The organism is Streptomyces montanus (assembly GCF_005786655.1).
In the GTDB taxonomy this organism is placed as follows: domain Bacteria; phylum Actinomycetota; class Actinomycetes; order Streptomycetales; family Streptomycetaceae; genus Streptomyces; species Streptomyces sporangiiformans.
In genome coordinates, this window is the sequence record NZ_VBZC01000035.1 from 57,531 (window position 1) to 100,551 (window position 43,021).

Below are 43,021 nucleotides of genomic sequence, written 5' to 3' on the forward strand. Positions count from 1 at the left end.
CGCGCTCCGCCGGGCTCGGCGGCCACGCCTCCTTGGTGCGGGTGTCCGGCGCACCAGACCTGAGTGAGCCGCGTACTCACGTATCGCTTGAAGGGCGCAGCCGTCACGACACTGTCGCCTATCCGCAGGATGGCCGGCACCCGGACTTCGCGCCCATCCGGCTGGTCCTCGAATTCTCTGAGACGCCATCCATGCGCGACTGCCGGTATGACCTCGCACTCGACAGGTTGCCACGAATGCGGGCTGAGCATGCGACGCATACGGAGGGTGGAGACGGCGGCCCAGATGTTGAGCGGAAGCAGAACCGGCACGAGGGTGCACATGACCATGCCGAGCACAGGAATGAAGCGATCGTTTCCGGAAGCCGCCCCCGCGAGCGGGACAAGGATGAGGGCGGGCCACATCACGAGGAGGAGGAGCGCCTGCCGGAGGACGCGTCTGCGGATCGCGCGGCCCGTGGGCGGGTGGTTGATGGCCGGGTGCGAGGCCCAGGGCAGCGGTGGTGTTGTCACGTTCGTCGGGACCCTTCGTCCTCGGATACAGGCCCAAACGGGCTTTCGAAGCTGACCAGGTTCGCGATGTGTCGGAGGAACGCGCGGTAGTGCTCGCGATGGGCCACAGCCGTTGTGCTCAGGGTGAGCAACGCCAGGCTTGCACCGTCCGGGTGCGGAAGGTGTGCGTGGATCTGAAGCAGCGGGTCCTGGGGCAGGCCCGATTCGCCGGTCGCGGTGCGTACGGTCTCGCTGAACGTGGCTGGGCCGCAGGGGAGTTCGGCGTACTCGACATGGGTATGTCTCTCAGCCGTCGCAACGGCCCGGGCAGCCGTGGCTCCACGCGGGGACCTGGCGATGCCCACCCAGGTGATGGTGAACAGGGACAGCAGCGCACCTCCGTCGCCGTCACCTGTGTCGTCGCGATGCAGGCCCAGGGAGCAGTGCACCGTGCCCTCTGCCTGCAGGGCATGGAACATCCTTTGCGCAGTGGCCAGTTGGGCAATGAAGCGCTGACGGATCATTTCGTCCGGCGCCGAGGCGAGGAGATACGACAAGGCCTCAGCGGACGTTTTCGCCTCGGGAGCGCCGAGCGGTGCCACGAGGGCTTCGAGAGGGAGGTCGGTGAATCCTGCGGGGGTGGCGAACCAGATGCCCTCTCCCGGTGCGTTGACGCTGGGATGAAGAAGGAATTGCGGTGGGGACGTCGTCATGACTCGTGTGCGCTCGCCGCTATGCGTGGGGCTGCGGGGCGTTGTCGAGGTACCGGGCTCCAGCACGGCGAGCACGCTCGATGTCAGCGGTGTCGGCACCCCAACTCTCCGACGCACAACGGCTGTCGAAGACAGGCCGCTGGTATAGAACGTGGAGGCGCTTGGGCGCCTTGCCCCCTCGGCCTGGTGCGGCGATGACGCCGAGGAAGCGGGGGTCGCCGGCGAACCAGAGGGGTTCGATCTGGGCCCTGCGCTCGGGCTTGGTACGGGGGCCGTCCATGCGCTTCAGCCACCAGTACGACCGCTGATGCTTGATGAACACCAAGGGGATCTTTTCGCCCGGGTCCGCCGGATTACGGAACTCGAACCAGATCCCGTCGTCCCGGGCTCCGGGGTATTTACCGAGGCCGCTGGGCACCGCGTCGAGCACCTGCCAGGGGTACTCGCGCAAGATGCGGCGCATGCGGAGGGCCCAGGGGAAGTAGGTGAACTGGACGAAGAACCGGTAGAGGGAATAAAGGATGAAGGGGACGAAAACGAGGACATACGCCTGAGATGTGAACACCACCATCACATAGAAAAGACCGGGGTAGAGCACAATCCAGGCGACCTGACCTACGACGTTCGTCGTCATGTGCCTAGCCCATGCTGAGCGTGTGGGCAGGTGATCCCAGGCGGTGGGACAGTCGGTCGTGTACATGGGTGTTCGCTTTCTTGTCCGGTACAGGCATGGAGACGACGACTCGAAGCTCATTGGAAGACACGGCGGGCCAGATCAACGGTCTCAGCAACGTCAATCGGCCCCAGGAACACGCCGTCGACCGCTGTGCCGACCTTCGCTGCAGTGTCGTTCTCCAGCGAATCGACCAGGCTGGCGGACAACCCATAGGACGCTGTGGCAAGACCAGCCCAAGGGGCAGCCGCTTCGGCGCCTCTTACCGCGGGGGCGAGTCGGGGCGCTTTGAGGACCGCCCATTCCGTGAACGGGTTCGTCAGATTCGAGAACTCTCTTGCAGCTGTCATCGTCTTGCCTCCAGCCGCCGCCAGCCTCTGGCCGATCGTAAGCACCTCGCCTGCCTCCCCAACCCCACGCAGGACGGCAGGTGCGCCTTTCATCACGGCGCCGATCCCTGGCAACGCTCCCAAACCGTCAGCCGTCAAGCCGACCATGTTGCTCCAGAAGTCCGCGTCGAGTTCTCCCTTCGTGAACCCGTCCTTGATGGATTCCCAGACCTCCGGCTTCATCATCAATCGCGCCGCAAACGCCCCCACACTCAACGACGCCGCGACCAGCAGCAACACCGCCGCGGCAGTCCCACCCGTGAGTACGAACAGCGCAACGATGCCGACGACGGCCGCCGCCCAGCTGAGGATGTCCGGCAGGTTCTCTGTGACCCAATCAAGTGCGCTGTCGAACCACCCCGGCTCATGCGGCGCCAGCCTTTTCGTCGCGTCGCGGATCTTGCCCGCCCGGTACTCCGCCTGCTTCTCATGCTCTTCAGCGAGCTTCCGAGCCCTGCCCAAGATCTTCTCGAGGTCGGCTTCCGCCTCCTCCACGGCCGTGTTCGCTCGGGTGAGCGCCTTCTGCGCATCTTCGTGCCCGGCGCCCTTCTTCTTGTCCAGGTCCGGGTCGTCTCCCGCTGTGGTCGCCCGGCCCTTGGCCGTGTCCACTGCGTCGCGGGCATCCTTCGCTTCCTCTTCCAGGCGTTTGGCCCGGCGCTGGAAGTCGTCGAGTTCGCCCTCCCAGAGGTCCAGTTGCCTGGCCGCCTTGCTAACGGAACGCGCGGCGTTCTTCAGGTTCAGCGGCAGCGGGCCACCGTCGATCTGCTCCCGGAAAGCGACGGCCGCGTCGCCCTTCCAGTAACTGCCGTCCATCAACTTGGTGACGAGGTCATGCGATTCTTCGAGGACCTTCGCACAGCTTGCGAGCTTCTTGTGCAGGCCACTTACCGTCTCGGTGCTGCCTGGCACAGGGTTGAATCCCAGATTGGGATAGTCGGGGTTCGCGATTCTCGGGGAAGACTTCAACCCCTGCGGAAGAGGACCATTCCGGGCGGCCTCGGAGTGAGGGAAGGGCGACCGTTCAACGCCAGGCGCCTGAGTCACTTCTTGCCGCCCCCGTTACCGCCCTTGCCCTTCTTCAGCGCCTCTTCCAGCGCCTTGTCCACCTCGCGGTAACTGTCCCGACTCTTACCGATGACCTTGGCAAGGTCCTCGGTCTGTTTGCCGATCTCCTCCGAGCCGTATTTCCAGTCCTCCTGGAACTCCTCGCACGCGGAGTCGAGATCGTCCGTACCAAGCCCTGTGATGGTCGCGTCCGATAACGCCTTACGGACGCCCTTGAGTGAATCTGTCGACTTGTTCAACATCTTCATGAAACGCCCAAGTTCGTCGCCGTCGACCGCCAACCGCTCCGCCACGTCCCGTCACCACTCCCCGTTCGTCTGAACGCACCAACGAGCAGCGGTGCTCCTCGTTGCGCCCGTTCCGCTTCCCGTGGATCTTCCACGTGACAGTTGCCGCCAGCTTGTGCGGGCCATCACCCGAAGACCGCAGGTACTGCACAGCACACGACGAGGTTTCGTCGCACGGCGCCGACCGTGTCGTTACCTCTGCTTCATGGAGCCCGCTCCATACGTCAGGTCGTGGCCTGCTTGGATCGGCGTATGACGGATTGGTCAGCACTCAGCGATGCCTGTGGGTCCGCAGAGCATGTTCCGGCCGTGCTCGACCGGTTCGAGGCCGATCCGAGCGGCTGCTGGTCGGAACTGATGGACCATCTTTGTCCACAGTTGGACACCGCCTTTTCGGCGAGCTTCGCCGCTCTGCCCCGGTTGGCCGAGCTCACGTCGAGCTGTGACACAGCGGACCGTAGGTGGGCGCTGTTGGCGGCCGGAGCGATCACGAGCTGGGCCTCAAGCGGCGAGGACGTGTTCGAGGCCTTCTCGGCTCCGATCACATGTGCCTCTGTGGGGAGTTCGGATCCGATCGTCTTGCGTACCCGACGCGTTAGGGATCTGCCACGGATGCCATCGACGACGATCACGTCACAGAGAGGCCCACCCGGAAATGGTCACACTCAGAGCCGAGGCGCGTCGCCATCGACCTACCCCGTGCATTTCTTGTCTCCCCGCTTCGAGATCAAGTTGGCGGTCTGCCACACACCCTGCTTGTTCTTCTCAAGGCGGGTGTTGTACAGCACGTAAGGGCTTTCATCCGAAGGCGTCTTGTCGACCTTGTTTGTTTTGCGGCTCTTGTTGAAACCCTTACTCTCGTCGGAGCAATAGACGACGGACGCCGACATATCGCCGGCCAAAGTTACCTCAGGGGCGTAGTAACGAGTCGTGCCCGTGAAGGAAAGGTTGGCATCCACATAGGCCTGCACCCACGCCACCGCATCGCTCAACGCCTTGTCCCGGTAGTAGAACGAGAGGCCCGGGGCATCTGTATCGCCAAGCAGAATCGCGTAGTTGGTCGCTTCGATGCGCCTGGCCGTGTCCGTCAGGATGGCGTCCTTGATGTCGTCGCCGGTCTTCCAGTCCTCGTACTCGTCCGTGACGTCCGACGGCAGCTTGACCTCGGGACGATCGACTGCATCGGTCGCTCTCCCACTCGGCGACGCCGACGTCTCGCCCTCTGTATCAGCACGCGCAATCTTGTCGTTACCTTCGGACGAACCGCCATCGCCACCACCACAAGCAGTGACAAAAATGGCTGTGGCCACGGTGAACACGGCGACGTGCATGAGGTGATGGCAGCGGTTCACGGTCAACTCCCGTTGGGGCGTGAGTGATCACAAGCGAATCGGTACGTTATCCGTGCCGCGTGGGATAACACCAGAGCGACAGACATCAAGGGAAACTCCACATCGACCTCAACCACCATAAGTCCCCATCAAATGGCGGCCGGGCCCGTGTTTGCGCGGCTGCCATTTCCTAGGTGGTCCGGCAGATCGAATCAATGGACGTACGCCGTGATATCGTCGGCGCCGTCATACTCTGCGAAATCGCTGTACTTTGGGTGCACAGCACCGTCCACCACGTCGGCTCCGCAGAAATACCTGGGACCGGGAGCGGAGGAGTACAGGTAGTCGATATCCTTCACCGCGTCGACGGTTCGGCACACGATTCCTGGTTCGCGCCAAGAGTACATGACGAACACGAATTCATGTCGTCCGGCCGGCGCGGCGGAGAATTCGGAAAGGAATGAATCCCAGTCATCATTACCGGGTAGTTCCAAGGTCACATGAGGGACGTCACTCCATAGCAGATGACTTGTCGCCCAAGGGAAGTCACACAAGAAATTGTTGAAGCCGTCGGAAGTTTCCTTCTCGAGGATCCAGTGCTCACGGCCTGACAGCCACGATCGAATGTGCTCCTGCTCCACGTACATATCAACTCTTTCTGGCTATGTGTGCGGAAAATGCTCGAGGACTGCCAGGTAATCTGCCTCGGTACCTCCCCTGACCGTATTGGCGCCGAGTTTCCAGTTGTCACTCCGCTTACGACCTTCCCTATTCCACCAGTTTACATGGAATCCCTTGTCGGGATCCTTCGGGTCGAAGTCGATTCGCCAGCCCCGATTTCCATCTGGGCTCTGCATTCCCGTAACCCGCCCTCGGTGGGGACCGAGCTCCTGCACAAAGGGAATTTGGTCGTCGCCCAGCTGCGCGCGTTGCTTGGCGTTGGCCCTCGCCTCGTTGAAGGAATCGAAGTACTCATGCTCCTCGTTCGATGTCTTCCGCTGAGGGGGCTCGTCTCCCTTACCCTTGGGGCATTTAGGCGCGAGCCCAAGGGGGTCGACCCAGGTGAGCGGGTTGTGGACGTAGGTGGTGGGGTTGGGGGCAGGTGTCAGGCCCAGCGGGTCGGAAGTGAGGTAGCGAGCCGTTTCCGGGTCGTAGTGCCGGAAGTAGTTGTAGTGCAGGCCCGTTTCAGCGTCGTAGTACTGGCCCGGGAATCGAAGAGGTGTATACGTCGTACTCTTCGACGCCCAACTCGTCGTGCCCCAAAGGGTCGCTCGGGCGCGCCAGGCGATGGCGCCGGACTCGTCGATGAGTTCGGTAGGCGTGCCGATGAGGTCGGTGACGATGGCGAAGAAGCGGGAGTCCACCTCTTGTTGTGTGGTGTCGGCGGCAGTGATTCGTTCGGTTTGGGATATCGGGTGCAACCCGTCGTAGTCCCACGTCACGGTCACTGGATCAGGCAAGGCCGGAGCCCGCGTCGTCTGCTCGCAGAGAGTGGTGCCGTCCCACGTGAAGTCGATCCGTTCGATGGCCGTTTCACCATCGGCCGCGAGGCGTTGTTTGCTGATGCGGCGGCCCAGAGGGTCGTATTGGTAGCGCCAGCGGGTGCCGTCGGGGGTCACTACGGCAGTGAGTTGGTCCTCAGCGTCCCACTCGTAACGCCAGGTGTCCGGTTTGCGGGACAGGCGGGTCTTCTGTCGCATCGTGATGCGGCCGAGTGCGTCGTGTTCGTATCGCGTACTGCCTGCTTTCTCGATGCGAGTGCCGTTGTAGCGGCGAGAGCCGACGGATTCCTGGCCCGGATGCATGGCCGGCCAGGACGCGGACGATTGGTTGCCCGCGTCGTCGTAGGCGTAACGCTCGCTCCAGTCATGGGCCTCGACAGCCGTGACACGGCCGGCCGCGTCCATGTCATAGCGCCGCGTGCCGTTCAGCTTGTCGTCCAGGCGTACGAGGTTGCCGTCCTGGCGATAGCTGTAGGCTCGGCGCTGGATCTCCGGGGCAACGGCGGTAGATATCGAGTTGGTGGTGATGCGACCCAACTCATCGAAAGCGCAGGCCATGCTGGCGAACTCACCTACCTGGCGGGTGAGTTCGCGTCCCATTGCGTCATGCCTGAAGCCAATGACCCTGCCCGATGCGGTCAATCGCGTCTGATTGTCCGCTGCGTCGAATTCCCATGTGCTGACCGCACCTGAAGGGGTCGTACGGCGGATACGGCGGCCCAACTCATCGTATGCGTAAATCATGTTCCGGCCATTGACCGCTTCGGAGACCAGCCGCCCCGCGCGGTCGTACCGCCTGGCAAGTGTGGCGTCCGGTCCGGTCACCTCTGACAACTGATCCGCCGCACTGTAGGCGTAGGTGGTGATCTGTCCGCCGGCGTCTTTGCGCACTACCCGGCCCAGCTCGTCACGCTCGTAGCGCACCGTCTGCCCAAATGCGTTGGTGCGGGAGGTATAGCGTCCTGCCGCATCGCATGTATAGGCGATCGTACGGTTGTCGAAGTCGGTCTCGGAGATCAGGTTGCCTGCCGCGTCATAGGTGTAACTCCAGGTCATACCCTGAGGGTTGACGACGTTCGTGAGACGCAGGGAAGAATCGTAGCGGAACTCGTGACGGGAACCGTCCGGGTCGGTGCGCGCCGAAACCAGGTCGAAGTGGGTGTACTCGAAGCGAGAGATCTGGCCTATTTGGTCGGTGTGGCTCGTGCAATTGCCTTCGCCGTCATATGTCCAGGACTCGATGGCTCCATCCGGCGTGATACGTCGAGCGGGCAGCCCCTCACGGGTCCAGGAGAAGCGGGTGGTGTGACCCAGAGGATCGACTTGTGCGACGGGGCGGCCAAAGGCGTCACGCTCCCAAGCGGTGACCGCACCCAAGGGGTTGATGTTCTCGAGGGGTAGACCGGCCGGGTTGCAGCGCACGGTGGTGGTGTGACCGAGGGCATCGGTGATCGCGGATAGGTGACCGTGCTCGGTGTACGCGTAACGGGTGGTGACCCCGACCGGGTCGGTGACGGCCGTGCAGTTGCCGACTTCGTCGTACTGCTGCAACCAGCGTGAGCCGTCCGGCAGTTCCAGGGATATGGGCAGGTTCAGATCATTGAAGGCATAACTGATGACGGCGCCGTCGGGATAGGTCACCTCAGTGGCCTGGCCTAGGGCGTTGTTCACGAGGCGGGTGGTGTGTCCGAGCTCGTCCGTCGTGGAGACGAGGTGGTGGTGGGTGTCATAGGTGGTACGGACCATGCTGCCCAGCGGGTCGATCTCGGCCACGACCTGGCAGTTGTCATTGATGATGAAGCGGGATGTTGCCCCTTCGGGAGTGGTGACCGTTGTGACGCGGTGACCCGGCCAGGCCTGATCCGTGCCGTCGTAGGCAAAGGAGTTAGCGACGTGCCCTGCCTCTCCCGCCTGGGTGAGGCAGCGGTCCTGGTCGTCGTAGGTGTACGCGTAGCTGCTGTTGTTGGTGTCGGTCCAGGACGTGATGCGCAGGCGCTCGTCGTAGGCGAAGCGCATCGGGAGACCGGATGAGTTGGTGACCGACGTGAGATTGCCGTCGTCGTAGCCGTACCGCTTGACCGTGACCTCCGCGCCGTCCTCCGCGGCGTCGGCCAGGCCGAGCGCGGTGACGCGCCCCTCCTCCACGGTCAGGGTGAGGTGGTAGCCGCCGGAGTGACGGATCGCGTGAGGCGAGCCGTCGGCGTCGTAGTGGAAGTCGATCGTGTTGCCGTTGCGGTCGGATATCCGCTCCAGCAAGGCCAACTGCCCGGCGGGCGCCGCGAAGTGGCGGCTGCGTCCGGCGATGGGATCGTCAATGCGATAGCCGCCGGTGTCCAGACGGGTCAGGGGCCAGCGGGGACCCGTCTCCGGTAGCACGGGATCCTGCGCCGCGGTGTGAGGGTAGGCGAGCAGCATGCCGTCCTCGGTGACGAAGACGACTCCGTTCTCGTCGACTTCGAGACGCTGGTCGATCGTCGAGGACCAGGTGGGGCCGAACCACCAGCCGGTGCGGTAGCCGGAGGCGACACGGCGGGTGAAGGTGAGCGGGAGGGTACCGGGCAGCGTGACGTCCGTCTCCGACAGGAACATCTGCCCCGTGGCCGCGTCAACCGGGTCCCCGCAGCCCTTGATCTTGCTCTTGAGGCGGTTGTACGCGCCTTTGGCGCCGTCCGCGAGGGCCCCACGGGCCGACTTGCCCAGGCCGCGGACACCATTCGCCATGCCCTTCAGGCCGGCCTTGAGGCCCTTGAGACCTTTGAGGCCCTTGGCGAGTCCGCGGAGGCTGGTCAGGCCCTTCATGCCCGGTATGCAGTCCAGCGCGGCGAACGCCACGTCCCATAGCGACGCTTGGCCTTTGGCGTATTTGTTGAGGGTGTCGGCGAGGACGACGAGAGCTGCGATGAGGACGATGGCGCCCAGGATCGGGCCGCCGATGATCATCGCGATGATGCCGAGGACGGCGACGACGACCTTGCAGACCGCGACGATGGTGTCCCAGTTGTCCTCGAACCAGTCCCCGACCTCCTCGTACCACTTGCGGTTCTGAATGCCGGCGTCGGAGGCTTCGTCGAGTTTGCGTTTCGCCTCGCCGGCGGCGTCCTCGCGCATCTGGCGGGCGTCGGCGGCCATCTTCTTCGCCGCGTCCAGGGCGCTTTGGGCCGAGTTGACGTCCGACTGCGCGGAGGTCTGCGCGGACTCCGCGTTCTGCGCATCCCTCGTTGCGGCGCGGACCTTGTCCTCGTCCGGCTTCGGGACGTCCTTGCCCGCCTTCTTGTCGTCCTTGTACTTGTCGGCTTCCTTGCTGGCGCGACTCACCCAGGAATCGGCCGTAGAAAGGCGGGACTTGGCGGAGGACAGATCGGCCTGCGCCTCACGGCCCTTGGCCAGGGCCTTGTCGGCGAGGGCCTGGGCGCGCTCCAGCTTCGGCCAGTAGGCGGCCAGCGCGTCACCGGCGAGGTCGTAGGACTTCTTGAGCTTCTTCAGGTTCTTCGGTACGCCGGAGAACTCGTCCTGGAACACCTCGGCGGTCTTGCCCACCCACGTCAGGACGGCCTCCTCCTCCGCCATCCCCTTGACGAGACGGAGAGCGTCCTGCACGTCATCGGCGAAGTCATGCAGGCTCTTCGCCAAAGACCGCACCCGGTCCGGATCCCCCGGCGTCGGATCCTTCTCCAGATCCAGGACATGCCAGTCCGTCGGCCGATACCCCGCCACTGCGCAACCCCCGTCACGTTCGCCTCAGCAACAACCGTACGCACGTGCGAAGTTATCGCACGAGCGGGGGAGCCGGGCAACTTGAGGGCTTGGCGGCCCCACATCCACCTCCCGCTGGAAAGCGGAGCCCGGGCGCTGCGGCGGTCAGAGGTTGATGGCCCGTCTGTGCTTCAGGGCTGGCATGCGGTGCTTCCCCGCCGCGACGTCAGATGCTCAGTGATCCAGACACCTTGCTTGTTGAGTCGAAGACGGCTGTTGTAGAGGACGTAGTTGTCCTTCGACTTCGGGGTCACATTACTCTTGCCGGTCTTCAGGCTCTTGTTGTAGGCGTTGTTCTGGTCCTCGCAGTAGACGAAGCCCGCTGTCCCATCGTCGTTGATCTTCACGTTGGAGCTGTAGTAACGCTTGGCTCCCGTGATGCGGTCTTTGTAATCGACGAATTCCTGGATGAACTTTTGACTGCCCGCCGCTGCTGTGCCTTCGGAATAGAAGCGGTAGGCCTTGTGCAACGGGTCCTGTTCAGCGATAGCCATGTCCACAGCCTTGATGAACTGCTCACTGTCACTCAGGACCGCGTCCTTCTCCTCCTCGCCGGTCTTCGGCCAGTCGAAGGTGTATGTCAGGTCGGACGGCAACTCGATCTTCGGACGGTCGGCGGTCGCCGAAGGGGAGGCGCTTGGCGACGGCGACCTCCCTCTCCCAGAGTCGGCGCCCGCGACCTTGTCGTTGTCCCTGTCTTCGGAACTGTCGTCGCTGCCGCAAGAGGCCAGCGACAGGGCCGCTACAGAGGTCAGCGTGATCGCTGAGAGCGAGGTGGAGCGGCGGTTCACTGACAACTCCCAGTGGGGGCGATACCGCAGCACCCTGGTTGTAATTGCCATCAGCGTTGTTCGCGGCTGATGGGCTACCTGGCTTCGAGTGCGGTGTGGCGGCTATGAGTTATGGAAGGAGTCCACCAGGGCGGGGTGCACTCGGTGAAGTGTCATCTCGGTAGGAATGAAGCAGTGCTCCCCTGGAACGAGGAGCACTGCCGAACATCAAGGAACCAGTCAGCGGTTGACGGACTGGATCTCCTGCACGATCACGTTCTGCTGCGCCCCGAACTCACCATTGGGAAGCGGCTGTTCCGCATTGACGCCCGTGCCCGTCCAGTGGATCTTCCAGGTGACCGTGGCCTTGAGCTGGTACGAGTTGTCGCCCGACGAGCGCAGGTACCTCACGCCGCACGGCGGGGTCTCGCCGGCCTTGCCCTTGGCGTACGGTTCGCCGATGCGGCCGTTGTTGATCGCGCACTCGCCGGAGGCGGGATAGGTCTCCGCGTCCTTGGTGCCCGGGTCGATCTTGAGGGAGACGGGCTCGGCGGTCGTGGTGGCCTGGATGCCGAGCACGGGTACGGAGGCGGTTACCGAGACCGGCTTGAACTCGGCGCCGTCCAGCCAGGCCCAGGTCGGCAGGTTCACCTTCGTCGTGCCTTCGGGCGCCAGCGTTACCTCAGTGCCGGGCACGCGGATCTCGGCGTACGCGAGTTGGGCGAGGATCTCGGGAGTGACAGCGTTCTCGATGTTGGCGGGCGGAGGATCGCCTTGGTCAACCCAGAAGATGTCTTCCTTGCACTCGTCCCAGCCGGGTGGGTAGTTCTTGTTGACGTACGAGTCCCACCAGTAACCCTTGCCGGCCTTGTCTTTGTTGAAGTCTTTGTACGGCTTGCCGTTGACGTACCGGTCGCGCTGCTTGGCATCCCATTCGTAGCCGGTCGAACCGGCTTCCCAGGTCGGTTCCAAAGTCTTCTGGAGCTGCTCCGGCGTGTACTTCGGGGCGTACCAGCAGGCGGGCGGGGTCCAGGACGTGGTGGAGGTTACGGCGCCGGTGGATTCGCCGCTGCCGTTCTTCGAGCGGTCGAAGACGATGCCACCTGCGGTGGAGGAGATGGTGTCACCGTCGGCATTGCCCGATGGGCCGGTGCCGGTTCCACCACCGAACGACCCTCCCCCTGGAGGAGTTGGTTCGGCGTTGGCCGCAGGAGCCGAAATCGTACAAATGGAACCCGCTACCAGCACGACCGTCGCGATGCGAAAGAGCCGACTCATGGCTGGCACCTGTCGGCCCCTCGGGTGGAGGAGATCTTCATGAGCTCCCAGACCCCTTCATCGTTCTTCTCCACTTGGGCGCCATAAGCGACGTAGCTGTTCTTGGTGACCTCAGTCTTCTTGATCTCATCGGTCTTGATGACCTTACTGAAGGCCTTGCTCTCGTCCGCGCAGTAGCTGAGTGAAGCGGTGTTCTTGGAACTCACCGTGACCTGGCGGTCGAAGTAGCGCGTTTTTCCGGTGATCGTCCAGCCGGCGTCCGCGAACGCCTTGACCCACTTCTGGGCGGCCACCGCGCCTTCGCCCTCCGTATAGAACTCCAGGGCAGGCAGCCGCGGGTTCTGGGCGACGATGGCCGCGTCAAGCGCGCGGATGAGCTCCGCGTTGTCCTTCAGGACCGCATTCTTGACAGTGTCATCGGACTGCTCTGGGGTGAAGATGTGTGTCACATCCGACGGCAGCTCGATCTTCGGGCGCTGGGCGGAGTCCGCCGCACTCTCACTCGGCGAAGGCGATTTCTCGTCGCCGGTGTCGGCGCCCGCGATCTTGTCGTTGTCCTTTTTCTTGGAGCTGTCGTCGCTGCCGCAAGCGGACAGCGACAGGGCCGCTACGGCGGTCAGCGCAATCGCTGCGAGCAGGGTGGGGCGGCGGTTCACTGACGACTCCCGGTGGGGCGAGGGTTCACATGAGCGCCGCAACGCTACCGAGGGGGCGGTGGTGACACCAGGCCGAAGTACGTCCAGAGCCGTTTCAGATCGGCAACAAAGCATCCACGGGTCCGTCAAATCACAGTCCATGACCCTCAGTTGAGTGACCTCAGGAAGGCGACGACGCCACAGCGGCTGTTGGATGCCGCAAAGCCTCCTTGGGCCTCGCCGCCCGTAGCCGTTCCCGTACCCCTACGCCGCAGCTATCGCGCCCTGCCCCGCCCCCGCCCCCGCCCCCGGGCCCCGATTCCGCGCTTCTTCGATCCGTCCGGCCACAGCCGAGGGCTTCGCTTGGCGGCCAGGTCCTCGATCCAGCCCACTCCGACGATCGAGAGGGCGATCAGGGGCCAGACGAGCACGAACATCCAGAGCAGGTACGTCGTGTCCAGGGCCCCGGTCAGGCGGTCGTCCATGAAGGGGAGTTCGTAGAGGCGGTCGAGGATGGGGACCGTGGCCATGATGAGGAGGTTGTGCCAGAGGTAGATCGTCACGGCTCGGTTGTTGGAGAGCGTGACCAGCTTGTCCCAGCGGGCGAGGCGGCCGGGGAGTTCCTGCCAGGACGGGGAGTACTGGAGCAGGATGGCGACAAAACCGAAGGACCAGGTGGCCTGGGCCAGGGGGATGTCGTTCAGGTCCCAGCCGTCGGGGCCGAGGTGGCCCGTGGCCCACCACAGGCCGAAGGCCATCACGAGTGCCGCGCAGGAGACGACCACATAGCGAGGGATCTGGCGCAGCACACCCTCGTGGTGGGCGATGCCCAGCATCCAGCAGCTGCCGTAGACCGCGAAGTCCGTTACCGCGTTGCCCGTTTCGCCGGGGATCGTCACCAAGCCCGTACCCACGACCGCCGTCAGCGCCAGGGGTGCGAGGAGCGTTGCCCACGGGACCCTGCGGAACGCCCACAGCAGCAGCGGGGACGCGATCACGAACCACAGATACGCGCGCAGGTACCAGAGCGGGCCCGCCGCCTGGACCGCCCAGGTCTGCTCCAGGAGGCCGGACTGGGAGCCGATCTGCCAGGGGTAGGGCGGGGCGCCGATCGGGATGATGTAGTTGATCAGGCCCAGCCAGCCCAGACCCTCCTCGTCCTTGGACGGATTCCAGCCGCCCACGAACATCATCGCGAGCGCCACCACGCTGAAAGCCCAGAGTGGAGGCAGGAGCCGGCGGATACGACCGCGGATCACGCCCAACGCCGGGCGCTTCAGTGAGCGCGCCATCAGCGAGCCCGCGAGTGCGAACATCACGCCCATGGACGGGAAGAGGACCGTCAGCCAGGCCCAGCCGAAGAGGTGGTAGACGACCACACGGACCAGGGCCAGGGAGCGCAGGAGGTCGAGATAGCGGTCACGGCCGCCGCCTCCTGGCTTCTTGGGAGCGGCCGGGGCGGGGGTGGAAGCGGGGGCGGGGGCTGTGTCCGAGGCCGGGTCCGGGGCCGGGCCCGGGGTCTCGGCGGCGTGCCCAGCCGGTGCCGTGGCCTGCGCCCATGCCGGTGTCGGCGCCGACGCCTCCGGCAGAGGGCGGGTCTCGTCCGCCCACTGCTGCTGCTGTTGCTGCTGCTGCTGCGGAAAAGCGGCCGCGCCGGGCATGACCGGCGTCGCGGACGGCGTCCCGTACGTCCCCTCGTACGCGTTCCAGTACGGGTTCTCGGACGTATCCGGCGCTCCGCCCGGTCCGGACGCGTGCCCGTGCCCGTCCGTGTATCCGTCTCTGTATCCGTGTGTCATCCCACCGGCCTCCGGTCATTGCCACTTGCCGACCGCTGCGCCGGTACGGAGCCGGGCGCCGAGCCCGGGGCCGAGCCGGGTATGGAGCCGGGTGCCGAGCCCACCACGCCCGTGCGCCGCAGCTTCTGCCAGCGCAGGCGGCCGCCGGTGAGGGCCGTGATCCAGGACTGGAGGAGGACGACGTACATGAGCTGGCGGTAGAGGAGTTGTTGCAGGGGGAGGGAGATCAGGTGGGTCATGCGTTCGCGGTCCAGGCGGAAGGCGTACGCCGCGCACACCGCCTGGATCGCCAGGACGCCCAGCCATGCGCCGATCGTCTTCTCCGTGGGGCCGAACAGGAGCCCGTAGAGGAGGAACACGTCGATCAGGGGGGCCAGGAGCGGGGCGACCACCATGAACAGGGACACCAACGGCAGGCCCACGCGGCCGAAGCGGCCCGACGGGCCCCGTTCGATCAGTGCCCGCCGGTGCTTCCAGATCGCCTGCATCGTGCCGTACGACCAGCGGTAGCGCTGGGACCACAGTTGCTGGACCGACTCGGGGGCCTCGGTCCAGGCGCGGGCGTTCTCCGCGTACACGACACGCCAGCCGTCCCGGTGCATCGCCATCGTGATGTCCGTGTCCTCGGCGAGCGTGTCGTCGCTCATGCCGCCGACGCGTTCCAGGGCGGAGCGGCGGAAGGCACCCACCGCGCCCGGGATCGTCGGCATGCAGCGCAGGACGTCGTACATGCGGCGGTCGAGGTTGAAGCCCATCACGTACTCGATGTGCTGCCAGGCGCCGATGAGGGAGTCCTTGTTGCCGACCTTCGCGTTGCCGGCCACCGCGCCGACGCTCGGGTCGGCGAAGGGCTGGACGAGCTCGCCCACCGTCTGCGGTTCGAAGACCGTGTCGCCGTCCATCATCACGATGAGGTTGTAACGGGCGTTCGCCACGCCCCTGTTGAGGGCCGCGGGCTTGCCCGCGTTGAGCTGGCGCACGACGCGTACGTTCGGCAGCCGCAGGCCCTCCACGATGCGGGCCGTGCCGTCGCTCGAACCGTCGTCGATGACGATGACCTCGATGGGATGCCGGCTGGCCATCAGCGAGCGCACCGTGTTCTCGATGCACTTCGCCTCGTTGTACGCCGGGACGAGCACCGACACCGGTTCGGTGACCGGCCTCGGGCCCCAGCGGAAGTTGCGGCGGCGTACGCGACGCGCGTGGACGCCGGAGAGCACGAGCATCAGGCCGAAGCGGGCGAAGACCAGGACACCGATGATCGCGAGGCCCACGACGAGGACGCCGGTCGTGTTCTCGGAGGCCTGGACCGCGTACACCCACGCCTTGCCCTTCCACAGGTCGAGCCCGGTGACCTGGGTGTGCGCGCTGGGGGAGCCGAGGGCTTCGGTGAGGTTGTCGAACTCGTAGCCCCGCTCCTTCAGCTGGGGCAGGAAGCGGTCCAGCGCCTCGACGGTCTGGTGACGGTCGCCGCCGGAGTCGTGCATCAGGACGATCGCGCCCTCGCGACCCTTGGGCGTGGCACGCCGGATGATCTCGTCGACGCCGGGCTTGCGCCAGTCCTCGCTGTCGGTGTTGTTGACGATGGTGATGTAGCCGCGGCTGCCGATGTACTCGGTCACCGGCCAGGACTTGTTGTCCATGGCGTCGGCGAAGGAGGAGTACGGCGGCCGGAAGAGCGACGTACGGATACCCGCGGCGCCCGCGAGTGCCAGCTGGTTCTGGGAGAGCTCCCAGTCGATGCGGCGCTGGGACTGCAGCGAGAGGTCGGGGTGGTTGAAGGTGTGCAGGCCGACCTCATGGCCCTCCTGGACCATGCGTTCGACGAGGTCCGGGTAGCGCGAGGCCATGGTGCCGGTGACGAAGAAGACGGCGTGCGCGTGGTGTTGCTCGAGCACGTCGAGGACCTTGGGGGTCCACTCGGGGTCCGGGCCGTCGTCGAAGGTGAGGACGAGACGCTGCTTCGGCATCTCCAGGCTGGCAGGGCTGTCGCCACGGGTGTCGATGACCGGGCCGCCCTCCAGGATCTTCTCCGGTACGCGGTCGGCGGCGGCCTCCGGCTGCACGCGGTGGTCGGCCAGAATCTCGCTGTGGACGAAGCCCCGCAGCATCAGCATCGCCATCAGCGCGACGAGGATGAGCGAGGGCAGCAGATAGCGCATGGGAAGCCGTCGGCGCGACGGAGCGGAGGCCGAACGGTGACGGGACGTACCGGAGGCCGAACGGTGACGGCTGGAACGGGATGCCATCAGAGGATGCTCTCCGGGGACGACGAGACGGTGGGGCTCAGCGTGATGAGGGTCGGCTCGGGCGTGAGCGGGCTGTCGGCGACGTTGCCGGAACCAGCGACCGGGGGATCCGTGGGGCCGTCGGTGGTGGCGCCGGTGTTGGTCGGGTCAGGGTCGGGATCCGGTGACGTGGGCGGATCGTCGGTGGGATCCGGTGACGCCGGCGGATTGTCGGGGGCCGGCTTGGTGCTGGTGGCCGACGGCTTGGGGGCGGTGGGCTTGCCCGACTTCGAGGCGCTGGCCGAGGGGTTGGGGGCGGTGCTGGCCCCCGGCGACGACGTCGCGCCGGCGTTGCCCGACGGGCTCTGCCCGGGCGAGGGACTCGTCGAACCGGACGGCTTCGCCGAGTCGGCCGGCAGCGGCGGGGAGTCGACCTTCTGAGCCGGCTTCTCGTCCTTCTGGCCCTGCACCGGGAGCCAGGGCGCGCTGGAGTTGCCCGAGAGGAGCGTGGCGAGGATGACCACGGCGTAGACCGCGCAGACGACGCCGACGGCCATGCCTATCCGGCGGAATCTACGGCTGCGGCGGCCCGTCTCGTCGACGAACACCGGACCGTCCGCGCCCTCCGAGGCGCTCTTGCCCCTCGGCGCCCCCTTGGCCTGCTGGACCAGCCAGTCCTCCAGATGCGGCCCCACATTGTCGAGCTGGACCGTGACCTCGTGGGGGTCGTGGGTGTGCTCGTGGTGGTCGTCCTCCTGCCAGGAGGACGGGTCGGGGTCGGCGTCCCAGGAGGACGGGTCGGAGTCGTGGCGGGTCTGCCACTCGGGCTCCGGCCCGGCTATGGACGTTTCGTCGTCCCGCTGCCTCGGCATGGATATGCCGTCGAAGTCACCGCGAAACGCCTCGTCGCGGAACGATCCGTCTCCGTACGAGCCATCGCCGTACGACCCGTTTCCGTACGACCCGTTTCCGTAGGAGCCATCGCCGTACGAGCCGCCGCGGAACGACTCACCCGCATCTCGACCATGTCGACCATGTCGACCAACTCCACGAGCCGACGGATCGGCTCCACCCCCGCCCGGCCGGTCGGTATCACTCCAGACCGGTTGGGCATCTTCACGCCATTTGTCCACGCGCACGCACATCCCCCCATGGGATTAATCGGGCGCGCGTACGATCCCGGGCACTTCGTACGGTGTTGTCCGGATTGAGCCCCCACTCAACCCGGGCGCCCCCCTTTATCACACTGCACCCGGCCCTTGAATGTAGCGCACGTGGGGGATCTGTGTTTGCCACGTGTCAGCTACGAATCATCATCATGCGTGCATCCATGGCCGGAATCCATCCATCGGCGGGGCACTGGAGCCACCCCTCAGCGGCCGCGAGCTCCGCGACGGCGGCGCGGAGAGCGTCCATGCCCGGGTGCGCCAGCCCCCGGCGCCACACCATCGACACGGGCGACAGGGGGACGGGGTCGACGAGAGGTCGCAGCACTGACGCGGGCATGGCTGGAAAATCCACGACCGCGAGCACGGGGTTACGTTTCTTGGCCATGATCCGTTGGAACTCCTCGGCGCCGACGGCGAGCGGCACGGGCGGCGCGACCTCGATGCCGCGCCCCTCGAAGAGCCGGCGGGCCAGGTCAGTCCACTCCAGGGTCCGGGGATTTCCGGCGCCGGCGTACACCTGCTCACCCGCGAGCGCGTCGAGCGGCACCGCGTCCAGCGCCGCCAGGTGGTGGTCCTCGGGCAGCACGATCGCCATCGGCTCGTACCGTACGGGCTGTTGCTCCAGGCGGTCGCGGATCGCCGGGTCCAGACCCGCGAACCGGCCGAAGGACGCGTCCAGCCGCCCGGCGAGCAGCTCGGCCGCGGCACCGGTGAGGCCGCTCTCGAAGCGGGCCATCAGCTCGCAGTCGGGGGCGAGTTCACGGGCCCGGGCCAGAATGCGCTCGAAGACGAGGCCCGGGCTGTTCACGTCCACGAGCAGGGGGCGCTGCTCGGCGTCCACCCCCCGGAACTCCGCCAGCAGCGCGTCCTGCGCCTCCAGCACCCGGCGCGCGTACGGCAGCAGCCGCTCGCCGTCGGGCGTGAGGGTCACCTGCCGGGTGGTGCGGACGAAAAGGTCCGCCTTCAACTCCCTCTCCAGGCGCCGGATGTCGCGGCTCAGCGCTTGCTGGGCGACGTACAACCGGGCGGCGGCTCGCGTGAAGTGCAGTTCCTCGGCCACGGCGAGGAAGGCGCGCAGCAAGCGGGGGTCGACGGTCCCTGGGCCGACGGAAGAAGCCATCCGGCGAACTTACAACGCAGGTGCGTCAATCGGTACGGAGTAGGTGTTGGACCGTTGATCTGGCCGCGGGCGACGGTTGCTCCATGCCGCAACCCTCCTCCCGCGCCCCCCGCGAAGCTCCCTCGACCCTCTTCACCGTCACCGGCGACAGTCTGGTGGCCGTCGACCTCACACCTCGGTGTTCACGTACGCGCCTGAGGACGCCGGGCGAACGGCCACGCGAACGACCAGGCGAACGGCCAGGCGAACGGCCAGGCGAAAAGCCACAGCCACAGCTCCGACCACACCCACGCACCCCCTACCACCGCCTCTTCGCGATCCCCGGCACTCGCGCCTTCACGATCGGGAATCTGATCGCCCGCCTCCCCATGGGCATGTTCAGCGTCAGCGCCGTCATCATGATCGCCGGCACACGCGGTTCATACGCCCTCGCCGGTGCAGTCACCGCGACCGGCCTGGCGGCGACGGCGGTCGTCGCGCCCTGGACGGCGCGCCTGGTCGACCGCCACGGGCAGGCGCGCATCGCCGTGCCCGCGACGGCGATCGCCGCGCTGGGCTCGCTCGCGCTCCTGCTCTGCGTGCGTTACGAGGCGCCCGACTGGACGCTCTTCGCCGCGTACGCCGCCACGGCCACGACGCCGAACACCGGAGGCATGTCCCGGGCTCGCTGGGCTCATCTGCTGAAGGGCGACACGGCGGGCCTGCACACCGCGAACTCCTTCGAACAGGCCATGGACGAGCTGTGCTTCATGCTCGGGCCGGTGCTGGCCGTGTTCCTGTGCGGGACGTTCTTCCCGGAGGCCGGCACGCTGGCCGGCGCGCTGCTGATGATGACGGGCGTACTGATCTTCGCGGCCCAGCGCGCCACGGAGCCGCCCCCGCAAGGCCGTTCACGTACGCGATCGAATGCGGGATCGAGTACGAGGTCGAGTACGAAATCGAGTACGAGATCGAAACCGCTCCTCCGCGCTCCCGGTATGCCCTCTCTGCTCATCGGATTCCTCGCCACCGGCGCCGTCTTCGGCTCGATGGAGGTCGTCACGATCGCGTTCGCGGACGCACAGGGGCACAGGTCGACGGCGGGCGTGATCCTCGCGCTGCAGGCGGCCGGTTCGTGTGCGGCCGGTCTGCTGTACGGGGCCCTGAAGCCGGCGGGACCGGCCGAACGGCGATACCCGTCGGCCATCACCGCGATGACGCTCCTCATGTCGGGGCCCCTCCTCGCCGCGACGCTCACGGATTCGCTGGTGGTGCTCGCCGGAGCGCTGCTGTCGGCCGGGATGGCCACGGCCCCGACGATGGTCACCGGGATGACACTCGTCCAACGGCGCACGCCCGAGGGCCGGTTGAACGAGGGGATGACTCTGGCGGTGACGGGGCTGCTGGGCGGGATCGCGTGCGGGTCGGCCGTCGGCGGGTGGATCGTGGAGCACGGGTCGGCCGCGGGCGGTTACGGCGTCCCGGTCACCGCGGCCGCGGTCGCTCTGCTGATCTCCCTCGCGACGGCGAGCCCAGCAGCGAGACCAGCAGCTCGGTGAACCGCGTGGCCGCCCAGGACAGCCGGCGGCCCGGCATCGTCTGGATCTGGGCCTCGCGCTGGCGGAAGACCGGGTGGTCGATGTGGACGTGGGTGACGCCCTCCGTGCGGCCGTCCCGGTCCAGGTCGCCGAGGTCGCCCACCAGGGCGATGCCGCCGCCCGAGCGGACGAACTCGTACTGCGGGGCGAGGGCGTCGCAGACCAGCGCCGGGCGGACCGCCAGCCCCTCCAACTGGACTCCGATGTCGAAGAGTTCCCGTTGGCTGGTGCCCGGCGAGGCGAGGGCCAGGGGGTGGGAGCAGAGTTCCGCCAGGGTGACCCGGTCCCGGCCGGCCAGATCATGGCCGAGAGGGACGATGGCGGCGACCGGGATCACGACGGCACTCTCCACGCGCACGTCGTGCTGGGGGCCCATCGTGTAGGTGGCCGCGACGTCGGCGATGCCCTCGACCACGCGGCGGGTCGCCTCCTGGCGGGGGACGACGTCGAGCTGGAAGGCCACGTCGGGATGATCGTGCCGGAAGGCCGCCATGGCGTGCGGGACGAACCGACGGCCGAACCCCTCCGAGCAGGCGACGGTGACGCTGCGGACGTCGGCCCCTCGCCCCGTCCTCAACTCGTCGACCAGCGCGGCCGATTCGGCCTCACTGCGCCGGGCGTGGGCCACCAGCCGGGACCCGGCATCCGTCACGGTCATCCCGCGCGGGTGCCGGACGAACAGGGGCACACCGATACCGGACTCGAGTTTGGCGATCTGTCTGCTGATCGCCGACGGCGCGACGTTCAGTGTGTGGGCGGCCTCGGTCACCGATCCGGTCCGGGCGACTTCGAGGAAGTACGCGAGGCTCACCGGGACGAGTTGCATCGGACCTCCACGCCGGCACCGGTTTGCCGAAAGTAGAACGCAGGGCGCCACAAACGGCAATAGTCGCCGACCGAAAATCGCCCTACGCTGCTGAGCCAACGCAGTGCCCCGCGGTGTCCGGCGGGTGTCCAGCGCGCCGGCCCGACCGGCGGGCGATGTCTCCGTACGCGCCGTCCCCAGCGTTCCTCAGGAGAAATGTCCCCGTGATTCCCGCGAAACTGATCCATCAGGCCGAGGAGTACGTCGACTCCGGAGCCTTCTTCGCCGAGCTGGCCGCCATGGTCTCGTACCCCACCGAGAGCGCGCGGCCGGAAAGTCACGTTGCCGTCAAGGCATACCTGGACGAGGTGCTGACCCCCGCGCTGGAGGGTCTCGGGTGCTCGGTGGCGGAGTACGACAACCCCTCCGGCGGCCCTTTTCTCGTGGGCCGCCGCATCGAGGACCCCGGCCTGCCGACCGTCCTGTGCTACGGCCACGCAGACGTGGTGGACGGTCATGCCGGGCGGTGGAGCGAGGGACGCGATCCGTGGACGCTGACCGGTGACGGCGACCGGTGGTACGGCCGGGGCAGCGCCGACAACAAAGGGCAGCACCTGGTCAATATCGCGGCCCTGCGGCTGCTGATCGCCGAGCAGCAGAAGCTGGGCTTCAACCTGACCTTCCTCTTCGAGACCGGCGAGGAGGTCGGTTCCCCCGGGCTGGCCGAATTCGCCGCCGCGCACCAGGAGTTGTTGCGGGCGGACGTGCTGATCGCCTCCGACGGCCCACGCCTGGACGCGACGACTCCGACCCTGTTCCTCGGCGCGCGCGGCGGCGTCCAGCTCCAGCTCGACGTGGACCTGCGCCCGGACGCGTACCACTCCGGCAACTGGGGCGGGGTCCTGCGCAATCCCGCGACGACCCTGGCCGGCGCGATCGGGAGCCTCGTCGACGGACACGGCCGTATCCAGGTCCCCGAGCTGCTGCCGCCGGACCTGCCCGACCCGGTGCGCGCGTCACTGGCCGAGGTCACGGTCGCGGGCAGCCCCGGCGACCCTGCCCCGGACCCGGGGTGGGGCGCGCCCGAACTGACCGCCGCCGAGCGGCTCTACGCCTGGAACACCCTGGAGGTGCTGACCCTCGGCGCCGCCGACATCGAGCGCCCCGTCAACGCGATCCCCGGCCGGGCACGGGCGGTTCTGCAACTGCGGTACGTCGTCGGCACCGACGTCGACGGCATCGAGGAGGTGCTGACCGGGCACCTCGCCCGGCACGGTTACGACATGGTCGAGGTGAGCGTCCTCGGACGGTTCGCGGCCAGCCGCACGCCTCTCGACGACCCATGGGTCGGCTGGGCCCGGCGGACGCTGGAGCAGGTCACCGAGCGGCCGGTCGCGGTCCTCCCCAACATCGGCGGCTCACTCCCCAACTTCGTCTTCACCGACGTCCTCGGCCTGCCGACCCTGTGGCTGCCGCACTCGTACCCGGGCTGCCTTCAGCACGCCCCCGACGAGCACCTCCTCGGCTCCATCGCCCGCGAGGGCGTCGTACTCGCCGCCGCGCTCTTCCACGCGCTCGGCAACCCCACGGACACGGAGGCCCCCCGATGACCGAAGTCGCAGGCCGGCAGACACAGTCGGCGCCGTCGCGGACGTCCGCCCGTCGCGCGATCGCGGCCGCCACCATCGGCAACGCCCTCGAATGGTTCGACCTCGCGCTGTACGCGCTGCTGGCGTCGTACATCGGCAAGACGTTCTTCCCCGCCGGCGACCAAGGCATCCAACTCGTCCAGACCTACGCGGTGTTCGGCATCACGTATCTGATCCGTCCGATCGGCGGCCTGCTGATCGGCGCGTACGCCGACCGGCACGGCCGCAAGAAGGCGCTGATGCTGTCGATCCGGCTGATGGTGGTCGGCACGCTGTTGATGGCGTTCATGCCGGGGTACGCCGCACTCGGCATCGTCGCGCCGATGGGCATCATCCTCGCGCGGCTCATCCAGGGCTTCGCGGCGGGCGGGGAGTTCGGGGCGGCGACGTCGTTCCTGGTCGAGCGGAACGAGCGGCGGAAGAGCTTCCTGGGCAGCTTCCAGTTCGCGAGTCAGGGGCTCTCGACGCTGATGGCCGCGGGTTTCGCGGCGGGTCTGACCGCGGTGCTGTCCGAGGAGCAGATGACGTCGTGGGGCTGGCGGGTGCCCTTCGTGTTCGGCCTGTTGATCGGTCCGGTCGGTTACTTCGTACGCCGGTACGTGGACGAGTCTCCGGCGATCACGGCCGCGACGGAGGGCGCGGCGGAGGGCGCGGCGGAATCCGGCAAAGAGGCCTCGCCGATCCGCACCGTCTTCCGTGACCACTGGGGCGGCCTGCTGATCGCCGGCGGCGTGCTCATCGTGTCCACGGCGCTCAACTTCGTCCTCCAGTACCTGCCGACCTTCGGGATCAAGGAGCTCGGTCTCGACGACTCGCTGTCGTTCGTGGCGCTGTTCGTCGCCGGTGCGATCCTGACACTGGGGACTCCGGTGGTGGGCCTGCTGGCGGACCGGTTCGGACGGCTGAGGATCATGGTGCCGGCCGCGCTGCTGATCGCCGCGAGCGCCGTGCCGTTGTTCATATGGCTCACCAGGGCGCCGTCGTTCCTGACGCTCCTGCTGTGCATGACGATCCTCGGCCTGCTGAAGGCGGCCTACTTCGGGGCGCTGCCTTCGGTGATGTCCGACGCGTTCCCGGTCCGGGCCCGTGCGACCGGCCTCTCCTTCAGTTACAACACCACAGTCGCGGTCTTCGGCGGCTTCACTCCGACGATCGCCGCGGCGCTGGTCGCGGCGACCGGTTCGCAGGTCTCGCCGAGCTACTACCTGCTCGCGGTCGCGCTGCTGAGCATCGCGGCGTTGGCGGCGGGGGCGCGGTTCCGCGGGATCCGCTGAGTCCGCTGAATTCCCTCAGCGGGGTGTGATCCGGCAGCGGACGGGCCCCTTGGCCGTCAAGGTGATCGCCGCGCCGAGCGGCACTTCTCCCTCGTCCGCGGGCTCGAACTCATAGGTCTGGAGCAGCACCGCGAGCCCCAGCACCGACTCCAGCATCGACAGGTGCTGCCCGATGCAGGCGCGCGGGCCGCCCCCGAACGGGAACCAGGCGTAACGCGGGCGGCCCGCCTCCGCCTCCGGGGTGAAGCGCTCGGGGTCGAAGCGCTCCGGGGCGGGCCAGTAGTCGGGGTGGCGTTGGGTGACCCACGGGCTGACGATGACATCGGCGCCGGCCGGTATGTGGACGCCGCCGATCTCCGCGTCCGCGACCGCGCGGCGGCCGATGACGGGCGCTGAGGGATACAGCCGCATCGCTTCCTTCAGCACCATCGTCAGATACCGCAACTCCCCCATGTCCGCCGCCGTGGGCGCCCGCCCGCCGGGACCGCCGAGCAGGCGGTCCACCTCCTCCCGTACGCGCCGCTGCTGCTGGGGGTGGCGGGCCAGGAGATGCAGGGCGAAGGCGAGCGCGGTGGCGGTGGTCTCGTGGCCGGCCAGCAGGAAGATCAGTACCTGTTCGCGCAGTTCGGTGGCGTCGAGGCTGCCGTCCTCGGCGTTCTCGGCCCGGACGAGGAGGGTGGCCAGGTCTTCGGTGCCGTCCTGCGGGCCGGTGCCCCGCCCGCCGCGGCGGCTCTCGATGATGCCGTCGCAGAGCGCGAACAGTTCGGCCTGGTTGCGGTCGGCGCGGCGGTTGGCGGGTGTGGGCCAGGTGCGAGGCGGCTTGACGGGTGCGAGGCCCCGCTTCAGGGAGTACGTCTGGAGCGGGGGCATCGTCCGCTCGATCACGTCGAACGCCTTCTCCACGTCCGTCCCGAACAACACCCGGCCGACCATGCGGAGCGCGAACCGGTGCATCTCACCGACCAGTTCGACGGCTCCGTCCGAGCGCCCTCGCCAGGTGTCGGCCAGGGCGACCGCCTCCTGGGTGACCTGGTCCGCGTAGCCGTCCACGCGGCGGCGGGTGAACAGCGGCTGGACGAGGCGGCGCTGGCGGAGGTAGGCGTCGTCCTGGCTGGTGAGCAGGCCGTTGCCGATCGTCTCCCGCAGTACCTCGTAGAAGGCGTTGTCCTTGCGGAAGTCCGCGGACCGCGTCGCCAGGACCTGCTGGGCGCCGTCGGCCGAGAACACCGCGTACATGTCCCTCCGCAGGCCCGGCGGGCCGGCGCGGAAGCGCACCACGTCGCCGTACGCGCTCCGCGCCCGCAGATACGTCGCGAGAGGATCCCTCAGGAGGTCGCTCATCGAACCGAACAGCGGCGTCCCCGCCACGATCGGGGCCTCTACGCTCACGGTCGCCGTCGCCATGTCCGCCGCCTCCCCCTGGCCGTACGCATGTCCGAACCACAATAGCCCCACGGGCAGGGCCGGTTGAGGGCGCGGACCAGCCGGAGTGCGGCGGACCAGCCGGTTCGACGGGTTGGCGTCCACGAGATGGCCCGGACACGGGACGGGGTCCCCCGACAGCAAATCCCGGTCCCCGACAGCAATTCCCGCTCACCCCATTGACGTGCCCACGGCCCCCACATACCTTCGCCCGTCGAAGCGCTTCGACATCACGCATCGAAACGATTCGATGAACGCTGCGTGATGCCCCCCACTACGAGCGTGACGAGCACGACTCACCGGGACAGTGAGCCATCCGACTCCCCTGGAGGCACTGGATGTTGACGGCACGAAGGCGTGTGGTGGCGGTAGCCGCCGCCGCTCTGAGCGGGGCCCTGCTGCTGGCCTCCTGCGGCGACTCGGACAGTGGGTCTTCCGACGGCAAGACGTTGAGGCTGTGGCACTACGAGGCACCGAACAGCGCGATGGGGGTGGCCTGGAACGCGGCCATCAAGGAGTTCGAGAAGACCCACCCGGGTGTGAAGGTGGAGTTCGAGGAGAAGGGCTTCGAACAGATCCAGAAGACCGCCTCCATGGTCCTGAACTCCTCCGACGCGCCCGACATCATGGAGTACAACAAGGGCAACGCGACGGCGGGCAAGCTCTCGCAGCAGGGCCTCCTCACCGATCTTACCGCGGAGGCGACGAAGCGCGGCTGGGACAAGAAGCTCAGCACCGGTGTCCGTACGACCAGCCAGTACGACACGGGCGGCGTCATGGGCTCCGGCAAATGGTTCGGCGTGCCGAACTACGCCGAGTACACGATGGTCTTCTACAACAAGGACCTCTTCAAGAAGTACGGTGTCGACGAGCCCACCACGTTCGACGAACTCACCGCGGCCATGGACAAGTTCGTCGACAAGGGCGTCACCCCGCTCGCCAACGCGGGCGCCGAGTACATCGCCCACCAGTACCTGTACCAGCTCGCCCTGATGAAGGCCGATCGCGCCTGGGTCGACAAGTACGAGCTGTACAAGGGCAAGAACGACTTCCACGACACGGCCTGGACGTACGGCGCCGAGACCTTCGCCGACTGGGTGAAGAAGGGGTACATCGACAAGAAGTCCAGCGGCACGAAGGCCGAGGACGCCGGGGTCTCCTTCATCCAGGGCAAGGCGCCGATCCTCTTCTCCGGCAGCTGGTGGTACGGCCGCTTCAAGGAGGAGGCCAAGTTCGACTGGGGCACCTTCCTCTGGCCGGACACGAACCTCACGCTCGGCTCCGGCGGCAACCTCTGGGTGGTCCCCAAGGGCGCGAAGAACAAGGACCTGGCCTACGACTTCATCGACATCACCATGTCGAAGAAGATCCAGAACCTGCTGGGCAACAAGGGCGGTGTCCCGGTGGCCGCCGATGCGGCCGCCATCACCGACCCGCAGGCCAAGGAGCTGATCGCCGACTTCAACGCCCTCGCGGAGAAGGACGGTCTGGCCTTCTATCCCGACTGGCCCGTCACCGGCTTCTACGACGTCCTCGTCTCCGAGACCCAGAAACTGATCACGGGCGGCACCGAACCGGACGCGTACCTCGACGCGTTGCAGGAGGCGTACGACAAGGGTGTGCCGAAGCAGTGACGGTGACCGTCGAACGGGAGGCGCGGGCGGTCGGCAAGCACCACCACGGCAGCCCGCGCCGCCCCCGTACCCGCGACTCGTACGCCCTGTTCCTGCTGCCCGGGGTGCTCGCCTTCCTGCTGGTGATCGTCGTGCCGTTCGCGATGAACACCGGGGTGAGCTTCACCGACTGGCAGGGCGTGGGCGCCCCCGACTGGTCCGGGCTCGCCAACTACCGGGAGCTGCTCGACGACTCGGAGTTCTGGGCGTCCTTCCGGCACAGCCTGTTCATGGTCGTCGCCATGGCGGCCGTACCGACCGTCATCGGGCTCGTGCTGGCCGCTGCTCTGTTCGACTTCGTCGGCAAGCACTTCGGCAGCAGGACGGCCGCGGTGCTGCGCGCCTGCTTCTACCTCCCGCAGGTGCTGCCGATCGCGGTGGCGGGAATCGTGTGGAGCTGGATTCTCGCCCCGGACAACGGCTCGCTCAACGAGCTGCTGCAGGCCGTCGGGCTCGGCTCCTGGCAGCAGGACTGGCTCGGCGACCCGGACTTCGCCCTCTACAGCGTCATGGGCGTGATGGTGTGGGTGCAGATCGGCTTCCCGCTCGTCGTCTTCATGGCGGGCCTGCAACGCGTCGACCCGCAGCTGTACGAGGCCGCCGAGCTGGACGGGGCGGGATGGTGGCGCCGCTTCTGGCACATCACGCTCCCCCAGATCCGCCCGGAGATCCATGTCGTGCTCACCTGGTGCACGATCGCCGCGCTCAAGGTCTTCGGGGCCGTGTACGTGCTCACCAAGGGCGGCCCGGGCGGCGCCACGAACGTCCCCTCGTACTTCTCCTTCACGACCTTCTTCGAGAAGACGCAGGTGGGGTACGGCGCCGCGATCTCCACGGTGCTCACCGCGATCATCCTGCTGCTGGCTCTGGTCGGACTCAGGCTCCAGACCCGAGCCGAGGACGCCGAGGAGGGACTCCGGACATGACGACAGCCGTACGCCGCTATCCGGCTCTCGTGGCCCTGGTCATCGCGGCCCTCTTCATGGTCCTGCCGTTCCTGATCGTCACGATGAACGCGGTCAAGTCGCCCGCCGAGTACTCCGCGAACGGCCCGCTCAGCCTCCCCGACGGCCTCTACCTGGACGGGCTGAAGGACTTCTGGGAGCGGGTCGACTTCGGCCAGAAGCTCCTCAACTCGGTCCTCGTCAGCGGCGCGGTGGCGGCCTTGGCCGTCGTCCTGTCCGTCCTCAACGCGTACGCGATCGGCATCGGCCGCATCAAGGGACGCACCTGGGTGCTCGCCTTCTTCGTGCTGGCGAACGTGCTGCCGCAGGAGGCGCTGGTCTACCCGATCTACTACCTGAGCAAGGAAGCCGGTCTGTACGACACCCGGCTCAGCGTGATCATCGTCTTCACGGTCATCCAGGCCGCCTTCGGCACCTACCTCCTCTCCGCCGTCCTGGCGCAGTTCCCCCGCGAGATCATCGAGGCGGCCCGCATCGACGGGGCGAACAAGTGGCAGGTGCTGTGGCGGATCGTGGTCCCGGTCAGCCGGCCCACCATCGGCGTGCTCCTGGTCTTCTTCTTCATCTGGACCTGGAACGAGTTCCTGCTCCCGCTGGTCATGCTGATCTCCAACGACAACCAGACCGTGTCGGTGGCGCTCGGCGTCCTTCAGGGCCAGCGTCTGATGGACGCCACGATGACCAACGCGGCCGCCCTGCTCGGTGTGCTTCCGGCAATCGTCTTCTTCCTCGTCTTCCAGCGGACGCTCACCCGCGGCATCGCCGTGGGTGCCGTCAAATAAGGGGTGTGCCGGTGAAGTTCAGTGACGGCTACTGGCTGCTGCGCGACGGCGTGACCGCGGCCCATCCGGTCGAGGTCCTCGATGTGAGCGCCGAGCACGGCGCGTTGGAGATCCACGCGCCGACCCAGCCCATCCGCCACCGCGGCGACCTGCTGAAGGGACCGGTCGTGACGATCAGCGCGCACGCGCCGATGCCCGACGTCATCGGCGTGACGTTCACGCACTTCGAGGGCGAGGAGCCGCGCGGCCCCGAGTTCGAGGTGAGCAAGGAAGAGGTCGCGGCGACGGCTTCGTACGACGACGAGTACGCGACCCTCACCTCGGGCGCCCTGTCCGTCAGGGTCTCCCGCGGCGGCCCCTGGCACGTCGACTTCCTCGCGGACGGCCGCACCCTCACCAGCAGCGCCCGCAAGGGCATGGGCATCATGCGGGTCGCCGAGGGCGGCCACTATCTGCGGGAGCAGCTGGGCCTCGGGGTGGGCACGAACATCTACGGGCTGGGCGAGCGCTTCGGGCCGCTCGTCAAGAACGGCCAGGTCGTCGACATGTGGAACGCCGACGGCGGCACGGCCACGGAACAGGCGTACAAGAACGTCCCGTTCTATCTGACCGACGCCGGCTACGGCGTCTTCGTCGACCACCCCGGCCGGGTGTCGTTCGAGGTCGGCTCGGAGACCGTGTCGCGGGTGCAGTTCAGCGTGGAGAGCCAGCAGCTGACGTACTACGTCATCTACGGCCCGACTCCGAAGGACATCCTGCGCAAGTACACGGCGCTCACCGGCCGGCCCGCGCTGCCGCCCGCCTGGTCGTTCGGACTGTGGCTGTCGACCTCCTTCACCACCTCCTACGACGAGGCCACGGTCACGTCGTTCATCGAGGGCATGAAGGAGCGCGAACTGCCGCTGTCCGTCTTCCACTTCGACTGCTTCTGGATGCGCGAGTTCAACTGGTGCGACTTCCAGTGGGACCCGCGGGTCTTCCCCGATCCGGAAGGGATGCTCAAGCGGCTCAAGGAACGCGACCTGCACATCTGCGTCTGGATCAATCCATATATCGCGCAGCGCTCGCCGCTGTTCGCGGAGGGGCGGGCGCTCGGGCATCTGCTGAAGAAGCCGGACGGCAGCGTCTGGCAGTGGGACCTGTGGCAGCCGGGAATGGCGCTGGTCGACTTCACGAGCGAGGCCGCCCGCCAGTGGTACGCCTCGAAGCTGGAGGCACTGCTCGCGCAGGGCGTCGACTGCTTCAAGACCGACTTCGGCGAACGGGTCCCGGTCGACGTGGCGTACGCGAACGGCGCCGACCCGGAGCGCATGCACAACTACTACACGTACCTGTACAACCGCACCGTCTTCGACGTGCTGCGCAAGCACCGGGGCGAGGAGGAGGCCGTCGTCTTCGCCCGCTCGGCGACTGCGGGCAGCCAGCAGTTCCCCGTGCACTGGGGCGGCGACTGCGAGGCCACGTACGAGTCGATGGCCGAGTCGCTGCGCGGCGGGCTGTCGCTCGGGCTGTCCGGCTTCGGCTACTGGAGCCATGACATCGGCGGCTTCGAGGGCACGCCGCCGCCCGCGCTGTTCAAGCGGTGGATCGCCTTCGGGCTGCTGTCCTCGCACAGCCGGCTCCATGGCTCGTCGTCGTACCGGGTCCCGTGGCTGTTCGACGAGGAGGCCGTGGATGTGCTGCGGCTGTTCACGCGGCTGAAGCTGCGCCTCATGCCGTACCTGTACGAGGCCGCGCGCGCCGCGCAGGCCGAGGGCGTGCCGATGATGCGGGCGATGGTCCTGGAGTTCCCGGACGATCCCGGGTGCACGCATCTGGAGCGGCAGTACATGCTCGGGCCCGATCTGCTGGTCGCGCCCGTGTTCAGCGACGAGGGCGACGTCTCGTACTACGTCCCCGAGGGCACCTGGACCCACTTCCTGAGCGGGCGGACGGTCACCGGGCCGCGCTGGGTGCGCGAGCGGCACGGGTTCCTGAGCGTGCCCCTGCTGGTCAGGCCGGGCGCGGTGATTCCGGTCGGCGCCGTCGAGGACCGGCCCGACTATCCGTACGCGGACGGGGTCACCCTGCACGCCTACGGCCTGGAGCGCGGCGCGCAGGTCACAGTGCCGGTGGGAGGCGTGACCTTCACCGTCGTCCGCGAGGGCGACACGCTGCGGGCCTCGTCGAGCGATCCCTCGGCGCCCTGGGGACTGTCCGCCGGCGGACGGACCGCGCGGGCGAAGGCCGGGACCGGGTTCCTGTCCCTGGAACTGGCCTCACCGGAGCGGAAGCGGAACGAACTGGAGGGGAACCAGCCGGAACGGAATCAGCCGGAACAGGACGGAGCATGGTGAAGATCACCGACGTGGCACGGCACGCGGGGGTGTCCCCCAGCACGGTCTCGTACGCGCTGAGCGGCAAGCGTCCGATCTCCGAGGAGACCCGGCAGCGGATCGAGGCCAGCATCCGCGAACTGGGCTACCGGCCGCACGCGGGCGCGCGGGCGCTGGCGAGCAGTCGCTCCAATGTGCTCGCGCTGGTGGTGCCGTTGAGGGCGGGCATCCATGTGCCGGTGGTGATGCAGTTCGCGGTGTCCGTGGTGACGACCGCGCGCCGGCACGACCACGACGTGCTGCTGCTCACCCAGGAGGAGGGCGAGGAAGGGCTGCGGCGGGTCGCGGACACCGCGCTCGTGGACGCGCTGATCGTGATGGACGTCCAGCTCCACGACCGGCGGCTGCCGTTGCTGCGCGCCCTCGACCGGCCGTCGGTGCTGATCGGGTTCCCGTCCGAGCCCAAGGGGCTCACCTGCATCGACCTGGACTTCCAGGCGGCGGGCGAGGCGTGCGTCGAGCATCTGGCGGGCCTCGGGCACCGGGTGATCGCGCTCGTGGGTTCGCCTCCGGAGGTGTACGTACGGGAGACGGGCTTCGCCCAGCGCGTCGTGCGGGGCTTCACCGCGGCGGCCGACCGGCACGGGCTGTCCTCGTCGGTGCACCCGTGCGAGGCGGTGCCCGGGGCGGCCCGGCAGGTCGCCGAACAACTCCTGCGGGAACACCCGGCGCTGACCGGTGTCGTCGTCCACAACGAGCCGATCGTGGAACCCCTCATCGACGCCTTCGAGCAGCTCGGTCTGCGCGTGCCCGGCGATCTGTCCGTCACCGCGATCTGCCCGGACGAGCTGGCCGACGGCACCCGCGTGCCCGTCACCTCGGTCGCCATACCGTCCGCCGAGGTGGGCGCCGGAGCCGTGGAGCTGCTGATGAAGAAGCTGGGCGGCGCGACCGCGCCGGAGGCGACGCTGCTGCCGCCGCGGCTGACCGTGCGGTCCAGTACGGCACCGCGGCCCTGACCCACGAAAGCCGCGCCCCGTAAGGGGCGCGGGGAACTGCGCGACCAGCCACAAACAGCCCGCAGCTTCCGGACCCCACTGCCAGCGAGCGCTAAGTCGAAGGAGCGGTGTCATGAAAGGCAAGAGAAGACACGGAACCATCGTCAGACGGGCCGTGCCCGTCCTGACGCTGGCGCTCGTCGCGGGACTAGGCGTCACGGCCACCGGGACGGCCGCGGCGGACGACCCCGCGTACGCCTTCCGCGATCCGAAGCTCTCCGTCGACCGGCGCGTGGACGACCTCCTCGCCCGGCTCACCCTCGACGAGAAGATCTCCCTGCTCCACCAGCACCAGCCCGCGATCCCGCGCCTCGGCGTCAAGTCGTTCAAGACCGGCACCGAGGCCCTGCACGGGGTCGCCTGGCTCGGCGAGGCCACCGTCTTCCCGCAGGCACTGGGGCTCGCCTCGACCTGGGATCCGTCACTGATCAAGCGCGTCGGCTCGGCGGTCGGCGACGAGACACGAGGCTTCCAGCAGGAGCGGCCGGCCGGCTGGGGCCTCAACCTCTGGGCGCCCGTGGTGAATCCGCTGCGCGACCCGCGCTGGGGGCGCAACGAGGAGGGCTACTCCGAGGACCCGTATCTGACGGGCGTGATGGCCACCGCGTACGGCACCGGCCTGACCGGCGGCGACCCCGACCACCTCAAGACGGCCCCGACGCTGAAGCACTACCTCGCCAACAACAACGAGGCCGACCGCACGAGCACGTCGTCCGACCTGCGCCCGCGCGTCCTCAAGGAGTACGAGGAGCAGGCCTTCAAGCCCGCGATCGAGGCCGACGCGGCCACCGGCGTGATGTCCTCGTACAACCTCGTCAACGGCCGCCCCGCCACGGTCAATCCGGCGCTGAACGACGAGGTGCGCACCTGGTCGGACCACGACCTCCTGAACGTCACCGACGCCTACGCGCCCAACAACCTGGTCTCCACCGGCAGCCAGAAGTACTTCGGCACGCTGGCCGAGGGGAACGCCGCCGCGCTGAAGGCGGGCATCGACAGCTTCACCACGGACGACGCGAACTCCGCGCCCACGACGAGTGCGGTCACGTCGGCCCTGTCCACGGGGCTGTTGAAGGAGTCCGACGTCGACACGGCGGTCCGGCACATCCTGAGCATCCGCGTCCGGCTCGGTGAATTCGACCCGGGCGGCGGGAAGTACGGCTCCATCGACAAGTCCGTGGTCAACAGCCCGGCGCACCAGAAGCTGGCGCGCAAGGCGGCGGCCGACGCGGCCGTGCTGCTGAAGAACGACAACGCCCTTCCCCTGAAGGCCTCTTCCGGCAAGAACGTCGCCGTCGTCGGCCCGCTCGCCGACACCCTCTACACGGACTGGTACTCGGGCACCCTGCCGTACGCGGTCACGCCGAAGGAGGGCATCGCCGCGAAACTCGGCACGCCGGTGGCGAGCAGCGAGGGCGTGGACCGGATCACGCTGAAGAACGTGGACACGGGGAAGTACGTGACGGCGGGGTCGGACGCCGACGGCGAGGCGCTGAAGGAGAGCGCCGGATCCGCGGGTACGGCCGGACAGTTCGACCTCTTCGACTGGGGTGCCGGCCTCGTCACGCTGAGGTCCGCCGCCAACGGCAAGTACGTCGGCTACAACTGGTCGAACTTCGTCAACGACCAGGCCCAGCCGGGTGGCTGGTTCGTCCAGCAGCAGTTCGCGCCCGAGCGGCAGGACGACGGCACGTACCTGCTGCGCTACGCGGGCTACGAGACCAAGGAGCCCTGGTGGTCGAACCCGGTCTACCTCGGCCCGACCGGTGACGACGGCACGCTCGGCCTGGTCGCCAAGACGGATGCCGCGCACTACACGAAGGACGTCGTCCGCAGCGGCGCCGACGAGGCCGTGGCCGCGGTGAAGGGCAAGGACACGGCCGTGGTCGTGGTCGGTTCGATGCCCGCCATCAACGGGCGCGAGAACAACGACCGTACGGACATGGGCCTGGCCCCCTCGCAGGAGGCCCTGGTCAAGGCGGTGCGCGCGGCCAACCCGAACACCGTCGTAGTCGTCGAGAACAGCTATCCGACCACCCTGGGCGACCTGCGGAAGGAGGTCCCGGCCCTGCTGTGGACCACCCACGCGGGCCAGGAGACCGGCAACGCCCTCGCCGACGTCCTCTTCGGCGACGTGAACCCGGCCGGACGGCTCACCCAGACCTGGTACGCGTCCGAGTCCGACCTGCCGTCGATCCTCGAGTACGACACCATCAAGTACGACCGTACGTACCAGTACTTCAAGGGCGACCCGCTGTACGAGTTCGGCTACGGGCTCTCGTACACCTCCTTCCGCTACGGGAAGCCGAGGCGCGTCGACGGCGGTTACGAGGTCGCCGTGACCAACACGGGCCGGCGGGCCGGTGACGAGGTCGTGCAGCTCTACACCCATCAGCGCGTCTCGCGCGACAAGCAGCCGCTGAAGCGGCTGGAGGCCTTTGAGCGGGTGTCGCTGAAGCCGGGGCAGACGAGGACGGTGAAGCTGCCGCTGAAGACCGGGGATCTCGCGCACTGGGATGTCACGCGGTCGAAGTGGGTGGTGGAGAGCGGCACGTACGACGTTCTCGTGGGCGCGTCGTCCGAGGACATCCGGTCTCGTACGTCGCTTCAGGTGCGTGGGGAGACCATTCCCGCGCGGGATCTTTCGCGGGTCACCCGGGCCGAGAACTTCGACGACTACGCGGGCGTGCGGCTCGTGGACGAGTCGAAGGCGCGGGGCACCGCGGTGGGGGCTGCGGGGGACGGGGCCTGGCTGAAGTTCGCCGATTCTCATCTCGGTGGGGGTGTTTCGAAGTTCGGCGCGCGGGTGGCGGGAGCGGCCGGGAAGGTCGAGATCCGGCTCGGATCGCCGACGGGCACGCTGGTGGGCACGGCTCAGGTCGACGGCACCGGGTCGCCGTACACGTACGAGACCGTGACCGCCTCGCTGTCGAGCGCCGCCAAGGGCCGTCAGGACGTGTACCTGGTGGTGAGCGACGGCATCCGCCTGTCCACGTTCTCGCTGAGGTGAGCGGCGGCCGCATCCGCCGGTGAGCGACGGAGAAACGACGAAGGCCCGGTGGTCGTCATGACCACCGGGCCTTCGCCTCACATGAGGATTGTGGAGATGGCGGGAATCGAACCCGCGTCCAACGGTGCGGAAGGAGGGCTTCTCCGTGTGCAGTTCGCTGCGCTTTTCTCGGCCCCGGCGATCACGCGAACAAGTCGCCGACGGGCTCAGTCACTGTTTGATTTCCCTCTGCGCCCCGTGACCGGGCTCAGAGGTTTAGTCCCCTAGCTGATGCCAGGATCCGGGTCGGGAACACTCCCGGGCTGACACTCCCATCAGAGAGGCTTCGCTTCGCTACTTAATCAGGCAGCGAGGGCGAAAGCCTGGGGAGAATCGCTCTTAGAATTGGCGATTATTTGTTTCGGCCTGTGGTTTACGAGATCATGGCCGCTTCCTCGACACGCTTCCCCTGCTTCGACAGCCGCTGTCGAAACCGATCATCCCCATGTTGATTTTTCAAATTACCGCACCCGCTGTGGGGTGCAGGGCCCATCGTACGTGACCAACGAGGGCAGGTGCCAGCGTATTCCCGGGGCGTCGGGGCGCCCGAACCCTCCGGGGTGCCCGGGGGCTGCGCCCGCGTCCCGGATCTACGCCCGCTGCCGCCGCCGTACCGCCGCCACGGCACGGTCCGTCTCCCGCCGGTCCTGCTTCTCGCGGAGGGTCTGCCGCTTGTCGTACTCCTTCTTGCCCTTCGCCAGCGCGATCTCGATCTTGGCCCGGCCGTCCTTGAAGTACAGGGCGAGGGGCACGATGGTGTGCCCCGTCTCCTGGGACTTCGACTCCAGCTTGTCGATCTCCTCACGGTGCATGAGGAGCTTGCGCTTGCGTCGGGCACTGTGGTTGGTCCACGTCCCCTGGCTGTACTCCGGCACGTGCACGTTGTACAGCCACGCCTCGTGCCCCTCCAGCGCGATGAACCCGTCGACCAGCGACGCCCGTCCCTGGCGCAGGGACTTCACCTCGGTCCCCATGAGCACCAGACCGGCCTCGTAGGTGTCGAGGATGTGGTAGTCGTGCCGCGCCTTCTTGTTCTGCGCGATCAGCTTGCGCCCTTTTTCCTTAGCCATAGTGTGGCCATTTTCGCACTACGAGGGGCCCCCGAGGCCACTCAATACCGCCTCGGCCCGCTTCAGGGCGCTCTCCTCGACCTCGAGGTCGGGGGCGATGCCCCTGCCGTCGACCTTGCGCCCGGAGGGGGTGCGGTAGTGGCCGACGGTCAGCTCGGCGACAGAGCCGTCGGGCAGCCGCCTCGGCATCTGGACCGAGCCCTTGCCGAAGGTCCTGGTGCCCACCACGACCGCGCGGCCGCGGTCCTGCAGGGCGCCGGTGAGGAGCTCGGCCGCGCTCATCGTGCCGCTGTCGACGAGCACGACCAGGGGCCTGGAGGTGTCGCCGCCCGGCTCGGCGTGCAGGGCGCGCTGCTCGCCCCGTACGTCGTACGTCGCCACGAGGCCGCCGTCGAGGAAGGCGGAGGCGGCGGTCACGGCCTCGGTGACCAGGCCGCCGGGGTTGCCCCGCAGGTCGAGGACGATCCGGGCGCCCGCGGCGGCATCGGCCACGGCGGACCGTACGAGTTCGCCGGAGCCCTTGGTGAAGGCGGCGGCCTTGATCACGGTGACGCCGCCGGCGAGCTCGCGCACCGTCACGGAGTCCGTGGACAGTTTCGCCCGGCGCAAAGTCTCGTTCCACACGCGCGTGCCGCGTTCCAGGCCCACGGAGACGGCCGTGCCGGCGGGCGCGTCGGTGGCGTCGCCGCGCAGTAACGAGACGACCTCCGTCACCGGGCGGCCGTCGACACTCTTGCCGTCGACGCTGCGCAGCCGGTCGCCCTTGCGGATCCCGGCCTCGGCCGCGGGCGAGCCGGACCGTACCCGGGTCACTTCGATACGTCCGTCGCGCTCGCGCCGGGCCCACAGGCCGACGCCCGTGTACTGGCCGTCGAGGGCTTCCTCGAACTCCTCGTACTCCCCCGGTGAGTACACCGCGCCCCAGCGGTCGCCGCTGCGGCTGACGGCGCGCTCGGCCGCCTCCACGGGCGACTTGCCGTCGGCCATCGCCTCGGCGGCGGCGTCGGAGACGTCCTCGTGGTGTCCGGCGATTGTCGAACGGTCGGACGGGGAAGGAGACTTCCGGTCGGAGCCGTCGAGATAGCCGGTCGCGGCGCCGGTGGCGAGAACACTCGCGACGACCAACGTCAGGGCGGCCCCGCGGCGAACGCGGCGGGGCGGACAGAACAGGTCTCGACCTGACATGCCGGTGAGTCTAGGACAACGCAAGGGGTCGTACCGCTGGTTGGCAGGACGACCCTCTTGGCGTGCGTCACACCTTCAGGTACTTGCGCAACGCGAAGAACGCGGCAAGCGCGGGCATCACCAGACTCGTGGCGAGGATGAGCGGCAGCTTCGCCAGGACCGCGTCCCAGCCGATGAAGTTGATCAGATTCAGCTTCTCGGACAGGGCGAGGCCGTTGTCGATGATGAAGTAGCGGGCGACGAGCAGGAAGCCGCAGGCCACACCACCGCCGATGAGTCCCGCGACAGCGGCCTCCATGATGAACGGCGCCTGGATGTAGAAGCCGGAGGCGCCCACGAGCCGCATGATGCCGGTCTCACGGCGACGGCTGAACGCGGAGACGCGCACCGTGTTGACGATCAGCATCAGCGCGACGACGAGCATCATCGCCATCACCGCGCGGGCCGCCCAGTTCATGCCGTTGAGCAGCCCGAAGAGGTTGTCCAGGATGCCCTTCTGGTCCTGCACGGACTGAACGCCGTCACGGCCGTCGAAGGCGGTCGCGATGACCTGGTACTTCTCCGGGTCCTTCAGCTTGACGCGGAAGGACTCCTGCATCTGGTCCGGGGTGAGCGAGCTGGCCAGCGGGGAGTCGCCGAACTGCTCCTTGTAGTGCTTGTACGCCTCGTCGGCCGACTCGTGCGCGACGTTCTCGACGACCGACATCTTGCCCAGATCGCTCTCGATCTGCTTCTTCTGCTCGGTGGTGACCGCCCCCTTGGCGCAGTTGGGGTCGGACTCCGCGTCGCTCTTGTTGCAGAGGAAGATCGAGACGTTGACCTTGTCGTACCAGTAGCCCTTCATCGTGTTCACCTGATCGCTCATGAGGAGCGAGCCGCCGAACAGGGCGAGGGAGAGGGCGACGGAGACGATGACCGCGAAGGTCATCGTCAGATTGCGGCGGAGACCGACGCCGATCTCCGACAGGACGAACTGGGCACGCATGGCGTCTACTCAGGCCTTTCGATGGGACATCTGCATGAGGGTCCCTTCCGCTCGAGCGGGGTCGAGAGCTGGGGGGAGATGGCGGTCAGTGCTGGTAGCCGTAGACGCCGCGCGCCTGGTCGCGGACGAGACGGCCCGTCTCCAGCTCGATGACTCGCTTGCGCATCTGGTCCACGATGTTCTGGTCGTGGGTCGCCATCAGGACGGTCGTGCCCGTCCGGTTGATGCGGTCGAGCAGCTTCATGATGCCGACGGACGTCTGCGGGTCGAGGTTTCCGGTCGGCTCGTCGGCGATCAGAAGCTTGGGCCGGTTGACGAAGGCACGGGCGATGGCCACGCGCTGCTGCTCACCACCGGAGAGCTCGCCCGGCATCCGGTCGTCCTTGCCGCCGAGCCCGACGAGGTCGAGCACCTGGGGCACGGACTTGCGGATCTCGCCGCGCGATTTGCCGATGACCTCCTGCGCGAAGGCGACGTTCTCGCCGACCGTCTTGTTCGGCAGCAGCCGGAAGTCCTGGAACACCGTCCCCAGCTGCCGGCGCATCTGCGGCACCTTCCAGTTGGAGAGGCGCGCGAGGTCCTTGCCCAGGACGTGCACCTGGCCGTGGCTGGCCCGCTCCTCGCGGAGGATCAGCCGCAGGAAGGTGGACTTTCCGGAGCCGGAGGACCCCACCAGGAACACGAACTCGCCCTTCTCGACCTCGAGGGAGACATCCCTGAGGGCTGGGCGGGTCTGCTTGGGGTAGACCTTGGAGACGTTGTCGAATCGGATCACGGATGCACCACGGGTCGCCGGGGGTAGGTGAGCGTGACCATACGCGAACCCGGCACGGGAGCGCAGTCGACAGCCGTCGTTGCGCGAGGCTTGCGCGTTTTGTCACCTAACGGAAGGGCTCGAACGCGTCACGACCGGGCAGGATAAGGCGAGCCGCGCCGAAATCCGTGGAACCTGGCACAGTGGAGGGGGAACGTTCGCGTTCCTGGGAGCGTTGTGTACGTGAATTCCGGCGCAAGGAGGGCGAGCGCATGACGTACGACCGGTTGGTGTGCGCGAACTGTGCCGCGCCCGTGAACGAAGGCCGCTGCCCGGTCTGCCGCGCGAACAGGGAGCGACTGCAGCAGGAGAGCCCCTTCGCGGGCCTGACGCCCATGGCGCTGATCGCGCTGCTGGCCGTGCTGATCGCGGCGGTGGCCCTGCTGGCGCACCAGACCGCGTAGGACGGGCGAGGGCGGCGTACAGGGCGGTGCGGGACCCGGGGGCGGACGTGTGCCGACACCCGTCCACGAGGTGCGCGTGATTCATGACAACGAAGCGTCGCGTAACCCATGACGACGAAGCGTGACGAGAACGACGTCATGAGATGACGCAACTCGAACGAGAAGCCAACGGAAAGGGCCCGGAGCACTCAGCTCCGGGCCCTTCTCGCGTACGCACTACCGCCTAACGCACGGCGACGGCTATGACATCCGTCACGCAGCGGCGCCGCGGCCGTTCATGAGGCGGGGCAGCAGACGGAAACCGACACCGCCGGCGATCATCGTGGCCGCGCCGATGACCAGGAACGTGGTCTCGGCGGCACCCGTCTCGGCGAGCTCGCCGTCGCCGGTGCCCTGGGCGGAGGGGTTGGAGGCCTGCTGCTCCGAGCCGGTGTCGGTCAGGCTCTCCTTGCCCTCACCCTGCTCGACGGGCTTGGAGCCGCCGTCGGGGTCGGTGTCGTTGCCGCCACCGTTGCCACCGCCGTTGTTGCCACCGCCATTGCCGTTACCCGGGTCGGTCGGCTCGTCGGTCGGCTCCTCAGTCGGCTCCTCGGTGGGCTCCTCCGTGGGCTCGGTCGGCTCCGCGGTGGGCTCGTCCGTGGGCTCCTCCGTCGGAATGTCCGTCGGGATGTCCGTCGGCTCCTCCGTCGGCTCGTCCGTCGGGTCGAGACCGACGCCGACGCCGACACCGTTCTCGTCGGCGCTGGCGCCGACGCTCAGACCGCCCACCTCGACACCGACGTCGAGAGCCGAAGCGGCACCCGCGGCGGTCAGCGAAGCACCGGCGGCGATCACCGTACCGGCGGCTATCCGCGCGACACGGATCCGCGTCTTCTTGGTCATCTGCTTGCTACCCCCAGTAGCTAATCGTGAGTGGAGCAGCGCCCGGGGCCGCGGCGTCGGAGCGACTTTGAAAAGCCCCCCGGTTCACATGCGCCCCAGAGATACGCATGCCGCTCGTTACCCTTCCCACTTTTCAAAGCAACGTCAAGGTCGTTGCGACCGCGATGTCCTGATCAAGGCCATTTGACCGTAGGGACGACATGTGAGTGTGACGTAAAACCCAGACATCCGGCTACACAAAGGGCAACTGCCCTCCGGTGGAGGACAGTTGCCCTGTCGACAAAGCGACGCCTGCGAAAGTCGCTTTTTCTTCCTTCTTTGTGCGCCTACTTCTCCTGCTGCTTGCGCCAGCGAATTCCGGCCTCCAGGAAACCGTCGATCTCGCCGTTGAACACTGACTCCGGGTTACCGACTTCGTGCTCGGTGCGCAGGTCCTTGACCATCTGGTACGGGTGCAGGACGTACGAACGCATCTGGTTGCCCCAGGAGTTGCCGCCGTCGCCCTTGAGGGCGTCCATCTTGGCCTGCTCCTCCTGCCGGCGCCGCTCCAGCAGCTTCGCCTGCAGAACGTTCATGGCGGTGGCCTTGTTCTGAATCTGCGACCGCTCGTTCTGACAGGACACCACGATTCCGGTGGGGATGTGGGTCAACCGCACGGCGGAGTCGGTGGTGTTGACGCCCTGGCCGCCGGGTCCGGAGGACCGGTACACATCGACGCGCAGTTCGGACTCGTCGATCTCGATGTGGTCGGTCTGCTCGACGACGGGCAGTACTTCCACGCCCGCGAAGGAGGTCTGCCGACGCCCCTGGTTGTCGAAGGGCGAAATACGCACGAGCCGATGCGTGCCCTGTTCCACCGACAACGTCCCGTATGCGTACGGAACCTGGACGGCGAAGGTGGTCGACTTGATGCCGGCCTCTTCCGCGTACGAGGTTTCGTAGACCTCGGTCTTGTAGCCGTGCTGTTCGGCCCAGCGCAGGTACATGCGCTGGAGCTTCTCGGCGAAGTCCGCGGCGTCGACGCCGCCGGCCTCGGCGCGGATGTTGACGACCGCCTCACGGGAGTCGTACTCCCCCGAGAGCAGCGTCCGGACCTCCATCTCGTCCAGCGCCTTCCTGACGGCGGCGAGCTCGGTCTCCGCCTCGGCGCGGGTGTCCGGGTCGTCCTCCTCCTCGGCCATCTCGAAGAGCACGCCGAGATCGTCGATCCGGCCGCGCAGGGCCTCGGCCTTGCGGACCTCCGCCTGGAGGTGGCTCAGTTTGCTGGTGATCTTCTGTGCTGCTTCGGGGTCGTCCCACAGGGACGGCGCTGCCGCCTGCTCCTCGAGCACGGCGATATCTGCCCTCAGCTTGTCGAGGTCCAGGACGGCCTCGATCGACTCCATGGTCGAGGAGAGGGACTTGAGCTCTTCGGATACATCGACAACTGCCACACCCCCAGCGTAACGGCTCCGCCAAGCGGGTCAGGTCGGTGCGCTGGGCTGCGCGTCTGCTGGGCCGGGGGGTTCCTTTCCCCCACCCCACCCCTTCCCGAAACAGGGGGCTCCGCCCCCCAGGCCCCCGGGGGTCGTCTTTCGGCTGCGGGCCGGTCGTGGCTGGTCGCGCAGTTCCCCGCGCCCCTGGGGCTGGGGGCTGCGCCCCCAGGCCCCCGGTTCGCATTTCGGCTGCAGGCCGGTCCTGGCTGGTCGCGCAGTTCCCCGCGCCCCTAAAGGGCGCGTCCCACTCGCCCTCAGTCACCCAGCGACCCCCTGAAGGGGCGCACCCCCACACTCCCGCAGCCGCCCACGCACAGGAGGGGGCGTGTGCCGGTGCGTCATCGGCCGTCGCTTACAGCCTGTCTCAGGAAACCCCTACCGACTTACCAGGCCACGGTCGTATGCCCCCGCGGCGACGGGCGGACGCACCGGCA

The 43,021-nt window shown here is 67.6% G+C and carries 32 protein-coding genes and 1 other RNA gene; 10 read left to right on the forward strand and 23 right to left on the reverse strand.

Annotation, left to right across the window (positions count from 1 at the left end; all coding sequences use genetic code 11):
• Positions 1 to 508: 508 nt before the first annotated feature.
• The 14 genes from FE633_RS28405 to FE633_RS28475 form a co-directional block, all read right to left on the reverse strand.
• Positions 509 to 1,303, reverse strand: coding sequence for a hypothetical protein (locus tag FE633_RS28405; RefSeq protein ID WP_246113863.1), 795 nt, complete (start codon positions 1,301 to 1,303; stop codon positions 509 to 511).
• Complete coding sequence (locus tag FE633_RS28410) at positions 1,224 to 1,838, reverse strand: hypothetical protein (protein WP_138048032.1); 615 nt, start codon at positions 1,836 to 1,838, stop codon at positions 1,224 to 1,226. The genes FE633_RS28405 and FE633_RS28410 overlap by 80 nt, the downstream gene beginning before the upstream one ends.
• A 116-nt stretch (positions 1,839 to 1,954) precedes the next feature.
• Positions 1,955 to 3,175 carry a hypothetical protein gene (locus tag FE633_RS28415; protein ID WP_138048033.1) on the reverse strand — a complete coding sequence of 407 codons (1,221 nt, stop codon included), beginning with the start codon at positions 3,173 to 3,175 and terminating at the stop codon, positions 1,955 to 1,957.
• Positions 3,176 to 3,306: 131 nt separating this feature from the next.
• On the reverse strand, positions 3,307 to 3,624 hold the full coding sequence (locus tag FE633_RS28420) for a type VII secretion target (protein WP_138048034.1): 318 nt from the start codon (positions 3,622 to 3,624) through the stop codon (positions 3,307 to 3,309).
• A gap of 686 nt (positions 3,625 to 4,310) precedes the next feature.
• Complete coding sequence (locus FE633_RS28430) at positions 4,311 to 4,949, reverse strand: hypothetical protein (RefSeq protein ID WP_138048036.1); 639 nt, start codon at positions 4,947 to 4,949, stop codon at positions 4,311 to 4,313.
• A 212-nt stretch (positions 4,950 to 5,161) separates the two neighbouring features.
• Complete coding sequence (locus FE633_RS28435) at positions 5,162 to 5,590, reverse strand: hypothetical protein (RefSeq protein WP_171060157.1); 429 nt, start codon at positions 5,588 to 5,590, stop codon at positions 5,162 to 5,164.
• 21 nt (positions 5,591 to 5,611) lie between these two features.
• The gene (locus FE633_RS28440; RefSeq protein ID WP_138048038.1) at positions 5,612 to 10,165 is read right to left on the reverse strand and encodes a DUF6531 domain-containing protein; all 4,554 of its coding nucleotides are present in this window, start codon (positions 10,163 to 10,165) and stop codon (positions 5,612 to 5,614) included.
• Between the two features lie 170 nt (positions 10,166 to 10,335).
• Positions 10,336 to 10,995: a hypothetical protein gene (locus tag FE633_RS28445; RefSeq protein ID WP_138048039.1), complete on the reverse strand. Its 660-nt coding sequence runs from the start codon at positions 10,993 to 10,995 to the stop codon at positions 10,336 to 10,338.
• A 219-nt stretch (positions 10,996 to 11,214) separates the two neighbouring features.
• Entirely contained in the window at positions 11,215 to 12,252 is a 1,038-nt protein-coding gene (locus tag FE633_RS28450; RefSeq protein WP_138048040.1) for a hypothetical protein, read from the reverse strand.
• On the reverse strand, positions 12,249 to 12,908 hold the full coding sequence (locus FE633_RS28455; RefSeq protein ID WP_138048041.1) for a hypothetical protein: 660 nt from the start codon (positions 12,906 to 12,908) through the stop codon (positions 12,249 to 12,251). Before FE633_RS28455 ends, FE633_RS28450 begins: the two co-directional genes overlap by 4 nt.
• A gap of 254 nt (positions 12,909 to 13,162) precedes the next feature.
• The gene (locus FE633_RS28460) at positions 13,163 to 14,686 is read right to left on the reverse strand and encodes an acyltransferase family protein (protein ID WP_246113864.1); all 1,524 of its coding nucleotides are present in this window, start codon (positions 14,684 to 14,686) and stop codon (positions 13,163 to 13,165) included.
• Positions 14,683 to 16,935 carry a bifunctional polysaccharide deacetylase/glycosyltransferase family 2 protein gene (locus FE633_RS28465; RefSeq protein ID WP_138048042.1) on the reverse strand — a complete coding sequence of 751 codons (2,253 nt, stop codon included), beginning with the start codon at positions 16,933 to 16,935 and terminating at the stop codon, positions 14,683 to 14,685. The genes FE633_RS28460 and FE633_RS28465 overlap by 4 nt, the downstream gene beginning before the upstream one ends.
• Positions 16,935 to 17,786 (reverse strand): hypothetical protein, encoded by an 852-nt coding sequence (locus FE633_RS49305; RefSeq protein WP_138048043.1) that lies wholly within the window; start codon positions 17,784 to 17,786, stop codon positions 16,935 to 16,937. The genes FE633_RS28465 and FE633_RS49305 overlap by 1 nt, the downstream gene beginning before the upstream one ends.
• A gap of 427 nt (positions 17,787 to 18,213) precedes the next feature.
• Positions 18,214 to 19,203, reverse strand: a complete 990-nt coding sequence (locus FE633_RS28475; RefSeq protein ID WP_138048044.1) for a LysR family transcriptional regulator — start codon at positions 19,201 to 19,203, stop codon at positions 18,214 to 18,216.
• Positions 19,204 to 19,286: 83 nt separating this feature from the next.
• Here FE633_RS28475 and FE633_RS28480 point away from each other — a divergent pair, with 83 nt between their 5' ends.
• Positions 19,287 to 20,741 carry an MFS transporter gene (locus tag FE633_RS28480; protein WP_246113865.1) on the forward strand — a complete coding sequence of 485 codons (1,455 nt, stop codon included), beginning with the start codon at positions 19,287 to 19,289 and terminating at the stop codon, positions 20,739 to 20,741.
• Here FE633_RS28480 and FE633_RS28485 read toward each other — a convergent pair.
• Complete coding sequence (locus FE633_RS28485) at positions 20,668 to 21,606, reverse strand: LysR family transcriptional regulator (protein ID WP_138048045.1); 939 nt, start codon at positions 21,604 to 21,606, stop codon at positions 20,668 to 20,670. The two genes, FE633_RS28480 and FE633_RS28485, sit on opposite strands and share 74 nt — an antisense overlap.
• 203 nt (positions 21,607 to 21,809) lie before the next feature.
• Here FE633_RS28485 and FE633_RS28490 point away from each other — a divergent pair, with 203 nt between their 5' ends.
• Together FE633_RS28490 and FE633_RS28495 are read left to right on the forward strand one after the other, a co-directional pair.
• Entirely contained in the window at positions 21,810 to 23,195 is a 1,386-nt protein-coding gene (locus tag FE633_RS28490) for a M20 family metallopeptidase (protein ID WP_212747289.1), read from the forward strand.
• Positions 23,192 to 24,508 carry an MFS transporter gene (locus FE633_RS28495; RefSeq protein WP_138048047.1) on the forward strand — a complete coding sequence of 439 codons (1,317 nt, stop codon included), beginning with the start codon at positions 23,192 to 23,194 and terminating at the stop codon, positions 24,506 to 24,508. Before FE633_RS28490 ends, FE633_RS28495 begins: the two co-directional genes overlap by 4 nt.
• Positions 24,509 to 24,523: 15 nt before the next feature.
• Here FE633_RS28495 and FE633_RS28500 read toward each other — a convergent pair whose 3' ends face one another.
• Positions 24,524 to 25,912, reverse strand: coding sequence for a cytochrome P450 (locus FE633_RS28500; protein WP_138048048.1), 1,389 nt, complete (start codon positions 25,910 to 25,912; stop codon positions 24,524 to 24,526).
• Positions 25,913 to 26,268: 356 nt separating this feature from the next.
• Between FE633_RS28500 and FE633_RS28505 the strand changes: the two genes are divergently transcribed.
• From FE633_RS28505 to FE633_RS28530, 6 genes are all read left to right on the forward strand, one after another.
• Positions 26,269 to 27,564: an ABC transporter substrate-binding protein gene (locus tag FE633_RS28505; RefSeq protein WP_138048049.1), complete on the forward strand. Its 1,296-nt coding sequence runs from the start codon at positions 26,269 to 26,271 to the stop codon at positions 27,562 to 27,564.
• The gene (locus FE633_RS28510) at positions 27,561 to 28,529 is read left to right on the forward strand and encodes a carbohydrate ABC transporter permease (RefSeq protein WP_138048050.1); all 969 of its coding nucleotides are present in this window, start codon (positions 27,561 to 27,563) and stop codon (positions 28,527 to 28,529) included. The genes FE633_RS28505 and FE633_RS28510 overlap by 4 nt, the downstream gene beginning before the upstream one ends.
• Positions 28,526 to 29,350 (forward strand): carbohydrate ABC transporter permease, encoded by an 825-nt coding sequence (locus FE633_RS28515; protein WP_138048051.1) that lies wholly within the window; start codon positions 28,526 to 28,528, stop codon positions 29,348 to 29,350. The genes FE633_RS28510 and FE633_RS28515 overlap by 4 nt, the downstream gene beginning before the upstream one ends.
• An 11-nt stretch (positions 29,351 to 29,361) precedes the next feature.
• Positions 29,362 to 31,686: an alpha-xylosidase gene (yicI, locus tag FE633_RS28520; RefSeq protein WP_138048052.1), complete on the forward strand. Its 2,325-nt coding sequence runs from the start codon at positions 29,362 to 29,364 to the stop codon at positions 31,684 to 31,686.
• Positions 31,680 to 32,684, forward strand: coding sequence for a LacI family DNA-binding transcriptional regulator (locus tag FE633_RS28525; protein ID WP_138048053.1), 1,005 nt, complete (start codon positions 31,680 to 31,682; stop codon positions 32,682 to 32,684). The genes yicI and FE633_RS28525 overlap by 7 nt, the downstream gene beginning before the upstream one ends.
• 112 nt (positions 32,685 to 32,796) lie before the next feature.
• On the forward strand, positions 32,797 to 35,733 hold the full coding sequence (locus FE633_RS28530) for a glycoside hydrolase family 3 protein (protein ID WP_138048054.1): 2,937 nt from the start codon (positions 32,797 to 32,799) through the stop codon (positions 35,731 to 35,733).
• 88 nt (positions 35,734 to 35,821) lie between these two features.
• Here FE633_RS28530 and ssrA read toward each other — a convergent pair.
• The 5 genes from ssrA to ftsE form a co-directional block, all read right to left on the reverse strand.
• Positions 35,822 to 36,217: a transfer-messenger RNA gene (ssrA, locus tag FE633_RS28535) on the reverse strand.
• A 145-nt stretch (positions 36,218 to 36,362) separates the two neighbouring features.
• Entirely contained in the window at positions 36,363 to 36,842 is a 480-nt protein-coding gene (smpB, locus tag FE633_RS28540; RefSeq protein ID WP_119102087.1) for an SsrA-binding protein SmpB, read from the reverse strand.
• A gap of 18 nt (positions 36,843 to 36,860) precedes the next feature.
• The gene (locus tag FE633_RS28545; RefSeq protein ID WP_138048055.1) at positions 36,861 to 38,027 is read right to left on the reverse strand and encodes a S41 family peptidase; all 1,167 of its coding nucleotides are present in this window, start codon (positions 38,025 to 38,027) and stop codon (positions 36,861 to 36,863) included.
• Between the two features lie 67 nt (positions 38,028 to 38,094).
• Positions 38,095 to 39,012 (reverse strand): permease-like cell division protein FtsX, encoded by a 918-nt coding sequence (gene ftsX, locus FE633_RS28550; RefSeq protein WP_138048056.1) that lies wholly within the window; start codon positions 39,010 to 39,012, stop codon positions 38,095 to 38,097.
• A gap of 85 nt (positions 39,013 to 39,097) precedes the next feature.
• Positions 39,098 to 39,787 carry a cell division ATP-binding protein FtsE gene (gene ftsE / locus FE633_RS28555; RefSeq protein WP_119102084.1) on the reverse strand — a complete coding sequence of 230 codons (690 nt, stop codon included), beginning with the start codon at positions 39,785 to 39,787 and terminating at the stop codon, positions 39,098 to 39,100.
• 251 nt (positions 39,788 to 40,038) lie between these two features.
• Between ftsE and FE633_RS28560 the strand changes: the two genes are divergently transcribed.
• The gene (locus FE633_RS28560) at positions 40,039 to 40,230 is read left to right on the forward strand and encodes a hypothetical protein (RefSeq protein ID WP_119102083.1); all 192 of its coding nucleotides are present in this window, start codon (positions 40,039 to 40,041) and stop codon (positions 40,228 to 40,230) included.
• Between the two features lie 252 nt (positions 40,231 to 40,482).
• Here FE633_RS28560 and FE633_RS49310 read toward each other — a convergent pair whose 3' ends face one another.
• Together FE633_RS49310 and prfB are read right to left on the reverse strand one after the other, a co-directional pair.
• A complete protein-coding gene (locus tag FE633_RS49310; RefSeq protein ID WP_138048057.1) occupies positions 40,483 to 41,112 on the reverse strand; it encodes a PT domain-containing protein in 630 nt (209 codons plus the stop codon).
• Positions 41,113 to 41,438: 326 nt separating this feature from the next.
• Positions 41,439 to 42,545 carry a peptide chain release factor 2 gene (gene prfB, locus FE633_RS28570; RefSeq protein WP_138048058.1) on the reverse strand — a complete coding sequence of 369 codons (1,107 nt, stop codon included), beginning with the start codon at positions 42,543 to 42,545 and terminating at the stop codon, positions 41,439 to 41,441.
• Positions 42,546 to 43,021: the final 476 nt, after the last annotated feature.

What these genes read in the sequence shown, in the direction of transcription:
- FE633_RS28560 (WP_119102083.1), top strand. Translation starts at nt 40,039, where the DNA reads ATGACGTACGACCGGTTGGTGTGCGCGAACTGTGCCGCGCCCGTGAAC.
- FE633_RS28525 (WP_138048053.1), top strand. Translation starts at nt 31,680, where the DNA reads ATGGTGAAGATCACCGACGTGGCACGGCACGCGGGGGTGTCCCCCAGC.
- FE633_RS28515 (WP_138048051.1), top strand. Translation starts at nt 28,526, where the DNA reads ATGACGACAGCCGTACGCCGCTATCCGGCTCTCGTGGCCCTGGTCATC.
- FE633_RS28475 (WP_138048044.1), bottom strand. Translation starts at nt 19,203, where the DNA reads ATGGCTTCTTCCGTCGGCCCAGGGACCGTCGACCCCCGCTTGCTGCGC.
- FE633_RS28460 (WP_246113864.1), bottom strand. Translation starts at nt 14,686, where the DNA reads ATGACACACGGATACAGAGACGGATACACGGACGGGCACGGGCACGCG.
- FE633_RS49310 (WP_138048057.1), bottom strand. Translation starts at nt 41,112, where the DNA reads ATGACCAAGAAGACGCGGATCCGTGTCGCGCGGATAGCCGCCGGTACG.
- ftsX (WP_138048056.1), bottom strand. Translation starts at nt 39,012, where the DNA reads ATGCGTGCCCAGTTCGTCCTGTCGGAGATCGGCGTCGGTCTCCGCCGC.
- FE633_RS28410 (WP_138048032.1), bottom strand. Translation starts at nt 1,838, where the DNA reads ATGACGACGAACGTCGTAGGTCAGGTCGCCTGGATTGTGCTCTACCCC.
- FE633_RS28430 (WP_138048036.1), bottom strand. Translation starts at nt 4,949, where the DNA reads ATGCACGTCGCCGTGTTCACCGTGGCCACAGCCATTTTTGTCACTGCT.
- FE633_RS28495 (WP_138048047.1), top strand. Translation starts at nt 23,192, where the DNA reads ATGACCGAAGTCGCAGGCCGGCAGACACAGTCGGCGCCGTCGCGGACG.
- FE633_RS49305 (WP_138048043.1), bottom strand. Translation starts at nt 17,786, where the DNA reads ATGCCGAGGCAGCGGGACGACGAAACGTCCATAGCCGGGCCGGAGCCC.
- FE633_RS28530 (WP_138048054.1), top strand. Translation starts at nt 32,797, where the DNA reads ATGAAAGGCAAGAGAAGACACGGAACCATCGTCAGACGGGCCGTGCCC.
- FE633_RS28480 (WP_246113865.1), top strand. Translation starts at nt 19,287, where the DNA reads ATGCCGCAACCCTCCTCCCGCGCCCCCCGCGAAGCTCCCTCGACCCTC.
- FE633_RS28485 (WP_138048045.1), bottom strand. Translation starts at nt 21,606, where the DNA reads ATGCAACTCGTCCCGGTGAGCCTCGCGTACTTCCTCGAAGTCGCCCGG.
- FE633_RS28465 (WP_138048042.1), bottom strand. Translation starts at nt 16,935, where the DNA reads ATGGCATCCCGTTCCAGCCGTCACCGTTCGGCCTCCGGTACGTCCCGT.
- FE633_RS28505 (WP_138048049.1), top strand. Translation starts at nt 26,269, where the DNA reads ATGTTGACGGCACGAAGGCGTGTGGTGGCGGTAGCCGCCGCCGCTCTG.
- FE633_RS28450 (WP_138048040.1), bottom strand. Translation starts at nt 12,252, where the DNA reads ATGAGTCGGCTCTTTCGCATCGCGACGGTCGTGCTGGTAGCGGGTTCC.
- FE633_RS28545 (WP_138048055.1), bottom strand. Translation starts at nt 38,027, where the DNA reads ATGTCAGGTCGAGACCTGTTCTGTCCGCCCCGCCGCGTTCGCCGCGGG.
- smpB (WP_119102087.1), bottom strand. Translation starts at nt 36,842, where the DNA reads ATGGCTAAGGAAAAAGGGCGCAAGCTGATCGCGCAGAACAAGAAGGCG.
- FE633_RS28500 (WP_138048048.1), bottom strand. Translation starts at nt 25,912, where the DNA reads ATGGCGACGGCGACCGTGAGCGTAGAGGCCCCGATCGTGGCGGGGACG.